This is a genomic window from Nocardia sp. NPDC004151 (assembly GCF_042874235.1).
Lineage (GTDB): Bacteria > Actinomycetota > Actinomycetes > Mycobacteriales > Mycobacteriaceae > Nocardia.
Genome location: NZ_JBIAMR010000010.1, coordinates 112,543 through 170,213 on the forward strand (window position 1 = coordinate 112,543; position 57,671 = coordinate 170,213).

A 57,671-nucleotide genomic window follows, 5' to 3' on the forward strand; every position below is an offset into this window, starting at 1 on the left:
GCGAGTACTCCGGCGCGGTGGTGAAGCCGATCTGGTTGTTCACCACGATGTGCACGGTGCCACCGGTGCGGTAGCCGCGCAGACCCGACAGGTTCAGGGTCTCGGCAACGACACCCTGGCCGGCGAAGGCCGCGTCACCGTGCAGCATCAGCGGCACGACCGAGAACGACCGCGCCTCTTCGCCCTTGGTGACGATGTCTTCCTTGGTGAGCAGGTCCTGCTTGGCGCGGACCAGACCCTCCAGCACCGGGTCGACGGCCTCGAGGTGCGAGGGGTTCGCGGTCAGCGACACCTCGATCTCGTTGTCGCCGAACATCTGCAGGTAGGTGCCGCGCGCACCCAGGTGGTACTTCACGTCGCCGGAGCCGTGGGTGGCGGCCGGGTTCATGTTGCCCTCGAACTCGGTGAAGATCTTCGAGTAGGGCTTGCCCACGATGTTGGCCAGCACGTTCAGGCGGCCACGGTGCGGCATACCGATGACGACCTCGTCGAGGGCGTACTCGGCGCACTGGTCGATGACGGCGTCCATCATCGGGATGACCGACTCGGCGCCTTCCAGCGAGAAGCGCTTCTGGCCGACGTATTTGGTCTGCAGGAAGGTCTCGAACGCCTCGGCCGCGTTGAGCCGGGACATGATGTACTTCTGCTCCGCGACGGTCGGCTTCGCGTGCTTCTGCTCGACCCGCTCCTGAATCCACTTGAGCTGCTCGGGATCCAGAATGTGGGTGTACTCCACACCCACGTGGCGGGCGTAGGCGTCGCGCAGGATGGACAGCACGTCGCGCAGCTTCATGCGCTCCTGGCCGTGGAAGCCCGCGACATTGAACTCGCGGTCCAGGTCCCACAGGGTCAGGCCGTGCTGGGTGACATCCAGGTCGGGGTGCGAGCGGAACTTGTCCTTCACCAGCCGCAGCGGGTCGGTGTCGGCCATCAGGTGGCCGCGGCTGCGGTAGGCGTTGATCATCTCCTGGACGCGGGTCGACTTGTCGATGCCGCGTTCCTGAATGTCCTTGCGCCAGCGGACCGGCTCGTAGGGGACACCCATGCCGTGGAAGATCTCGTCGTAGAACTCGTCGGAGATCAGCAGGTTGTGGACGGTCCGCAGGAAGTCGCCGGACTCCGCGCCCTGGATGATGCGGTGGTCGTAGGTCGAGGTCAGGGTCATCAGCTTGCCGATGCCCATTTCCGCGAGCTGCTGATCGCTCATGCCCTGGAACTCGGCCGGGTACTCCATGGCGCCCGCGCCGATGATCGCGCCCTGGCCCAGCATCAGACGCGGCACCGAGTGGTTGGTGCCGATGGTGCCCGGGTTGGTGAGCGAGATGGTGACGCCGGAGAAGTCGTCGTTGGTGAGCTTGCCGTCACGGGCGCGCCGCACGACGTCCTCGTACGCGCTGTGGAACTGCGCGAAGGTCATGCCCTCGGTGTTCTTGATGGCCGCGACCGCGAGCGCGCGGTTGCCGTCCTTGCCCGGAAGATCGATGGCCAGACCGAGATTGGTGTGCGCGGGGGTGACCGCGTTCGGCTTCCCGTCGACCTCGGCGAAGTGCCGGTTCATGTTCGGGAAGGCCTTGATGGCCTGCACGATGGCGTAGCCCAGCAGGTGGGTGAAGGAGATCTTGCCACCGCGGGTGCGGGCCAGGTGGTTGTTGATGACCAGCCGGTTGTCGATCATCAGCTTCGCCGGGATGGCACGCACCGAGGTAGCGGTGGGGATGGCCAGCGACGCCGACATGTTCTTCACGGTCGCGGCGGCCGCGCCGCGCAGCACCTTGGTCTCGTCCTCGGCGGACGGCTTGGGGCCGCCGGAGGTCGGGGCCGCGTTCGAGCTCGGGGCCGGGGTGGTCTGCGGGGCGCGCACCTGCGCGGGGGCCGGAGCCGGGGCGGGCGCGGCGGGTGCGGCGACGGGGGGAGCGGCGGGCGCGACGGCGGCGGGGGCCGGAGCGACGGCGGCGGCCGCCTGGCTGTTGTTACCAATCTCGGCAGTGTTCTCCGGCGTGTAGTCCGCCAGGAACTCGTGCCAGCTCTCATCGACGGACGAGGGGTCTTGCTTGTACTTCTGGTACATCTCGTCGACAAGCCACTGGTTCTGTCCGAACTGGTCTGTTGAGCTGCTCACAGCAGGTGTTCGCCTCATTTCGTTCTTCGCGCTGCGACGTTTGTGACGTGCCCGGCACGGGTCATCGGCGGATGCGCGCCGATGCGCCCCCACTGAGGATATGCCCACCCCCGTTCGCCGTCGGTCGTGGCTACCACCGAGCGGACGCATTCTCTCGTGACGACTCGTCCTCGCTCGAGAATATTCCTTCCGTCGCCCGCGCCGCAGCCCACAAGCGGGAGTACGCGCCGCGGGCCGCGAGGAGTTCGTCGTGCGACCCGATTTCGCTGATCCGGCCGTGCTCGACGACCGCGATCCGATCGGCCTGCGCGGCTGTCGCGAGCCGGTGCGCCACGATGATCGAGGTCCGCCCCCGCGTCACCGATTCGCTCGCGACCAGCACCGATGCCTCGGCGGCCGGATCCAGCACGGCGGTGGCCTCGTCGAGCAGGAGCAGGTCGGGCCGGACCAGTTCGGCCCGGGCCAGGGCGATGAGCTGGCGTTGCCCGGCCGAGAGCCCGCGCCCGCGTTCCCCGACCGGCTGTGACATGCCCCGGGGCAGCGCCGCGATGGTGTCCAGCGCACCGACCGCGGCGGCCGCCGCCTCGATTTCAACGCGACTCGCAAAAGGTTTGCCAAATGCAATGTTGCTGGCAATGTCGCCGGTGAAGAGGTGAGCTTCCTGCGGCACCACGCCGAGCCGGGAACGGAAGTCGGCGAGGCGATAGTCGCGAATATCCACGCCGTCCACCCGAATTGCGCCGTGGGTGTCCGGATCACGGGCTTTATCATGCGTTTTCGCTATGGAGATTGCCGTCGCGGCGTCGGTAACTTCGTGATTCGCGTCACCGGACACACGTTCTCGTGGCATGTCGTAGAGCCGGGCCAGCAACTTCACGATGGTCGACTTGCCTGCGCCGGTCTCACCCACCAGCGCGAGGCTGCCGCCCGCCGGAATGCCGAGGCTGACGCCCTCCAGGGCGGGCCGCACCGCACCCGGGTACTGGAAACGCACGTCGTCGAACACCACCTCGCCGCGCAGCTGCCCGTCGATCGGGGCCGCGTCCGCGGGATCGGGGGCGATCGAGGACGGGGTGCGCAGCAGTTCCCCGATGCGCCGCAACCCGACCCGCGCCTGCTGGTACCCGTCGAAGAGCTGCGACAACTGCATGATCGGCCCGAACAGCAGCTGCAGGTACAGCACGAACGCGACCAGGGTGCCCGCGGTGGTGGTCCCGTGCGCGACCGCCCAGGCCCCGGTGAACACGACGGCGGCCAGCGCCAGGTCCGCCCACATGCCGACGAAGGCGAAGAAGGTGGCGATGGCCCGCTGCGCCTGCATCCGGCTGGCCCGGTAGTTGTCCGAGTATCCGGCGAAGCGCCGCTCGGAGATCGCCTCGTGCCGATTGGCTTGCACCACCCGCAGTCCCGCGACGTTCTCGGCGAAGTCGGCGTTCACGGTCGCCGAATGCTCCCGGGAGGCGCTGTAGGCGGCGTCGGAGACCTTGCGGAACTTCCAGCTGGCCACCAGCAGCGCGGGCACCGTCACGAACACCACCAGGGCCAGGCCCGGATCGATGATGGTGAGCGCCACCGCGATTCCGCCGACGGTCAGCAGCGCGACCAGCGCGTCCGGCAGGCCGGTCTGCATGAACGTCGACAGCGCGTCGATGTCGGTGGTCATCCGGGTCATGATGCGGCCGGACAGTTCCCGCTCGTAGAAGTCCAGGCCGAGCCGCTGCAGATGCGCGTAACTGCGCACCCGCAACCCGAACAGCACCCGTTCCCCGGCCCGGTTGCTCCACAGCAGCGCGGTCGCCGCGACCAGCCACCCGGCCACGACCAGGACGACGCCGATGATGGTGGCCCGGACCAGCGCCGCGCCGTCGTGCCGCCCGACGCCCGCGTCCACCGCGTACCGCACCACCGACGGGAAACCCACGCCGACAAGCGCGTTCAGTGCCAGCAGGATCATGGTTCCCGCGACCAGCCATTTCACCAGTCCCAGCGCGTGACTCAGCCGGAACCCGGGGTCGGGCTCCCGCAACGAGTCCGCGTCCAGCCCTGGCTCTTCCAGCGCGGGCGGCAGCTTGCCGAGCACCCGCCGCACTTCCTCGGGCGTATCCCGGTCCGGTTGCGAGCCCGCCGCGGTCTGCCCGAGCTCGAGGTCGGAGTCCGCGGCCGCCGGATCGAGCGGCGCGAATTCCGGTGCGGGCAGCCGGATCACGCGGTCGGCGTGGGACAGCGTCGATTCGCGGTGGGCCAGGATCAGGGTGGTCCGGCCGGAATCGGTGGGCAGGGACGCGAAGATCGCGGCCTCGGTGACCGCGTCGACCGCCGAGGTGGCGTCGTCGAGGATCAGGACGCGCGGGTTGGCCAGCAGGGCACGGGCCAGGGCGATGCGCTGGCGCTGACCGCCGGACAAGGTCAGGCCGCGTTCGCCGACCACGGTGTCGTAACCGTCGGCGAGGGCATTGATGAAGTCGTCCGCCGCGGCCTGTGCGGCGGCCGCGTGGATCTCGGCCGCGGTCGCCTCCGGGCGGCCCAGGGCGATATTGGCGGCGATGGTGTCGGACAGCAGGAACGCCTCGTCGAACACCACCCCGACGGCCGCGCGCAGGTCGGCCGCGCGCAGGTCGGCGACGTCGGCGCGGGAATCGGTGCCGTACAGGCTGATCCGGCCGGAGTCGGGGGAGTAGAAGCGCGGCAGCAGCAGGCTCAGCGTGGACTTGCCCGAGCCCGCCGGGCCGATGATCGCCACCGTCTCCCCGGGCGCGATGTCGAGGCTGAAATCGCGCAGCACCGGCCGGTCCGGATCGAAACCGAAAGTGACGCCCTCGATGTCGATGCCGAGCGGTCCGTCGGGCACCGGCGCCGGATGCTCGGGGTCGACGCGGTCGGGCGCGCTGTCGATGACCTGGTGCACGCGTTCGGCCGCGGCCCGCGTCAACTGCGCCATCACCACCACGTACGACACGATCCGGGTGGAGTTGGTCATGGTGGCCACGTAGGCGACGAAGGCCAGGAAGGTGCCGAGCCCGATACTGCCGTGGAAGGCCAGCAGCCCGCCGGCCGCGATCACCGCGACCAGCCCGGCCTGCGGAATCGAGCCCAGTGTCGGGCTGAAGCGGGCGTCGATGCGGGTGGCGCGCATGCGTTCGGCGTACAGCTCGCGGCCGTGGCCCTCCAGCAGGTCGACCATGCGGGCCTCCTGCCCGAAGCCCTTCACCACGCGCACGCCGGTGACGGTCTCCTCGACGTGCTGGGCCAGATCGGCGGCGCGCTGCTGCGCGGACCAGGTGGCGGCGTACAGACGCGGCCGCACCCGGTAGACCACGAAGGCCAGCACCGGCACCACCAGCAGCGCGGCCAGCGCCAGTGGCGGCGAGAGCCACAGCATGACGCCCGCGGCGAGCACGAATTGCAGCGCCGCCACCGAGGACCAGGGCGCCATCGACAGCAGCCCCTGCACCAGGGTGAGGTCGCTGATCGAGCGGGAGATGACCTGGCCGGTGCGCAGCTCGTCCTGCCCGGGCCCGTCCAGGCGTTGCAGGGCGGCCAGCAGATCCACCCGCAGTTCGTGCTGGACGTCGAGGGCGAGCCGCCCGGCCAGCATGCGGCGGCCGAAGGAGGCGAGGAAGCGTCCCACGGCGAGCGCGCCCAAGGCGATCGCCAGGCCCGCGATGATGCCGGTATTGCCCGCGGTCGCGCCGTCGAGGGCGCGTTTGGCCAGCAGCGGCCCGGTCACCTCGACGACCGCGCCGGCCACGATCGCCGCCGCCAGCCCGGCCAGCATCCACGGGTGCCCCGCGCACCTGTCCCACAGCCGCCGCAGCCATCCGCGGCCTGTTCCGTCACCGGCCCCGGTCACCATCGCCTCGCCCACATCACTCGAACTCATCGCGGAGAACAACGACCGCCCCACCCCCTGTTTGTTCCCGTCCCCTCACCAGTGTGGCCGGGACGCCGCCTTGTGTCTCCGGTCCCGGCGTGTTCCGCTGAACTTCGCACCCCCGCGTCCGGTCTCGTCGAAACGGAGTTCCCGCCATGCCGATTCAGCGCCTCAATCACGCTGTCCTGTTCGTCTCCGACGTGGAACGCTCGGTCGCGTTCTACAGCGAGGTGCTCGGCTTCCGCCGGTTGCCCGGCGGCTTCCCGGGCGGGGCGTTCCTGCAGGCCGAGGGGTCGGCCAATGACCACGACCTGGGCCTGTTCCAGTCCCCGGACCCGTCGGTCCCGCACCGCACCGGCCGAGTCGGGCTCTATCACCTGGCCTGGGAGGTGGACACGCTCAGCGAGTTGCAGCGGGTGCGCGACGCCCTGATCGCGGCGGGCGCGCTCACGGGGGCGTCCGACCACGCCTCCACCAAGGCCCTCTACGCCGCCGATCCCGACGGCATCGAATTCGAGGTCTGCTGGCTGGTTCCCGACACCGCGGTGGAGGCCGAACTGGCGGGTATGACCGCGCCGAGCCTGCCGCTCGACCTGCCGGGGCTCATCGCCGAGTACGGCGCGGACACCCCGGGCGGCCCGCGCACCGATCACGCGGTCTGGCAGCGGGTGTTCGCCGACCGCGACTGAGCGTCAGATGTCGCGGCGGGTGTAGAACCACCAGCCCGCCGCGCCCGCGGCCGCGCTCCACAGCACCAGCATCGCCATGGCCGCCGGCGTGGGCGCGATGAGCGCGTTCTTGGCGTACCGTCCGCCGCTGATCGCCCCGACCGTCGAGGACACCGGCAGGATGGCCGCCAGCCCGCCGAATCCGATGGCGCGCGCGGTGATCCAGATCAGCGGTTCCAGCACCGCCCAGCCCAGCACCGCCATCAGCGCCTGGGTGGGCGAGCGCAGCACGAAGCCCACCGCGGTCCCGATCACCGCCCAGCACACCGCGGCCAGCGCCACCCCGATCAGCACGCCGAAGAAGCCACCGTCCATGGGCACCCGCGAGCCGCCCGCCAGTCGCATGGCGGCTCCGCCGAGCACCTCCATGGCGACCACGGTGGCGAGCGAGAACGCCCCCGCCACCGCGAGTTTCGCGCTCAGCAGCAGGGTCCGGTCGGGTGTGAACAGCGAGCTCATCGCCACGCCCCCGGTCGCGAACTCCGAGCCCGCGCCGACCGCCCCGAAGGCAGCGGCCGCGGCCACGGTCAGCACCACCACCCAGGCGGTCAGCACGGCCGCCCAGCCGGACCCGGAGCTGAACCCCTGCGCGTTCTCGCCCCCGGGCTGGAATCCGGTGCCCAGCGCCACGAACGCCGCCACACCCGCCGCGACGACCCCGCCGCCGATCACCCAGTTCAGCCGCACCGAAGTCACCTTCCGCACTTCGGAATTCGCGGCCCGGGCCACCACCGGCGGCACAGTGAACTTCATCGAGCGTCCTTTCGTGAAGCGTCCCCGGTCTGCGTGATCTGCCCGGCACCGCATACCCGTGCGGCACGGGGCGCTGCTCCGGAATCGAGCGTCTCGGCGGCGGTGCCGCGGACCGATCGTTCGCGGGCCGGGCCACCGGTTGCCGGCGCCGCCGACCGATAGCGAATACCGATGTGGCACACCGATGTCACCGATACGCCCCGGGGGCGGCCGGGCCGGGGTAGGCGGGGGCGGTGGGTCCGGTGTGGGTGAGGGCGGCCAGCACCTGATCCGGGTGGATGTGTTCGGGCGTGACCTCGGTGAGCTGGACCCGGGCGGCGGAGGCGGCCGATTCCAGTTGTGACAGTGAGGCTTCCGCGATCGCGAGGCGGCCGTCGGGCCGCATGACCGCGTCGGTGAAGCCCTGCGCGGCCAGCGAGGTGGCCAGCGCGATCGGGCTGGAGGCCTTGACCAGCAGCCGGTCCGGGTGGCTGCGGCGCAGCCGGGCGGGGCTGCCCTGGTAGGCGATGCGGCCGCGGTCCATGACGATGAGCTCGTCGGCGATGGGCAGCACGGTGCTCAGGGTGCGCGAGGTGAGCAGCACGGTGCCGCCGCGGCGGGCGTGGCCGCGCAGATGGTCATTGAGCCAGGCGGTTTCGCCGATGTCGAGTCCGGTGGCCGGATCGTCGAGCACCAGCAGCGGGGGATCGCCGAGCAGGGCGACGGCCAGCGCCAGCCGGGTCCGCATGCCCTCGGTGAGATTGCCGATCCGTTCGTCGGCGGCGTCGAGGAGCCGGACCAGCCGCAGCAGTTCCTCGGCCCGCTCATCGGAGACGCCCGCGGCGGCGGCGTACACGCGCAGCTGGGCGAACACCCGCCGCGCCGGGTCCAGCCCGCGCGGGGTGAGCATCGCGCCGACCGCCCGCCGTCCGGCGCGCGCACCGGAACCGGGCCCGCCCACGCTCGCGGTGCCCGAGGTGGGGGCGAGCAGTCCGAGCAGCATGCGCAGCACCGTGGACTTGCCCGCGCCGTGCGGTCCCACCAGCGCGGCCACCGTCCCGGCGGGCACCACGAAACTGACGTCGTCGACGCCGGTGATGCTGTCGAAGGTCTTGGTCAGCCCGCCGGCGGCGAAGGCGAGGGGCCGGGCGCTCACTGCTGCTTGTTCCAGGCCGGCGCGTTCAGGGCGGTCAGCGGGTCGGCGTCGACGATCATGGGCTGTGGCCAGCTCAGCGGCGGCGCGCCGAAGGCGTTGCGGGCATTGTCGACGGTGCGGCGGCCCAGCGCCCGGTTGCCGAATCCGCCGATGGCCGCGCCGATTCCGGCCGGGATCACCTTGCCGACCATGAGCGCCCCGCGCTTGGCGATGAACTGCACCATGAACCGCTTGAGCAGCGAGTCGTTCATGGAGCTCAGGCCGGGGATCTTGGCGGCCATCAGGCCACCCCAGTTCTTGGCCGACACGCCGACGCTCTTCTGCACGATCTCCATGCCGCTCTCCCCGAGCACCACGGCCAGGACCAGGGCGCGGCGGCGTTCCTTGTCCTCGGGCGCGATGCCGTGCACGGCGGCCACGGCCAGGGTGAACACCGCGGACGCCTCCAGGAAGAACGCGGTCTCCGCGCTCATGGCGGCCACCGACGCGACGGTTCCGACGCCGGGCACGGCCGCCGTCGCTCCGACCGCGGTGCCGGAGGCGGTGACGGTGTTCAGATACAGCTTCTCGAACCGCGCGATGATCTGCCCGGGTGTCTCGTCAGGATGATCGGCCCGCAGCTTCGCGACGTATTTCGCGACCGCCGGGGCCTGCACCTGGGACCCGTTGTCGAGCAGCGAAACGACCGCCTTTTCGAATCCGCCCTTGAACATCGGCAACCCCTTACTTCCGTGCGGTCCTCTCCGACCGAAACTCTATGGCACCTCGACAACGATTCGCGAGATAGACCGGTTCCGGATGGGAGCATCGCGCACCGCGCCGGATCGGCCTAGGGTGGACCGCGTGGCAGGCGTGTCCGAAGGCGCGTTGGGTGTGCCCGACCCGCGGCTGAGCGCGTACGTCCTCGGCTACGAGGGCTACCTGTTGCACGGCTTCACCCCGGGCACCCATATCGGCATGCCGGGGTCGGCGCTGACGGTGATCATCACCATCGGCGAACCCATCCACGTCCCCGTCTCCAGCCATCCCGAGCAGGCGGGCGGCCATTGGGACATGCTGGCCAGCGGGCTCACGGTGCGTCCGGCGGTGATCGCGCACAACGGCTTCCAGCACGGCGTGCAGCTGAATCTGACCCCGCTGGGCTGCCGGGCGGTGCTGGGGATGCCGGCCGCGGCGCTCGGTTCGTGGATCGTGGACCTGGCCGACGTGCTCGGGCCGCGCGCGACGGAGCTGCGGGAACGGCTGGCGGAGCCGGTGTCGTGGCCGGAGCGGTTCGCCGTCATCGACGAGATCCTGCTGCGGCACCTCGCCCCCGTGCGCTGGGACGACGAGCTGACCCACGCCTGGGCGCTGCTGTCCGGGCCGGACCCGGCGGTGCGGGTGGCCGAGGTCGCCGACGAGATCGGCTGGAGCCGAAGGCATCTCGGCAGCCGTTTCGGCGCGGAGTTCGGCATCACCCCCAAGGACGCGGTCCGGGTGGCCCGTTTCGAACGCTCGCACCGGCTGCTGCGCGAGCCGGTCGCGCCGCAGCTGGCGACGGTGGCGGCCGCCGCCGGGTATTACGACCAGGCGCACATGGCCCGCGAGTGGCGGGAGCTGGCGGGCATGCCGCCGTCGGTGTGGCGGGAACACGAGGAGTTCCCATTCGTCCAAGACCAACCGGTGGCCGAGGTCGGAGGCTAGTGCCATGAGCGAAACCACCAATTCCGTGCGGACCGCCATCGTCGTCTGGCCGACCCTGGTCTACCGCGACGCCGCGGCCGCGATCACGTTCCTGGAGGCCGCCTTCGGCTTCGAGACCACCGCCCGCTACGACTCGGGCGACACCGTCGACCACGCCGAACTGGCCTGGCCGGGCGGCGGCGCGATCATGCTCGGCGGGGTGCGTGAGGGCATGGCGCTGGACTGCCAGCCGCCCGGCGTCGGCTCGGTGTACATCGCCCTCGACGAGGTCGACGCGCTGTACGAGCGGGCGCGGGCCGCGGGCGCGACCGTCACCCGCGAACTGCGTGACGAAACCGATTACGAATCAAAGGGTTTCACCTGCCGCGACCCCGAAGGCGTCTACTGGAGCTTCGGCACCTATCGGGGCGCGGCGGGGGAGTGAGCGGTCAGACCGCGCCGTGACCGGCGGGCACCCGCTCGGCCTCCACCGGCGGAGGCGGCGGGGTGCCGTCGCCGAACGGCTTGCCGCCCAGGGCTTCCCGGTCGTGCGGGGTCAGCCAGTCGCCTAGTTCGGGGCCCTTGGGCACGACCCGCGTCGGATTGATGTCGGTGTGCACGATGTAGTAGTGCTGCTTGATCTGCACGAAGTCGACGGTGTCGCCGAAACCGGGGGTCTGGAACAGGTCGCGGGCGTACGCCCACAGCACCGGCATCTCGGTGAGCTTCTGCCGGTTGGTCTTGAAGTGGCCGTGGTAGACCGGGTCGAAACGGGCCAGGGTGGTGAACAGCCGCACATCGGCCTCGGTGATGGTGTCGCCCATCAGGTACCGCTGGCCCGCGAGGCGTTCGCTCAGCCAGTCGAGGGCGGTGAAGAGCCGGTCGTAGGCGGCGTCGTAGGCCTGCTGGTCGCCCGCGAACCCGCACCGGTACACGCCGTTGTTGACCTCGGTGTAGATGCGGCGCATGACCGGATCCATCTCCGCGCGTAGATCTTCCGGGTACAGGTCGGGCGCGCCGGGCCGGTGGTACTCGGTCCACTCGGTGGAGAAGTCGAGGGTCATCTGCGCGTAGTCGTTGGTGACCACCGCGCCGGTGCGCTCGTCCACGACGGCGGGCACGGTGATGCCGCGCGGGTAGTCGGGGAACCGCTCGAAGTAGGCGTCGCGCAGGAAGTGGATGCCGAGCACCGGATCCACCTCGCCCGGATCCAGGTCGAATGTCCAGCTGCGCTTGTCGTGGGTCGGCCCGCACAAACCCAGGGACAGCACCGATTCCAGCCCGAGCAGCCGCCGCACGATCAGCGTGCGATTGGCCCACGGGCAGGCCCGCGCCGCGACCAGCCGGTACCGGCCCGGCTCGACCGGATACCCGTCCCGCCCGTCCGCGGTGATCCGCGTCTCGATGTAATTCGTGTCCCGCTTGAATTCGCCGGGCTCGACATAGGTCCCCGGCTCGTTGTTCGAGGTGGTCACCGTGTCTATTTTGCCCTCCGCTCCGCTCCGGGCGGGTTCGCGGCCCCGAGGTCTCGATTCTTCCCTCCTCCGCTCCAAGGCGGAGGTCTATCGAGGTGCGGTCCAGAATCGAGACGGCCGCGACCCTCTGGGTAATCTTGTTGCAGGTAGTCGTACCGATGTTGTGCCGCCTCTTTTGCGAAGGTAAGCGTCCGCATACATTCAGGGCATGACTGACTCGAAGCCCACCCGCCTGGAGCGCATCGTCACCGATGGCGGCGCGGACGCGGCGATCCTCACCATCGACCATCCGCCGCTGAACCTCTTCGACAAGGCGCTGATGGACACCCTCGCCTCGGATCTCGAGGAGCTGTCGGCGAATCCGCCCCGCGCGCTGCTGATCCGCGCCGACGGCAAGCTGGTGTCGGGCGGCGTGGACGTGCACGTCTTCGACGGGCTGTCGGAGGAGGAGGGCGCGCAGCTGTGGCAGGCCCTGTTCGCGCGCATCATCCACCCGCTCGAGGCGCTGCCCTGCCCGGTCGTCTTCGCCGCCCACTCGCTGACCCTGACCGCGGCCTTCGAGATGTCGCTGGCCTGCGACATCGTCCTGGCCGCTCCCAAGGCCAAGTTCGGCCTGGTGGAGACGGTGGTGGGTCTGACCCCGTCCATGGGCGGCCCGCAGCGGCTGGCCGAGCGGGCGGGTTCGGGCCGGGCCCGCGAGTTCGTCATGACCGGTGACCTCTACGACGCCGCCACCATGGCCGACTGGGGTGTGGTCAACGCCGTGCACGAGGACGTGGACGCCGCCGCCCGGGCGCTGCTGGCCCGCCTCGCCGAGGGTCCGACCCGCGCGCACGCGGCCACCAAGACGATCATCGAGGCCTGGCGGTCCGGTGGTGTCGCCCACGCGGATTCGGTGACCCCGGAGGTGTCCGGGCAACTTTTCGGCACCGCGGACCTGAAGGGCGCGGTGCGCAGCTTCCTGGAGGTCGGCCCCGGAAAGGCCACGTACACGGGCAAATAGACCCAGGCCGGCCGGACCGGCTGTGCGCGCCCGGGCGTGTCTAATGACGCCCGGGCGTGTCAAGCCGTCTACCTGCGATGCTGTCGGATCGGGTGCGACACGAGACCGCTCGATGCTCATTCCGGACGCCCGGTCGTGAACGACATCCCAAATCCTGCGTTTCCGCAGGCTCGATTGGGGGAACCGAGGTTTGGCAGGACGCCGATCTGTTTCCGTGGGGTCAAAGCCTGACATCCGTTTGCCGACAATCCGCCCACTTCTGTGATCTGCATCATATAGTCACTCATGCCTGGCAGGGCTTCGAGGCACTCGGAGGGACGATGTCGCAGTTACTCGTGGAATTCCCGCACACGCGAAACGGCTGGTGTGACAACCCGCTTGCGCGCGCCGCCGACGGCATCCTGCGCTACGGAAACCTCACCCCCGCACTGACCGAGCTACTCGACGTCCAGGTCCACACTTTCGCCGCCCGCGAGGCCGTCGTCGAGATCGGCGGCCCCCGGCTCACCTACCGCGAGCTCTGGTACTCGGCCTCCCGCATCGCGGGCGGGTTGCAGGAGCACGGCATCGGCTACGGCGACCGGGTCGCGGTCCGCATGCCGGTCGGCGCCCGGTGGGTCCAGGCCTTCCTGGGCGCGCTGCTCTCCGGCGCGGTCCCGGTGCTGGTCCACGACGGCCTCCCGGACGCGCTGGCGGACCGCGTGATTCGCGACGCCTGCGCCGACTTCGTGCTGGACGGCGGCGGTACCGCGACCGGTTTCGCCGCGGCCCTGCCCGACGGCGCGGCCTTCATCGACGACGGCGCGTCCCTGGGCGAGCTGGCGCTGCTCTCCTACACCAGCCCGGGCCCCGGCACCGCCCCGCGCGGGGTGGAGCTGACCAACGAGAACCTGCTCTCCGCAATCCGTTCCGTGGTCGGCGCGCTGGACCTGCCCACCGACGGCCTGCGCAACCTGGTGCTGCTGCCGCTCGCGCACGCCAGCGGGTGCGTGGATCAACTGCTGCCGACGTTCGCGGTCGGCGGCACGGTGGTGCTCACCCCGGACCGGTCCCTGGTGCCGCGGGCGCTGGTGGCCGAACGCATCGACATGGTCGCCGCGACCCCCAGCATCTTCGCCGGACTGCTGCCCGGCCTGGCGGGGCTGCGGGTGGAGCAGGTGCGTCAGGTGTGCAGCGCCGGGCACCGCGCCGAACTGGCCGCGGCCACCGCCGCCTCCGGCTCGGTCGCCGACACCCTGCGCGAGGTCTTCCCGGCCGCGCGGCAGTGGTCGGTGTGGGGCGCGACCGAGACCTCCGGCATCGGCCTGGCCCGCGACGACACCGCCGTGGACCTCGAGGACCACGACAGCGCTCGCGACACCCTCGGATTCGCCTTCGGGGGAACCGAACTCGCGTTATGGGGCCCGCGCGCGGACGCCGGGTGCGGCGAATTGCTGTGCCGCGGGCCGAATGTGAGCCCGCGGTACTGGAACGACCCGAAGACCACCGAATCGCGCTTCACCGGGCCCTGGTTCCACACCGGGAACCAGGTCAGCATCACCGCCGACGGCTTGGTCCGCCGCGTCGGCTGACGCGCGGACCCGACCGGACGCGAGCGCTCAGCCGAGCAGGCGGGTGTGCAGGGCGTCGCGGATCTCGATGGTGATGCCGATTTCGGTGAGGTAGCCGTCGAGGCCGCCGTAGAGGGCGTGCATCGAGGTGGTGGCGCATTCCAGGTATTCGGTGCGGACGCCGAGCAGGTCATCGGAGACGTCCTTGTCGGACTCCGCGGTCATGAACGAGCGCAGCACCGGCACCGCGTCATTGCTGAGCAGGTAGTCGGCGAACACGTCGTCCTCGGTGACCCCGACCGCGCGCAGCAGCGTGGCCACCGCCCAGCCGGTGCGGTCCTTGCCGGCGGCGCAGTGCACCAGCGCGGTGCCGGCCAGCGCGGAGTCGGCCAGCGACTTGATCGCGACGTGGGCCTCGGGCAGGGCCGGGAACTGGCGGTAGACCTCGAGCATGTGGGCCTGGGCGGTCGCCTTGTCACGCGCCTCGTGCGGCGGGGTCTGGCCCATGCGGGAGTCGAAGGGCGTGACCCGCAGTCGCACGCCGTCCGGGATGACGTCGTGCCCGATGTACTCGATCTCGGCGTGTCCGCGCAGGTCGTGGATGTCGGTGACGCCCAGCGTGCGCAGGGTGTCGACACCGGCGTCGTCGATCCGGCTGAGCTGGGCGGACCGCAGCAGGACGCCTTCCTTGACGGTGGATCCGCCCACGGTCCGTGCTCCACCCAGATCGCGGAAGTTGAAGGTGCCGGAGATCAGGAATTGGTCGTAGCGCGCAGAGGTCACGAGCTCAGGTTATCGGTGAGTGGGACTCGCGGTCGGCGATCGATCGGTGAGCGGGACTCGTTCGCGGCGAATCCGGGGCCCCAAAATACGCCGCCGGGTGTGGGTTCGCGCACACCCGCTATGTGTGTCGCGCATACCGCCATAAAATACCGATTGGTCCAAATAGCGGCTTTACCTGGCGATCGTTCAATTTGATCATTCCCAATCGATCGCGGGCCCGTTTCAATCAGGTAACAAAACAATCCTGAGGTCCGTATTCGCCTATCAAAGCTGGTCGCAAGGCAAGTAAAAGACGTAACATCGGTACCCGTTGAACGGGTACGCCGGGGTACAGGCCGGTGATCGATGCTGATCTGCAACCCGTTGAGCGAGCCGCGCAGGCAGAGGTGCGCGAGTCTTTTCGCCAAAGGGAGTCGTCGTTGAGCGCAAGTGGAGAAATCACCCAGGTCGGACTTCGTCCGGCCATGACCGAGGCCATCGAGGCCGCGGCCGGGTCGCTCGATTTCAGCGGTAATCGTGCGCTTCGAGTTCTGTTGCACGCGGGCGTCAGCACGCTGTGGCCGATCCTGAAATCCTCACCCGATCGGCAGCTGCGAGCCTACGAATCGACGCTGTCGGTCCTGCGGCGGCGCTGGGAGAACCAGACCGGTTGCGTACCGGATCCGATCGCCACCGCCATGTTCCGCGAACTGGACGCCGACGTGACCGAGTTCCTGGACCTGTGCGCCCGCCGATCGGGCACCCAGTGGCTGGAACCGGTCGATGCCATCGCCGCCTACCTGCTGGCCGTCATCCAGGGCATGGTGTTGCGCTGGCTGGCGGACTGCGATGACGAGATCTCGCTGGTCGTGCTGGACGACCTGGTCTCGTACCTGTCCACCAAGGCCGTCGACCTCTGAGGATTCCCCCGAACTTTGTGCTGGACGAGTGACCAGGTTCGTGGTCGAATGATCTGGTGACCGATTCGTCGCCGATCAGCGGGCTGCACGCGGCCACCGCCGACCTGGAACCACCGCTGGCCGCGGTCGACCTGACCGCCCTGCGCGCCAATGCCGCCGATCTGGTGCGCCGCGCCCGCGGCGTGCCGATCCGGGTAGCCAGTAAATCCGTCCGCTGCCGCGCGGTGCTCGAGGAAGTGCTGGGCGACAAGCTCACCGCGTCCGGCGGCTTCGCCGGGATCATGGGTTACTCACTGCGCGAAGCGATCTGGCTGGTCCGCGAGGGCGCGCGCGACGTGCTGCTCGGCTATCCCACCGTCGACCGGCACGCGCTGGCCGAACTCGCCGCCGACCCGCTGCTGCTCGACTCCATCACCCTCATGGTCGACGACACCGACCAGCTGGACTTCATCCGCGCCGTCGTCGGCGAGAAGGCCGCTCCCCGCGTGTGTCTCGACGTCGACGCCTCCCTGCGCATCGGACCGCTCCACCTGGGCGTGCGCCGCTCCCCGATTCGCACCCCCGACCAGGCCGCGAAGCTGGCGACCGAAACCCGTTCCCGCGGTTTCCGGCTCGTCGGCGTGATGACCTACGAGGCCCAGATCGCTGGCCTGCCCGACACCAATCCGGCTGTGCGCCTGGTGAAGTGGGCGTCCGCCGCGGAGATCGGCAAGCGCCGCCGCCAGGTGCTGGACGCGGTACGGTCGGTGGCCGGTGAACTGGAGCTGGTCAACAGCGGCGGCACCGGGTCCATCGAGGTCTCCATCACCGACCCGGGTGTCACCGAGGTGACCGCGGGTTCGGGTCTGTACCTGCCGACCCTGTTCGACGGCTACCGCAATCTCGCTCCGCGCCCGTCCATGTACTTCGCGGCCCCCGTGCTGCGCCGTCCCGCGCCCGGGATCGCCACCGTGTACTCGGGCGGCTACATCGCCTCGGGTCCCACGGGTGCGTCCCGGGTGCCGAAACCGGTGTGGCCCTTGGGCTTGAAGCTGATCGGCACCGAGGGCGCGGGTGAGGTGCAGACCCCGCTGACCGGCGCCGACGGACTGCGGATCGGCGATCGCGTCTGGTTCCGGCACGCCAAGGCGGGCGAGCTGTGCGAGCGGTTCGACGAGGTTCATCTCGTCGACGCCGACGGCAGCCGCACCACCGTGCCGACCTATCGCGGCGAAGGCCACAACTTCGGCTGACCCCGAGTGCACCGAGTTCCGGCAGTCGGGGGAACTCGGTGGCGCGGTGTCAGACCCGGTCGAGTTGCAGGACCGCGGCCAGGTCGGACAGTTCGGCCGTGGTGGCCGGGAGGAATTCGGTCAGCAGCGGCGAGCGCACGATGATCGCCGACCACATGGCCCGCGAGATGGCGCTGGTCAGCCAGTGCCGCGACAGCAGCGCCCCGATGCCGTGCGGGGCGTCCTCGGGCGCGGAGGTGGTCATGGAGACCAGCACCACCGCCGCCTCGCGGCCCTGGAAGTGGTCGGGCGTGCCGACCAGCACGTCCTCGATCTTGGCCCGTGACAACAGGGTTCGGATGCGCGCCACCTGCGCGTGATACGGGGCCACCACCAGGATGTCGTGCGGGTGCAGGCGGCGGGTGACCGCCCCGGTGTGCCAGGGCAGGCCGAGTAGCGTCCGCACCTGGCGCACGATCTCGCGCGCCTCCTCGGCGGATTCGGTGCCGTTGCCGTGATGCTCCACCGCGACCGTGCGCACGCCCGGCGGAATGCCGTCGAGTTCCCGTGCCAGGGTGACGGTTTCGTTCGAGCGCAGCCGATTCTCGTAGCGCAGCCGCGACACCGGCACGCACATGCGCGGATGCATGCGCCAGGTGCGGTCCAGGAAGTAGCCGTAGGCGGCGGGCAGGGTGCGGTGCGCGCCGAGCAGCCGGCCCAGCACGGATTCGGCGATGGGTTCGGGGTGGGTGCCGTGCGCGGTGGGCGGCGCGGGGTCGCCGACCAGCAGCAGGTTGCGCGCGCACACCGCGACCGCGGCTGCCTCGGCCAGCGGGAACTTCCCGGCGTCCACGATGACCAGCAGGTCCAGGCTGTCGCGTGCGATGCGTTCGGGATCGGTGAAGTCGCCCGAGAGTCCGCCCACCACACAGCCGTTCACGGCATTGTCGAGGAAGCGCGGATAACGGGACGCCTCGATGGGCAGCCATTCCGGGGCCACCGCGCGGCTGTCGGCCTTGGCCACCAGCTCCGGCAGCACGCCCACCTCGACGACGGCGTCGAGCAGATGCTCGACCGCCCGGTGCGTGCGCGCCACCACCCCGACCCGCCACTTGTAGCGGGTGACGAGGCGTTCCACGGCGCGCGCGGTGGTGACGGTCTTGCCGGTGCCGGGCGGACCCTGCACGGCCGCATAGGAATTGTCGAGGTCCAGCACGGCCGCGGTGACGGCGGCGGCGTGGTCGCCGAACACCTCGGGCAGCGCGGCGCCGGTGCGAAGCCGGGGCGGGCGGCGGGTGAGGATGTCGAAGACGGCCGTCTCGGGCACGTGGGGGAGCGTCACCAGCAGCTGATGTGCGGTGTCCTCCAAGGCTTCCGCGAGACGTGCGTCGGTGCCGGGCGGGCAGGGCGCGATGGCGGTGGGCAGCTCGTCGTAGGGCGCGCAGCCCTCGGGCAGGAACTCGACGACGCGCACCACGTCCTCGAAGCCCGCGTCCAGGGAGCAGCCGAGCACCGTGGCGTGCGCGGTGGCGCGCAGGCCCGGGGTGACGGCCATCCCGGGCGCGGCGTGGTCGTAGAGGGTGAGCACGGGGGTGCCGGGCGGCGGCGCGTTGCCGGTGCCCAGGCGTCCGGTCAGGGTCAGGTACCGGCGCAGGGGCCGTTGTCCGGTGCCGTGCCAGTCGGTGTCGACCGAACCGGAGTCGGCGACGAGCACGCCCGCGGTGTCGGCCCATTCGTCCACGGGGTGGTCGAGGCGGTCGTCGTGGGCCCAGCGCAGCGGGCGGCGTTCGCGCCGGTGATAGCCGAGCGCGGCCGCGGTCAGTCCGGCGGCCTCCTGGGCCGGGCCGCGTCGAGCGCCCGAGCTCTCGGCGAATTCCCGCAGCGCGGCCTCGACATCGTCGGGTCCGGTCTCGGCGTAGTCGTAGGCCCAGCGACGGCTCGGCCGCACCTGGTGTTCGGCGGCCAGCTCCAGCAGCCAATCCCGCAGGCGCAGCACCGCTTCGGCGCCGTGCCCGCTCTCCTCCTGGTTGGGCGGCAGCTGATGCAGGTCGTAGGACCGCTCGCCGACCACCAGCGCGGCCCGCACCACCGGGTACAGATCGACCAGCGCGGGCAGCAGCTCCGCCACCGCGTCCTCGGCCTCGGAGTCGCGCTCCCCGACGGCATCGAGCACCTCGCGCAGATCAGCGCGGTAGTGGTGGATCCGCAGCTCCGGGAACTCGCGCTGCCGCTCCATCAGGAACTCCAGCAGCTCGTCCGCGTCGTCCCGCCTCCGGGTGAGCGACACCCCGCGGTCCCGCTCGGCGCCTCGAATCACGAAGGTGCGCTCGGTTTTCGGCAGTGCGGGCGCGGGTACGAAGCCCAGGTCGATGGTGCTCACGCCGGGCATCGGCCCGGGCTCGGCGGTGGCCACGCGATCTCCGACGGTCCCGGGGGCCGTCTCGCCGGGCGTTCTGGGACCGAAACTCAGTGCCACCGGAGGGATTTCCGCGTTACCGAGCCGGGCCGCGGCGTGTTCCGGCTCGCGCGGGTGTTCGGCGGTGTCGGTCCGCGTGTCGCGTGGACTGTCGGCGCGGTGGCGGGCGTTCGTGGGATCGGCGTCGCCGATCGCTGCGGCGAAACCCACGTGGACGATCAGATCACCTGCGGTGCGGCGTATTCCGGCCCGGGGGCGGGCTGTTCCGCAGGTGGTGAGCATGGGGATGGCGGCGCCGTCGGGTCCCGGCGGCGCGGTGACGCTGACGAAGAGCTCGCCCGGGGCGGGGGCGGCCAGGGCGGCGAGAGCGGCCGGCTCGACGAGGCCGTGCACGGGGCGGCCGGTGCGTTCGCGCAGGATCTGGACCTCGGCCTGGCGGCGCAGGGTGGTGAGGGTGGCGGCGGGGATGCCGGTGACCGTGGAGTCGGCGACCGCGAGCCGGTCCACGGTGGTGATGCCGGCGTCGCGCAGGTGGGCGCGGGTGGCCGGGCGCATGCCCGCGACCAGCAGCAGGTCGCGGCGGGCCTCGAGTTCGGCGGTGCAGGTGGGGCAGTGTCCGCAGGCCAGGAAGCGCCGATCGCCCCACTGCACCGGAAGTAGTTCGCCGAGTTTGGATTCCACGATGAGGTTCAGCCGCGCGCGCCGGGCCTGGTAGACCACCGCCATGTCGGCGAGCCGGTGGGTGGCACGGACCCCGTCCTCCCACACCAGCGCGTGTGAGGCGGCCCGGAAGCCGTTGTGCCGCAGGGCTTCCGCTGCCGCTGCCAGGCCGAGCAGGGTGGCGACCCCGCCGCGGCGTCCGGCGACCCCGGTCACGATGTAGTCGTGGCCCTCGGGTGCGTGGTCGCGGACCAGGAATTCGCAGCGCGCCGCGAAGTCGCCGTCGAACAGGACGGCCCCCGCGACCGCCTCGGCCGCGCCGCGCAGTGCCGCCGCGGTCTGCTCGTGCGCGACCCACAGTCCGGCCAGTGCCTCGTCCTGCGTGTGTTCGGGCGTCGCGGTCGCGGTGTCGCGGCGTAGCGCGCGGGGATGGTCGTCGGGTAGGCCCGCGAGTGGGCCGGCCTCCGGGGGCGTGAGGGCGGCCACGCCGAGGGTGGCCGCGGCGGCCCGGGATAGGCGGATGCGGGTGACGGCGTCGCCGTGGCGGTCGCGGAGGTCGGCGAGGCGGTGTTCGACGGCCGGGTCCGGGGTGCGCGTGAGCGCGCCGCGCGACGGGAACTCGACCGGGGTCACCAGTCCCAGTTCGGCGTCGAGCGCGCGCAGCAGCGCGAACTCACAACGCGCCGCCGCCACCAGGTCTCCGGTGCTGCACACGACACGATCACCGAACAGCATCAATCGCGGCCCTCCTGTGCCATTGCTCCGCCCGCCCGGCCGGGAATCGTCACGTGCCGAGTCGGCCATAGCGTAATGACTGCGGGCGGTGTGATGTGCCGCCAGGTGGGGCCCGCGTACGGGGTCGTCCCGGTCACGAGCCGCCCACGTCAGCGCGCGTTTGCGGGCGGTGTTGGGAGACAACGCGACTCGTGCGGGGCGCGGTGGCCGAAGTTGGCTCAACGCCCGGTCGGACGCCAGATATCGCCCCGCCATTCCGGCGTGTCGCCCGGCGGGCGAGACCGAGTCGCCCATCCGGTCCGGCCGCCGGGACCGGCCCCGGACCGGAAACCCGGGCCGACCGTTCGGTCTCTCCATTAATTACTGACCAGTTGCCTGTTCGGAGCTCCCCCACAGCCGCTTCCGGTCTGTCACAATCTGCCGATGCTTTACCTCGCGAGCGCTCGCGGCCGCCTTCACTACCGACGATGGCGGCTCGACCATGCGCAGGCCGTCCTGGCTCTGCTGCCCGGAATCGGCCAGCACAGCGCGCACTACCATCGGTTTGCCCGGGCGCTCGCCGCCCACGGAATCGAACTCTGGGCCCTGGACACCTCCGGCCACGGTCTCAGCGAAGGAGACCCGGAGCGGCCCGGCAATATCCACGAACTGGCCGCCGACGCGCGCCTGTTCCTGGATCAGGTGCACGGGCACTCCGACTCCACGCCCTTCCTGATGGGTCACTCGCTCGGCGCGGCCACCGCGCTGGCGGTGCTGCGGGACGCCGAACCGCGGGACTTCTCCGGTCTGGTCCTGTCCGGTACGCCGCAGGCGGTGCTGGAGGGCCGGTCGCCGAAATCCGCCCGCGGCAGCGCGGTCGCGAATCGTGGCCGGGCCCAAGCCGTTTCCGGCGGAAGTTCGGCCGAGGCCCGCTCCCGGGCCGCGGCGGCGACGGCCAGCGAATCGGACTGGCCGGGCCCCCGGCTGCCCGAGGGCCTGCCGGTGCTGATCGTGCACGGCGCGGACGATCGGCGCGCGCCGATCGACCCGGTCCGGGCCTGGTCCGAACAGGTCGGGGCGCGCTTCCTCACCTATCCGGACACCGGCCACGATCTGCTGCACGAGCCCGCGCACGCGGCGGTCACCGCCGAGGTGGTCGATTTCGTGCACGCCCGATCGCTGGTCTGACGGCGGTCACCGTTCCGGGTCGCGGTCGGTGGCGGGCCGCAACAGCCGCACCACCTCCGCGTCGGTGAGCTGGTGGAAGTCGCGATACGCGCCGCCCACGCCGCCGAGATTGCGCGGCACCATCGGGCACACCACCTCATCGGCGATGGCCCGGATCCGGTGCAGCGCTTCGGCCGAGGACACCGGCACGGCGACGACCACCCGCCGGGGCTCGTGCCGGCGCGCGATCTCGCATCCGGCGGCCACGGTCGCGCCGGTGGCCATGCCGTCGTCGACGATCACCACGGTCCGATCGGTCATGTCGATCGGCGGCCCCTCGCGCAGCACCCGCCGCCGCCGTTCCAGCTCGGCGCGTTCGACGTGCTCGATGTCGATCAGCTGCTCCGGGGACACACCGGTCTGCCGCATGACGTCGTGATTGAGGACCCGCACCCCGTCCTCGCCGATGGCCCCCATGGCCAGCTCCGGCTGCCAGGGCACTCCGAGCTTGCGGACCAGCAGCACATCCAGATCGCCGCCGATCGCCGCACGGACCGCTGCCGCCACCGGAACCCCGCCGCGAGGCAGTCCCAGCACCAACGGATCCGCCGCGCGCAGGTGCCCGAGCACCTCACCCAGCGCGCGTCCGGCGGCCCCGCGATCCGGATAGATCATCGGTATTCAGTCTAGTTGCGTGAGCCCCGGCTCACCGGGGCTCATTCGCCGCGGATGGTGTACCGGCGCAGCGCCAGGCTGGGGTTGGTGGCCCGGACCTCGCCCAGGTGCGCCAGATCGACGCGGGCGGTGGCGATGCCCGGCTGATCGCCGAGTTCGGCCAGCACCGCGCCGGTGGGGGCGACGATCATGGAGGCGCCGGAGCCGCGCGGCGCGGCCTGGTCGGCGGCGGCCACGTACATGGTGTTCTCGATGGCCCGGGCCCGCAGCAGGGTGGTCCACTGATCGACCTTGCCGGGGCCGGGAATCCACTGCGCGGGCAACAGCAGGGTGTGCGCGCCGGCGGCGGCCAGGCGGCGAATGCCCTCGGGGAAGCGCAGATCGAAACAGGTCTGCATGCCGAATACGACGCCGTCGACGGTGAAGGTCTGGGACTGGTCGAGCGGGCCGGGGATGAGCAGGTCGGATTCGCGGGAGCCGAAAGCGTCGTAGAGGTGAACTTTTCGGTACACGGCGGCGAACTCGGCGTCCGGGGAGGCGGCGACGAGTGTGTTGTAGATGTGCCCGGCGGGCTGGTCCGGGCCCCCGGCCTCGACCACGCCGGCGACCACGTGCACGCCGAATTCGGCTGCCACGCCGCGCAATCCGGTGACGAACTCTCCGGTGAGCGGCTCCGCGGCGGCCAGCACCCGCTCGTCGAGGCGCTTGGTGGCGAACATCGCGTACTCGGGGGCCACCACCACCTTCGCTCCGAGTTCGCTGGCCGCTTTGACCTCGGCGCGCAGGGCGGTGAGATTGGCCACGGTGTCGGTGTGCGGATCGAACTGCACCACCGCCACGTCCACCGACCCCGCGGGCGCGGTGCCGGCCTGCTGCCGGGCCGCGGCGCCGGGCTCGGGGACGGCCGTCGCCACGGCTCCCGAGCTGGCCGCATCGGGCGAGGCCAGGGTCCCGGCGGCATAGCTGTGGACGGGAGCGGCTTCGGTATTTCCGAGTCCGGAAACCGGACTCGAGGGCGTCGGGAGGGCGGGCGCGGGCGGGTTGTCCGGTTGCACGACTCCCAGGGTATTCACCCGATGGTCAGGCCCGCAGCTAGCAGGCAGTAAAATCCATGGCAATGAGCACCTCACCGGCCGACAGCGTTCCCACTGACGACGAGAGGGACGTTTCCGGCCCGTCCTTCGCCGATCTCGGGCTCGATGACCGCATTCTGCGGGCCATCGCCGATGTCGGCTACGAATCGCCGTCGCCGATCCAGGCGGCGACGATTCCGCCGCTGTTGGACGGCCATGACGTGGTGGGTCTCGCCCAGACCGGTACCGGTAAGACGGCGGCATTCGCCATCCCGGTGTTGATGGGCATGCACGGAGCGGGCAAGGCGCCGAAGGCGTTGGTGCTGGCACCGACTCGTGAGCTGGCGATCCAGGTAGCGGAGGCGTTCGGCCGGTACGCCACCCATATGCCCGGAACGCATGTGCTGCCGATCTATGGTGGTCAGAACTACGCGGTGCAGCTGTCGGGGCTGCGGCGCGGCGCCCAGGTGGTGGTCGGCACCCCGGGTCGCGTCATCGATCACCTCGAGCGCGGCACGCTCGACCTGTCGGAGCTGCAGTACCTGGTGCTCGACGAGGCCGACGAGATGCTCAAGATGGGCTTCCAGGAGGACGTCGAGCGCATCCTGCGCGACACGCCCGAGGAGAAGCAGGTCGCCCTGTTCTCGGCCACCATGCCGACGGTGATCCGCAAGATCTCCAAGCAGTACCTGAAGGACCCGGTCGAGATCACGGTCAAGACCAAGACCTCCACCAACACCAACATCACCCAGCGCTGGGTGCAGGTGTCGCATCAGCGCAAGCTGGACGCGCTGACCCGCATCCTCGAGGTGGAGCCCTTCGAGGCCATCATCATGTTCGTGCGCACCAAGCAGGCCACCGAGGAGCTGGCCGAGAAGTTGCGCGCGCGTGGGTATTCCGCGGCGGCCATCAACGGTGACATCGCGCAGGCGCAGCGTGAGCGCACCATCGGCCAGCTCAAGTCGGGCGTGCTCGACATCCTGGTCGCCACCGACGTCGCCGCCCGCGGCCTGGACGTGGAACGCATCTCGCACGTCGTCAACTACGACATCCCGCACGACACCGAGTCCTACGTGCACCGCATCGGCCGCACCGGCCGCGCCGGCCGCACCGGTACCGCCCTGCTGTTCGTGGCCCCGCGCGAGCGCCGGTTGCTCGACGCCATCGAGCGCGCCACCCGCCAGCAGGTCACAGAGATGCAGCTGCCCAGCGTCGATGACGTGAACGCGCAACGCGTCACCAAGTTCCACGACGCCATCACCGACAACCTGGCCTCGGACAACCTGCCGCTGTTCCGCAAGCTCATCGAGGACTACGAGCGCGAGCACAACATCCCGCTGGTGGACATCGCGGCGGCGCTGGCGGTCGGCGGCCACGACGGTGACAACTTCTTCATGGAGCCCGACCCGGAGCCCGCCCCGCGCGAGCGCCGTGAGCGTGCCCCCCGCTCCTTCGACGACCGCGATCGCGGACCCCGCGAACGCCGGGAGCCCAGCGGTCCGTCCCGGCACCGTCAGACCGGCGCGGAACTGGTCACCTACCGGATCTCGGTCGGCAAGCGCCACAAGGTCGCGCCGGGCGCGATCGTCGGCGCCATCGCCAACGAGGGCGGCCTGCGCCGCAGCGACTTCGGGCACATCAGCATCCGCCCGGACCACTCGCTGGTGGAGCTGCCCGCCGACCTGTCCAAGGAAACGCTGAACGCGTTGAGCCGCACCCGGATCAGCGGTCAGCTCATCGAGCTCACCCTGGACGGCGGCCCGCCCGGACAGCGCTCCATGAGCCGCGCCCCGCGCCGCGAGGGCAAGCGCCCGGACCAGCATCGGCGCAAGCCGCGCTTCTGAGACAGCGCTCCGAAACGACGACGCCCGCATCCGGAATGGATGCGGGCGTCGTGTTTTCGGGAGTCGCGAGTGTCTAGGCCGGAGCGCTGCCGGAGCCGGAGTTGTCGGCCGGGGTCTGCGCGGGAGTGGTCGGCGCGGCCGGGGTGCTGGACGGGGTCGCCCCGGAGGCGTCCGGGGCCGCCGGGGCGGTGGCGGGCGGGGTGGCCTGGACCGCGGGGGCATCCGGGACGGTCGAGAGGCCGACGGTCGGGAGGACGACGCACCGGGCGTTGGGGTAGTCGATGGTGCCCCAGAGCGAGGCGATGACGGTGCCCGGGCCGGTCTCGACGGTCTTGGACAGCGACGGCAGGCTGTACTCGGTGTGGTCGTCGAGTGGGACGATGCCGCTGCGGCCGTTGTTCACATTCAGCCAGGCGACGGTCAGGCCGGATCCGATCGGGAACCCGTTCTGCTGGGCCATGACCTGGAAGCTGATGTTCCCGGCCGGGAGTGACACCGTGCCGTTGGGGCCCGCGACGCCGGTGACCGCGGTGGCCGAGGTGAGGCTGAATGGCATGTTGAAGCCGCAGCCGAGGGTGGGGGCCAGGTACGAGAACGGCGTGAACTGAACGTTTTCCAACTTCGCGGCGGCGATCAGCTGCGCCGTCCGGGCGATGTCGGCGACCGCGGTCTTGCCCGCGACATTGTCGCCGACGGCCTGGGTGAGCTGGTCGATGCCCATCTGGGGCGTCGTCTCGGTCCAGTCGGCCGTGGCCGTGGGGGCTCCCAGGGCCGCGACGGTGGTCATCGCGGCGATCGCCGCGGCGCGCCGGAAAAGCGTGCTGCCGTTCACTCTGGCTGCTCCTGCGTTGCGGGTGTGGGGTTCTCGGGCAACCTACCAGTTCAGGTCGGTCCCGGTGCCGCCGAGCCGCCCCGTCGGTGTGATCCGGGTGGCAAATGGATCGTTACCGGGGGGTAGGTTTGATGGCGACATCACAGCGAGCTCGGGAGAAGCAATGAAGCTGGCCCTTTCACCCGATGAGGTGACATTCCGGGACGAACTGCGTGAGTTCTACCGGACCAAGATCCCGGCGGAGATCCGTGACCGCGTCAAGTACGGTCTCGAGCTCTCTCGCGATGACATCGTCACCACCCACCGCATCCTCAACGAGAATCACCTGGCCGTGCCCAAGTGGCCGGCGCAATGGGGTGGCCGCGACTTCTCGCCCATGCAGCTGCACATCTGGGAAGACGAGATGCAGCTGGCGTCGGTGCCGGAGCCGCTCACCTTCAACGCCCAGATGATCGGCCCGGTCATCGCCCAGTTCGGCTCCGAGGAGCTCAAGCAGCGCTTCCTGCCGCCGACGGCCAACCTCGACATCTGGTGGTGCCAGGGCTTTTCCGAGCCCGACGCGGGTTCGGACCTGGCCTCGCTGCGCACCACCGCCGTCCGCGACGGCGACTCCTACATCGTCAACGGCCAGAAGATCTGGACCACCCTGGCCCAGTATGCCGACTGGATCTTCTGCCTGGTCCGCACCGACCCGAACGCCAAGAAGCAGGCGGGCATCTCGATGCTGCTCTTCGACGTGAATACCCCGGGCGTCACCATCCGCCCGATCAAGCTGATCGACGGCCACCATGAGGTCAACGAGGTCTTCTTCGAGAACGTCCGGGTCCCGGCCGACCAGCTGGTCGGCGAGGAGAACATGGGCTGGACCTACGCCAAGTTCCTGCTCGGCAACGAGCGCACCGGCATCACCGGCGTGGGCCGTACCAAGGTCAAGCTGGGCGTCGCGAAAGAGCATGCGGCGCAGATCCGTTCGGGCAACGGCACGCTGCTCGAGGATCCGGTCTTCGCCGCGCGGGTGGCCGAGATCGAGAACGAGCTGCTGGCGCTGGAGCTCACCCTGATGCGGGTGATCTCGAATTCCAGTGACGGCAAGCCGAATCCGGCCTCCTCGGTGCTGAAGCTGCGCGGTTCGGAGCTGCAGCAGGCCGCCACCGAACTGCTGCTCGAGATCGCCGGTCCGGACGCGCTGCCGGTGAACGCCGCCGACATCGCCTCGCCGGGCTGGGCGCAGCGCAGCGGCCCCGGGTACCTCAACTACCGCAAGACCACCATCTACGGAGGCTCCAGCGAGGTGCAGCGCACCATCATCGCCTCCACCATCCTCGGATTGTGAGCCGCCGCCATGGATTTCGAACTCACCGATGAACAGGTCATGCTGCGCGATACGGTCCGGGACCTGCTGGGCCGCGCCTACGACCCGGAGACGCGCCTGAAGGTCATCGACACCGAGCTCGGCTGGAACCGCGACGTGTGGCGGCAGCTGGCCGAATTGGGCGTCCTCGGACTGCCTTTCGACGAGGAGGACGGCGGCGTGGGCGCGGGCCCGGTCGAGACCATGGTCGTCATGGAGGAGATCGGCCGCCGCAACGCGCCCGAGCCCTACCTCGACGCCGTGCTGGTCCCCGGCGGGCTGATCGCGCGCGGCGGCACCGCCGAACAGCGGCAGCGCGTGCTGCCCGCGCTCACGGGCGGGGAGACCCTGCTGGCCTTCGCGCACGACGAGCCCGGTGTCCGGTGGCCCGCGGCCGAGTTGTCCACCACCGCGGTGGCAGACGGGGACGGCTACCGGATCACCGGCGTCAAGAACCCGGTGCCGCACGGTGACTGCGCCGATCAGCTGGTGGTCAGCGCCGCCCTGCCCGGAGGAGGAGTGGGGCTGTTCCTGCTCGCCGCCGACGCCGAGGGCGTCACCCGCACCCCGTTCCGCACCTTCGACGGGCGGCGCGGCGCACAGCTCGAATTCGCCTCCGCGGCAGCCGAACCGCTCGGCGAGGGCGGCGACGCGCAGCCGGTGATCGACGCGGTCACGCTGGCGGCGCAGGCGAGCCTGTGCGCGGAATCGCTGGGCGCGATGGAGGAGGCCCTGCGGCTCAGCACCGATTACCTGAAGACGCGCAAGCAGTTCGGGGTCACGCTGTCGAAGTTCCAGACGCTGACCCAGCGGGCCGCGAACATGTACGTCTCGCTGGAACTGGCCCGCTCCATGAGCCTGTACGCGACGGCGGCGGTGGCCGACGGTTCCGCGGACCGGGTCGCGGCGTCGCGGGCCCGGCTGCAGGTCGGGCGCTCGGCCCGGCACATCGGGCAGGAATCGGTCCAGATGCACGGCGGCATCGGCATCACCACCGAATACCCGGTGAGCCATTATGTCGCCCGGCTCACCGCCATCGCCCGCACCCTGGGCGGCGATCTGGAGCACCTGCGGGTGCTCAGCGATCGGGTCGGCGAGTACGGCCTCGTGGAGTTCTGACCCGGAGCCCCCGAACGCACCCCGCTCGAGCCACGAGCGGGGTGCGTTCGTGTTTCGGCCCGGGGTGCGAAGCTGAAATTCAGGTGTCGGCAAACGGATTGGCGGGCGTAGGGTCGGAGCATGGGAGGAGACGCCGTACGGCTGGACGGGAACACCCTGGTGTTGCCCGGTGAGGTGGGGGTGCGGTTCATCCGCACGCTGAGACTGCCCGAGCAGGGGACGCATCCGCTGCCGCCCGGGCTCGGTGAGTTCCCGGTGCGGCGGGTGGCGGACTACGCCGCCTCGGTGCCGCCGGAATGGGCCGAACGTGGTGGCGTCATGCTGCCGATGTATCTGCGCGAGGCCATGTGGCTGTCGTTCTCCGCGAAGGAGCCCGCGGCGCTGCAGATCGGCGTGGGCAAGGTGTGCGCGGTGTCGGGGAAGCCGTGGAGCGCCCGGCTCGATCACGATCCGCAGAACTACGTGGTGCTGCCCAGGCAGCCGTGGCTGGACGGCATCAATTCCGGCAAGGGCACCATCCGGCAATTCGTCGCGGTGCCACTCGGATTGGGCGCGACCGTGGAGGGCCAGGTCACCGGGGAGGAGACCTGGGGCGGGATTCAACTCCAGAACTTCGCGCTCAACGATCTCGAACTGGCCCGCTGGCGCAAGGCCGAGGAGGAGCGCCGCGAGCGAGCCTCGAGGAGGCGCTACCACGAGTCCGGTTACGACTTCATGGCCGGCCCCGGCGCTCTTCCGCCCCCGGCGGCGGCTCCGGCCTACGGCGCGCCGCCCCCCGCCCCGGGTGGTCATCCGGCCGGGGCGCCGCGAGCCACCGCCATGGGGCTGGGGGTCGGCGGCACCATGCGGCAGGAGATCTACAAGGACGAACGGCCGCTGGCGGATTGGTCCACCGAGCGTTCGGGCCGCGTCTTCGTGCACCTGGTGACCCCGCCGGACTGGCGGCGCATCACCGGCGAGGCCGCGCCGCCGTCGCCGGTCGACCGCGCCGCGTACACCGCTGCCGGCCTACCCTGGTTCGACTACTTCGATTCGGACGCAACCGATCTCGCGCCCGCAGATCCGCTCGCGAATGTGGTCCCGGTCGGTGACTGGCTGGGCGACGACCAGGAACCGTGGCAGTCGCCGGCACCCGGTCAGGTGCATCAGCTGGGCGACAAGCAGGGTAAGCCCGTCGAGGACGGCGACTGGTAGAGGCTGGTCGTCCGAGCGTGCTGAATGTCGGAGGCGCGCTGGTCGTCCGAGGTGTCCGACTAGTTGTCGGAGGTGTCCGAAGCCGCGTGGTCCGTGGGCGAGACGCTCGGGGGCTGTGTGGTCTCCGGGCGGGTGGTGACCGGCGCCTCGGTGGTGGTGCGCGGGGATTCCGTTGTGGTCCGGCTGGATTCGGTCGTCACCGGCCGGGTGGTGGTGGTGGTGGTGGGGCGGGCCGGGGTCGAGCGGGTATTGCTCGGGTCGGCCGGATCCTCCGGGGTGCCGGTGACGGTGGAGATGGGAGCGCGCCGCGACGGCTGGTCGGCGGCCACACGCCAGGTCGGGGATGGCGGGATGACGATCGCCGGGGTGGCGGAGGCGCCGCTCTTGGCCGAAGTCACCGGGGCCGCTTGCAGATCCGCGTTGAGCGGCGGCGGCGCGACATAGGTGTCGGTGTGGCCGAGACCGCACGCGCCGAGCAGGATGAGCCCCGCCGAGACCGTGCCGACCGCGGCCGCGGCGTACACCACGGGCTTGGGCAGGCGACGCCACGGGGTGACCGCGTGGTCGTCCGCGCGGGCGTTGCTGCCGTCCATGGGTGGCACTCCTGATTCGTATCGAGTGGGCTCACCCTAACGGAGGCGATGGGCATCGGCCAGGCGGGTGGTCGGTTCGATCGGAGGACCCACTCTGCGCATTTCCGGGTCCCCGAAATTATCTCAAACAGCAGTGATTCAGATATCGAATTAGTAAACTCGGCGCGTTTTGCATACGTGTCGCATGGACTTCCCGTTGCCGGTCCGTAATGTGTGTCCAAAGTTACACAAGAGACGCTCGAAATTAGCCGAGGGGCGCGCCGAAGATTCGCGAACCCGGCGGGCGTCACCGAGGAGTGGATGATGGGTGCATTCTCGATATCTCCGCTGCGCGCGTCGGCGCGCTCCGGAGAGCCTGCGGCCCCTCCGACGCCGCGGGTGCCGGCGCTCCTGGCTCGCATCGCCGCCTGGCTGTTCTTTCTGGGCGGTCTCACCGGTGCGATTCTCGGTATTGCGGGACTGCGGGTGGAGATCACCGTCGCGGGTTTGATCCTGGCCTGTACCGCGGGTCTTATTCTGCTCAAGATTCGCGCAGACGCGCACGAGAGCTAATTTCTAGCGAATCAATTCCGATTGGTAATTGTCCACTCGAATGCCGTGGCTTCCGAGTTCGCGCCTTCGATGGTCCGGGATCGATTCGGTTCGCCGAGTTCTTTCAGCAAATTCTCGGAAATGCACACCAAATCCGACAATGCGGACGGTGTGAACCATTCCGGCCGGGTCGCGAACAACAGATCCTCGCTCGAGGTGTTCCCGGAGGCGCCCGGCGCGAACGGGCAGCCGCCCAGCCCGCCCAGCGAACCGTCCACGACGCCCGCGCCCGCGGCCAGCGCCGCCAGCGAATTGGCCACCCCCATACCCCAGGTGTCGTGCCCGTGGAAGACGATGCGGTGCTCCGGAGTTCCCCAGCGTCCGGTCGCGGCCACCGAAGCCACCAGTGCGCCAACCTGACCCGGATGCGCTTGCCCGAGGGTATCGGCGATCACGATGTCCGCGGCGCCCTCCGCGCGCGGATCGGCCGCGATGGCCAGCACCCGCGCGGGATCCACCGGCCCGTCGAACGGACAGGTGAAAGCCGTTGCCAGGCAGAGCTGGATGCGCCCGCCCGCCTCGTGCGCGTACCGCACCGCCTCCGGCATGGCGGCCAGACTGTCCTCGGTGGTGCGGCCGATATTGGCCTTGTTGTGCGCGTCCGACACCGAGAAGCAGTACTGGAAGTTGCGCACCCCGGCCTCGGCGGCCTTGGCGACATGCCGCGGCGTGGCCACCCACACCCAGCAGCGCTCCAGCTCCTCGGATGTCAGCCGCTCGACCAGTTCGAGGGTATTGGCCATGGGCGGCACCAGATCCGGGCGCGCCATGGAACCGATCTCCAGCTCCGGCACGCCCGCGGCCAGCAGCTGCCGGGCGATCTGGACCTTGCGCTCGGTGGGCAGCACCTTCCCGGTGAGCTGCAGTCCGTCGCGCAGTGTGACATCGCGCAGGGTCATGGCTTCGCCTCCAGGGCATCGATCTCGGCGTCGGTCAGGCCGAGCAGCTCGGACAGCACCTCGCGGGTGTGCTCGCCGAGGTCCGGGCCGACAGTGCGGATGGGCAGCGATTGCCCGCCGATCACGGGGACGATGCCGGGGAAACCGACTTCCTTGGGCTCCGGCTCGCCCACGTCCACCGGGAAGGGCTGGATCATATTGCGCGCCTTGTACTGCTCGTCGGCGACGATGTCGGCGGCGGTGTAGATGGGCCCGCACGGGATGGCGGCCGCCTCCAGCACCTTCAGCGCTTCCTCGCGGGTGCGCAGGCGCGTCCATTCGGCGATCGAGGCGTCGAGCCGATCGCGGTTGCGCCAGCGTCCCGCGTTGTCCTGCAACTCCGGGTCGGCGGCCAGGTCGGGGCGATCGATGACCTGCATGTAGCGCTGGAAGATGGCATCGCCGTTGCCGCCGATGATGATGCTGTAGCCGTCGCTGGTCGGATACGCGTTGCTCGGCGCGATGCCCTCCATCCGCCCGCCGACTCGCTCCCGATTGATGCCGTAGGCCAGATAGTCGGGCACCAGCGATTCCATCACCGAAAGGATGGACTCGTTCAACGCCACGTCGATGACGCGCTGCTCCAACGGAACCCGCTGCACCCGTTCCCGCTGGAACAAGGCCATGACGGTGCCGAAGGCGGCGTAGATGCCCGCGATGGAATCGCCGATGGACACGCCGACCCGCACCGGCGGCCGATCGGGATCGCCCACGAGTTCACGCAGCCCGCCGACCGCCTCGGCCACCGCCGCGAAGCCCGGCCGCTGCGACAGCGGCCCGGTCTGCCCGTAGGCGGAGATCCGCGTGATCACCAGATCCGGGTTCGCCGCGTTCAGCACCTCGGGCCCGAGACCCCACTTCTCGAGCATCCCCGGCCGGAAGTTCTCCAGCAGCACATCGCATCGTTTGATCAGGTCGAGCACGATCCCGCGCCCCGCCTCGGTCCGCAGATCCAGCGTGATCGACTTCTTGTTCCGGTTGACCGTCCGGTACAGCATCGACGTATCCCCGCCGTATAGCCGCCAATTCCGCAGCTCGTCACCGGTTTCCGGCCGCTCGACCTTGATCACCTCGGCCCCGAAGTCACCGAGTATCCGCCCGGCCGTCGGCGCGGCCACGTAATTACCCAACTCCAGAACCCGAACCCCGTGGAGCGGCCGAATCTCTGTGTCCAATTTGCCCTCCGCTTCGCTACGGGCGGGTTCGCGGCCCTGGAGGTCTCGTTCTTCCCTCCCTGCGCTCCTCCGCTTCCCTCCCTGCGCTCCTCCGCTTCGCTCCCCCGCTCCGCTCAGTCCAGAACGAGACGGGCCGCGAACCATTATGGTGCAGCGCACAGTGTGCGAGGCGACGGGTTCCCCCGATGCGTGCGGGTCGGAGAACCACCGGGCGAACGAAAAGGCCGGTGCGACGACGAGAGAGGGTCGGGTCGTCGCACCGGCCTGGCCATGGGGCGCGGGGTGTACGTGTGGCACGCGACCCATGGCATCGAGTCGTGTCGGTCCACGGGACGGGCGGAACGGGGTGAGTGGCAGCACCCGGCAGGGCCCGAATCGCGGTGCTCCGCGCCGGGTTTCAGGCGGCGCGGGGCGTGACCTCCTCGATGATCGAGTAGTGCTCGGCGTTGCCGGTGATGATGGTGCTGGGGTCGCCGTGGACGTCGACGGGGACGTCGCCCGCGAGGGTGATGCGGGTGAGGCGGCGGGGCTGGCCGTCGTAGTCGTCGATGGCGTAGTGCTGGGTGGCGCGGTTGTCCCAGATCGCGACATCGCCCAGCTGCCAGTTCCAGCGGGTGGTGTTCTCCAGGCGGGTGACGCGGTTCTGGAGGAGCTGGAACAGGGCCTGGGATTCGGCGGCGGAGAAGCCGACGAAGTTCTTCACGAAGTGGCCGAGCAGCAGGGCGCGTTCCCCGGTCACCGGGTGCACGCGCACCACCGGGTGCTCGGTCTCGTAGTAGCTGGACTCGAATTCCTCGCGATAGGCCTTGATATTGGCGGTCACCTCCGCGTTCTCGCCGCGCGCCACCTCGGTCCGGTCGGCGGCGTAGTCATAGGCGTTGGTGTGGCGGGCCCGCAGGTTCTCCACGAACACCTTGAGCGGCGCGGGCAGCGAGTCGTAGGCGGCCACGGTGGAGGCCCAGGTGGTGGAGCCGCCGTAGGACGGCAGGTGCACCGCGCGCAGGATGGACGCCTTCGGCACCCGGTCCACGAAGGTGACATCGGTGTGCCAGCTGTTGGCGCGGCCGTACTCGGAGTCGATGGGCAGGGTCTTGACGCCCTTGGAGGTGACGGTCGGGTGCGGGGTGGTGGGCGCGCCCAGCAGCTGCGCGAACTCGTACTGCCCGTCCTCGGTCAGGTGCTCCTGGCCGCGGAAGAAGATCACCTTGTGCTTGTGCAGCGCGTCCTGGATGGCCTGCACGGTCACCGAATCCAGGTCGCCGCTGAGCCGGACGCCGTCGATGCGCGCGCCGATCCTGCTGCCCAGCTGCACGACCGTGGGGGTGGAAGTTGCGTAATCGACGGACATGCCATGCCTTTCGCCCGGTGGAGTCCGGCCCGGATTCGAGCCATGATCAGGACACCATCGGGTGCGCCGCCGAAACAGGTTCAGGATCAGCGGGATCGAAAGGACGCCCGGCGGGCGCCGCGGGCGCTCACCCCAGGTGTTCGCGCAGATACTTCAGATCGTCGGCCACGCCGTCGGCGGGGGTTTCCAGAATCACCGGCGCGCCCGCGGTGCGGCACACCTCCGCCAGCAACTGCGGATCGATGGTGCCGTCGGCGAAATTGGCGTGCCGGTCCGCGCCCGAGTCGAAGGCGTCGCGCGAGGAGTTCAGGTGCACCAGGTCGATGCGCCCGGTGATGGCCTTGATCCGCTCCACGATCCCGACCAGTTCCTCACCGCCCGCCCAGGCGTGGCAGGTGTCCAGGCAGAACCCGGCCCCGTACTCGCCGACCGCGTCCCACAGCCGCCCGATATCGTCGAAGTACCGTGCCATGGCGTGATTCCCGCCGGCGGTGTTCTCGATCAGGATCGGCACCGGGAACCCGCCCTTGTCGGCCTGGCGTTCGAACAGCTTGCGCCAGTTGGCGAATCCCTCGACCTTCTCCTCGTCGGAGCGGACGTGCCCGCCGTGCACCACCAGGCCGAACGCTCCCAGGTCGGCCGCGGCCTTGGCCTGCTGCGCCACCGCGCTGCGTGAGGGCATGCGCAGCCGGTTGTTCAGGCTGGCCACGTTGATCTGATACGACGAGTGCACCACCACGTCGATGTCGCTGGCCGTGATCTGCTCGGCCAACGGGTGGGGTTTGGGTTTGTCCCAGCTCTGCGGATCCACCACGAACATCTGGATGACATCGGCCCCGAGCTGCTCGCCGAAGCCGATCGGGTCGCTGTCCGTCCGGACGTGAGCTCCAATGCGCATACGCCCAGCGTATCCCCGACCCCCGACAGCCCAGGGCGGGTCCGACCGGGACGACAAGCAAACGTTGAGTGTTGCGTTAGCGAGTCGTGCGTAGATAGTTCGGTAGGAATTCCGAAGCCCGGCCGATCAGAGGAGGTGAATACCGTTGCAGGCGAACGCTGCAGGTTCGCGCGGCGCGCCCGGCCCGGCGCGAGGCGCGGGTCGGATCGGCTACAGTTTCGGTGTTTTCCGGATCGGCCCGTTAACGATCACGCCGATCGTCTGTGGTACTCCGCACGCTGGTGGGTCCCGGCGCGTGGAGTGGGAAGTGGGAGATCGTCATGCTGTCCGAAGGTGACGTTTTTGCTGAGTATGTCATCGAGCGGCAGCTCGGCCGGGGTGGCATGGGTTCGGTGTACCTGGCCAAACACCCGCGGCTGCCCCGTCTGACGGCGCTCAAGCTGCTGAATCGGGAGATGGTCTTCGACAAGGAGGTCCGGGCCCGCTTCGAACGCGAGGCCGACCTGGTCGCCCAGCTGGACCACCACAACATCGTCACCGTCTACGACCGCGGGCTCGAGGACGGCCAGCTGTGGATCTCCATGCAGTACATCGACGGCATCGACGCCGCCAGCGTGAATCCGCAGACCCTGCCGCCCGAGCGGGCCGTGCAGATCGTCGCCGAGATGGCCGACGCCCTGGACTACGCGCACCGCAACGAGGTGCTGCACCGGGACGTGAAGCCGGCCAATATCCTGCTGGCCCGCTCCACCGGCGGTAAGGGCGAGCGGGTGTACCTGACCGACTTCGGCATCGCCCGCCTTCGCGACGACAGCGGTCATCTCACCCAGACCGGGACGTTCACCGCGACCCTCGCCTACGCCTCGCCGGAACAGCTGACCGGATCCGCGCTGGACGGCCGATCCGACCAGTACTCGCTGGCGTGCACGCTGTTCTGGCTGTTCACCGGGTCCGGGCCGTTCTCGGCGACCAACCCGGCCGCGGTCATCCAGGGGCATCTGCAGAATCCGCCGCCGCCGCTGAGCAGCGCGCGGGCCGGACTGCCGCCGAGCCTTGACCTGGTGATCGCCAAGGCCATGGCCAAGCGCCCCGAGGACCGCTTCGCCAGTTGCAGCGACTTCGCGGCGGCCGCGCGCAGTGCGCTCGCGAATCCGAGCGCGCCCGCCATCCCGCTGGTCAACCGGACCGCGCCGCCCATGCCGGTCATGCCCTACACCGGGGGACCGGCCCCGGTCGCGCCGCTCACCGGCGGCGGCATGCAGACCGGGATGCCCATGTACACCGGCGGCGCGATGCCGACCGGCGCGCCGATGCAGACCGGTGGGCCCATGCCGACCGGCAATCCGCTGACCGGCGGCGCGCACCATACCGGGATGCCGGTCACCGGTGGCCCCATGCAGACCGCGCGCCCGCAGACCACGCCGCCGACCCCGGCCGTGCCGTATCCGGCTCCGACACAGGTCAATCCGGTCAATCCGGTCCCGCCGAAGCCGGTGACCGGCAGCTACACCGGCCACGGCACCAACCAGTACACGCAGCCCCCGGCCTACGGCTACTCGGGCCCCGGCCAGCAGCAGCGGCCGCCGATCGCCGGGCCGATGCCGCCCAAGAAGTCCAATGCCGGGCTCATCATCGGCATCGTGGCCGCGGCCGTGGTGCTGCTGATCGTCATGGTCGTGGTGCTGGCCGCGATCGGCAGTAAGGCGGGCGATGACAAGATGGGGTCGCCGACCATCTCGGCCACCACGTCGCCGGGGGGCGCGCCCAAGAGCGACAAGTCGATCGACTGGTCGGCCGCGGCCAAGGAGTTCCCGAAGCTGTTGCCCGCCACCAAGACCGGCGGCAAGGGCCTCAATGGCGCGACCTGCTGGGTGGCCGACTCCCCGGTCTCCTCCGACGCCACCGACGGCACCCCCGACTTCGGCGACTGGAAGGTGCAGTGGCGCTGCTACGGCGGCAGCGACAACAAGGACCCCTTCTACCGCATCTTCGCCTACTCCTCGTCGGCCGCCGCACAATCGGTGGTGAAGGGCCTGACCGCCGACACCACCACCCAGGACACCAACGGCGGCAAGACCTACACCAACTACCAGATGACCGACGACAGCCACCCGCGCATGGTGACCGCCTTCACCGACTCCGGCCGTACCCAGTACCTGATGTACACCGACGGCCTGGTCGGCAGCATCGACGACGTCGTCACGTGGTGGAAGAGCGCCCCCATCAACTGACCTGACCTGGGCGGATGACAGCCCCCGCGCGGGGCACGTAGGGTCGCGGACCGAAGCAGAGTCGGTCGGAAGGGTTCTTGTGCTGCGCAGCGGGGAGTTGTTCGCCGGGTACGAGATCGAACGCGAGCTCGGGCGTGGCGGCATGGGGGCGGTCTATCTGGCCCGGCATCCGCGCCTGCCTCGGCTGATCGCGCTCAAGCTACTGGGCCGGGAGCTGTTCGGCGATGCCGAGATCCGGGGCCGCTTCGAGCGGGAGGGCGATCTGATCGCCCGGCTCGATCACCCGAACATTGTGCCGATCTACGACCGGGGCATCGACGACGCGCAGCCGTGGATCGCCATGCGCTACGTCGACGGGCCCGACGCGTCGCAGTTGGAGGCGGCGAATCTGCCGCCGCGCGAGGCGATCCGGATCATCGCCGAGACCGCGCGGGCGCTGGACTTCGCGCACAAGCGCGGTGTGCTGCACCGGGATGTCAAGCCCGCCAACATCCTGCTGGAGCGGGCCGACGGCGAGGAGCGGGTCTTCCTCGCCGACTTCGGTATCGCGCGCCTGCGCGACGACGCGAGCAAACTCACCCAGACCGGCTCGTTCACCGCGACGCTGACCTACGCCTCGCCCGAACAGCTCTCGGGTCAGCCGCTCGATCCGCGGTCGGACCAGTATTCGCTGGCCTGCACCCTGTTCCGGCTGCTGACCGGGAACGTGCCGTTCGACGCCGAACATCCGGTCGGCATCATCCACGGTCACCTGAACCAGGCGCCGCCGCCGGTGAGCGCGCTGCGGCCCGGGCTGCCCGCGGCCCTGGACGCCGTCCTGGCCCGGGCCCTCGCGAAACACCCTGAGGGGCGGTTCGATTCGTGCGGCGAATTCGCCGCCGCGGCGCAGGACGCGCTGGAGAATCCGGCGGGTGCGACGCAGTTCCTCGCGCCCGCGCCGCTCGGGCACAGCGGGCCGCCGAGACAATCCGGCCCGGCCCCCACGGCGGTGCTGAACGCCCCGGCGGGCGTCGATCCGAATTCCGTTCCGGGAGCACGCCGGACGATGCAGTACACCGCGGTGGCTCCGGTGACCACGCCCCCGCGCCCGCTGCCGCCGACCCCACCCGCGCCCCGCAAGAAGCGGTCCACGCTGCGCGGCTGCCTGATCGGCGCGGCCGCGATCGTGGTGCTGCCGCTGGTGGGCATCGCGGGCTGCCTGGCCGTACTCGACCGGGCCGCGACCTCGAACACCCCCTCGACCACCACCACCGCCGAGCCGGCTCCGAGCACCGAGGAGGTGCCCGCGCCGACCGAGACCACCGAGCCCGCCGGGATCCCCGAGCACTCGGGCACGGACGCCCAGCTGATCAGCCAGCGGTTCCCGCAGATGCTGCCGCCGGCCGACCCGGCCGCCGATACCAACTCCGGCATCGGCTACCAGGGCGCGGCCTGCACCACCTATCCGCGGTCCGCGCCGCCGCCCGAGACCGGATCCGGCGATCCGGACCTGGGCGAGTGGGTGGTGGCGTGGAACTGCGCGGGCGGTGTCGGCCACCCGGCCTACCGGTTCGTCATGTACCGCTCGGCCGCCGACGCCGAGGCGGCGGTCGCCGCGCTGCCGGGCTACACCCGTTCCGACGTCAAGGTCCACGGCAACGTGTACACGAACTATCGGATCAATGACAGCGCGTTGCTGCGCCCGCGCCTGGTGACCGAGTTCCACGCTCAGGATGGCAAGAAGGACGGAAAGAAGGACGGCAAGCACGCCGGGGACGGTCAGCACGTCTTCCTCATGTACAGCACCGGTTTCCTCGCCACCGATGACCAGTTGCTGGACTGGTGGCGGGCCGCCCCCATCAATTGAGGCCCCGACCCGGCCGTTTGTGTGGACTTCGTGAAGACACGGCCATCAGGGACATCCCGGATGGCATCCGCCCGCGAAGCTAGACACACTGGACTGCATGACTTCGAACGTCTCCGAATCCGTCACTCTCGACACAGGCACCGACACGGTCGCTGCTCGCGCGACCGACCTGGTGAAGGTCTACGGCTCCGGCGATACACAGGTCCGCGCGCTCGCCGGGGTCACGGCCGAGTTCGCGAAGGGGGAGTTCACCGCGATCATGGGCCCGTCGGGCTCCGGGAAGTCGACGCTCATGCACTGCCTTGCGGGGCTCGACGCGGCCACCACGGGCACGGTCCACATCGGTGACACCGATCTGACCCGGCTCTCGGACAAGCAGATGACGAACCTGCGCCGCGACCGGATCGGCTTCGTGTTCCAGGCGTTCAACCTGGTCCCCACCCTGACCGCGCTGGAGAACATCACGCTGCCGCTCGACATCGCGGGCCGCAAGCCCGACGAGGAGTGGCTCTCCACGGTGACCAAGCGGCTCGGCCTGAACGACCGCCTGACGCACCGGCCCGCGGAACTGTCCGGCGGCCAGCAGCAGCGCGTGGCCTGCGCTCGCGCGCTGGCCGGGAAGCCGGACATCATCTTCGGCGACGAGCCGACCGGCAACCTGGACTCGCACTCCTCCGGTGAGGTGCTGTCCATTCTGCGCGCCGCGGTCGACGAGTTCGGGCAGACCGTGGTGATCGTGACCCACGATCCGCGCGCGGCCTCGCACGCCGACCGGGTGGTGTTCCTCGCCGACGGCCAGATCGTGGACGAGCTGCGCGAGCCCACCGCGGATTCCATTCTGGACAAGATGAAGTCGCTGGAGACGACGGCCGGGGAGGACGAACTCTGATGGCCGGCTCCCCGATGCGCAAGGTCGCCTTGCGCAATCTCGCCGCGCACAAGGTGCGGCTGGTGCTGACCCTGCTGTCGGTGGTGCTCGGCACCGCCTTCATCTCCGGGTCGTTCATCTTCACTGACACCCTGCAGAGCACCTTCGACGGCATCTTCGCCAATCAGGCCAAGGGCGTGGACGTGCGGGTGCAGCCCAAGGGGCAGCAGTCGCTCGGCGTGCCGGACGATGTGGTGACCCAGATTTCCCGGATGGACGGGGTGCGGACCGTCGCGCCGAGCGTCAACGGGCCCGTGGTCCTGTTGAAGGACGGGCACGCCGTACAGACCGGCGGCGCACCGGCTTTCGGGCAGTCGTATCTGCCGCCGGAGAAGTCGGTGGCCGAGCCGGAGAAGTACGTCGACGGCGTTCCGCCCACCAAGCCGGGTGAGATCTCCATCAACAACGGCGGCGCGGATCGGGCCGGTTTGAAGGTCGGCGATCGCACCCAGGTACTGGTGCCGTCCAAGGGCAATGTCGATGTGACCGTGTCCGGCATCTACGAGATCGACGGCTCCTCCAATACCGGTGGCTTCGTGCAGCTGCTGTTCGAGGACACGCAGGCGCGTCAGCTGTTCACCGACGGGAAGCACGTGGCGTGGGTGGACGTCGCGGCGCGGCCCGGCGTGCAGGCCGACGATCTGCGCGACGAGATCAAGGCGGCCCTGCCCGAGTACAAGGTGCAGAACGCCGACCAAGTGCGGGAGGACTTCAAGGCGCAGCTGGGCAACGCGCTGAAGTTCATCAACTACTTCCTGCTGGCGTTCGGGTCCATCGCGCTGCTGGTGGGCACGTTCATCATCTACAACACCTTCTCCATGCTGGTGGCGCAGCGGCTGCGGGAGCTGGCGCTGCTGCGGGCGGTCGGCGCGAGCCGGCAGCAGATCGCGCGGTCGGTGGTGGGGGAGTCGCTGATCGTCGGATTGATCGGCAGCGCACTGGGTCTGGCCGCCGGCGTCGGGCTGGCGTTCGGATTGTCCGGACTGCTCAACGCGTTCAAGCTGGGTCTGCCCACCGGGACCATGTCGCTGGAAACGCGGACCGTGGTGGTGGCGATCGTGGTCGGCGCCGTCGTGACGGTGCTCAGCGCGTACGCTCCGGCGCGGCGGGCGGCGAAGGTGCCGCCGGTGGAGGCCATGCGGTCGGAGTCCAATTCGTCTGGAGAGTCGTTGCGGCTGCGGACCATTGTCGGCGCGGTGCTGGCGGTGGCCGGTGTGGTGCTGGTGGTACTGGGCGCGCGCGGTACCGGCGGGACGGCCGCCTCGGTGGTCGGGATCGGCGCGGCCGCACTGATTCTCGCGGTGCTGTTCGCCTCGCCCGCCCTGTCGCGGCCGGTGGTGTCGGCGCTCGGGGTGCTGACCCGGCCGTTCGGCCCGGTTGGACGGATGGCGCGCAACAACGCGATTCGCAATCCGCGGCGCACCGCGGCGACCGCGTTCGCGTTGACGCTGGGCCTGATGCTGGTGTCCGCCATCGGCATGCTGGGGTCCTCGGCCAAGGCCAGCATCAGCGAACTGGTCGACCACGGCGTGAAGGCCGACTACATGCTGGCGGGCCCGCCCGGCGGCCTGATCGGCGTCCCGCTCGCCGCCACCGCCACCGTCGCCCAGGTGCCGCAGGTCAAGGATGTGGTGGCCTTCCACGGGGTCGCGCTGAAGGTTGACGGCAAGCAGGTGCTGGGCACGGCGCCCGAGGGCCAGATGACCAAGGTGCTCGACTACACCATGCGGGAAGGCACCGACCAGCTCGGCGCCGACGACATCATGGTCTCGGAAACCTTTGCGGCCGACCACGGCTGGCGGGTCGGCGACACCGTCGACATCACCAGCCTGGACTACCGCAAGTTCCCGGTCACCGTGGCGGGCGTCTACAAGGACACCCAGCTGCTGCAGAACCTGGTCACCTCCATGTCCCTGTACGACCGGACCGTGCCGGTCAGCTACCAGAGCAGCTTCCTGGTCCTGGTCGCCGCCCAGCCCGGCGCGGACCTGTCGGCCATGCGCACCGATCTGGAGAAGGCCACCGAGCAGTACGTGATCGTCCAGGTCCAGGACCGCGAGGACTTCAAGGGCGCGCAGGGCAAGCAGATCGACACCCTGCTGGCCATCCTCTACGGACTGCTGGCCCTGGCGGTGGTGATCGCCATCCTCGGCATCGTCAACACCCTGGCCCTGTCGGTGGTGGAACGCCGCCGCGAGATCGGCATGCTCCGCGCGGTCGGCATGCAACGCCCGCAGGTGCGCCGCAGCATCTACCTGGAATCCATGCTGATCGCCATCTTCGGCGCGGTGGTCGGCGTCATCCTCGGCATCGGCCTGGGCATCGGATTCCTCAGCACCCTGAAGGATCTCGGCATCGCGACCATCGCCGTCCCCTGGAGTCAGATCATCCTGATGCTCCTGGCCTCCGGTTTCGTCGGTGTGCTGGCCGCCCTGTGGCCCGCAATCCGAGCCGCCCGCACACCCCCACTGGCCGCCATCGCCGACCTGTAACCGGCTCCGAGCCCCCGGGACGTCATCCCGTCGGTTTCCCCGCCCATGAAAGCGGGGGCCTTCGGAAATGGCAACGTTTCACTAACGTGACTGGCCTGGGGGACGAGAGCCCGGGGTAGGGAGAAAGGGCCGACGCGGAATCCGCGTCGGCCCTTTGCTTTGCGCTCAGGTGATCGGGAGGCCCACCGCCGCGGCGGCGATTCCGATGGCGGCGGCGGTCAGGAGGGTGGTGACCACGCCACGGCGGGCGACCAGGAGGAAGACGGCGGCCGCGGCCAGGACGGCGAACTGCCAGGCGTGCTGGAGGGCCAGGGCGAGGGGGATGGCGGAGCCGAGGATGGCGCCGATGACGGCCGGGCCGGCGCCCGCGAGAAAGGCCAGGACTCGGGGGTTTTCGCGGAGCTGGTCGAAACGAGGGCCGCCGAAGATGACGAAGAGGAATGACGGGGTGAAGGCAACGAGGGCGGCGAGCAGGCCGCCGGGGACGCCCGCGGCGGCGTAGCCGACCACCGCGACCGTCTGGACGACCGGGCCCGGGGTGATCTGGCCCAGGGCAACGGCATTGAGGAATTGGGCGTCGGTCATCCAGTGATAGTGGGTGACCGCGTCGGACTGCATGAGCGGGATGATGACGAAGCCGCCGCCGTAGGACAGGGCTCCGACCTTGAAGGCGACCCAGCTCACGGCCGCCAGACCGCCGAGGGTGGGCAGGGTGAACGCCAAGGGCAGCGGTGCCGCCGACGAGGTCGATCGGCCCGGAATGCCGGTACGCACAACAACTTCCAGGAGGCCCGCGGCGACGAGGACGAGCACCAGCCACGGACCGATCAAGGCCGCGGCGAGCGCCCCCACCACCAGGTAAGCGATCCAGCGCAGGCGGGACGCCCGCTCCGTTCCGGCGCGCTGCCAGCTGGCGGGCACCAATCCGACGCCGGCGTGGACGGCCACCGCCGCCACGGCCGCACCCGCACCGGCCGCCGCGCCGAGCGCCCAGCGCGGCACGCCCCCGGCGAGGAAGAACGCCGCCAACGCCAGAATGACCACGAGACCGGGTGCGATGAAGCACACCCCGCCCACCAGCGCCCCGGCCGTTCCCCGCAGTCGCCAGGCCGAGAAGATGGCCAGCTGCGTGGACGCCGGGCCCGGCAGCAGATTCGTCGCCGCGATCGCGTCCTCGAATTCATTGGGCGCGATCCACTTCCGCTCCTCGACGCACAGCCGCCGCAGCAGCGCTATGTGCGTGGGCGGCCCGCCGAATCCGATGCACCCGATCCGCCCCCACTCGCGGGCGATCGTGCTGAGGCGAACCTCGACCGCGTCATCGCCCCGCCCGGCCCCGCCATCCACGCCCGCAGCCCTCGCTCCATCGTCCTGACCAGCACTGAACCCGCAGTACAGGCAGACGATAACAGCGTTCGGTTACGGGCACAGGACGTGGTCGATCAGGGCGGCGGCCGCGGATTCCTGTGCCAGGACGTGCTCCGGGGTGTCGCCGAGGGCCTCCGACATGGAGACCACGGCGCTGCGGGCGCCGTCGCCGGTGACGCCATTGAGGGTGATGTAGCCGCCGTCGCCGCCCTCGTGGGACCAGTAGGCGCCGCCGCAGCTCAACGGGCGTTCGGCGAGACCGAGGCCGTATCGGCCACCCGGCCACATGGTTTCGAGGTCCCCGCTCACCGGCACGGTCCGCTTCATCTCCGCCAGCCGGTCGGCCGGGAGCAGACGCCCGCCGAGCAGGGCTCGGAAGAAGGTGTTCTCGTCCTCGGTGGTGGTCACCCAGGAGAGGTTCTCCGGTTCCAGCGCGATCTGGTCGGTGACGTCGACTTCGGAACCGGGGCCGAAGAACTGGTAGGCGCGGGCGTGCGGCTCCGGGAGCGTGGGCGAGTCGCCGAGCCACCGGGTTCCGTGCAGGCCGAGCGGTGTGACGATGCGGTTCTCGATCTCGGTATGAGCGGGTCGGCCGGTGGCGCGCTGGATGATCTCGGCGAGCAGGATGTAGCCGGTATTGGAGTACTGCCAGCTCGAGCCGGGCGCGAAGTCGGGCGCGTGGGCCATGGCCCGGGCGATCAGCTGTGCGGGGGTGTAGGTGTCGTGGCGCTGCTGGTAGTACTCGGCGGGTGTGGTGTACCCCGGCAGATCGTCGTGAATGCCGCTGGTGTGCTGCAACAGCTGGCGGAGGGTGATCCGGGCGCCGTCGTTCCCGTTGCCCCGCACCACATCCGGCAGCCACCGTTCGAGGGTGTCGTCGAGGGTGAGCGAGCCCTTGCTCGTCAGCTGCAGGACCACGGTGGCGACGAGTGTCTTGGCGGTGCTGGCCATCCGGAAGTACCCGTCGGACGGGACCGGGTCGCTTGTCGCCAGGTCCGCCGTCCCGCTGGTGGCGACCGATCGCGTGCCGTCGGGCTCGATGACGCTGGCCTGCACGCCGCTGATGCCGAGGGCGTGGATCGTCTCGGCGTCCTGGCGCAACCGCTGAGCGATGGAGGACTCCGCGGGCTGGGCGCAGCCGACGGCCGCCCCGGCGATCAGTAGAGCGCCGAGGACGGCGGCACAGCGTTTGACCATGGTTGAACGCTATGTCCGCGTGCGGCCCCGGGTAATCCGGCGGATCCCTGGAATCCGGGTGGGGGAGATCCCCCAGGTCTCACAGGGTGATGCGGAAAGCCTTGTCACCGAGGACGCTCTCGGGCGTGCGATGGTCCGCGAAGGCCGAATACACGATGGTGTCGGGCTGCAGCGGAGCGTCGGCCTTGGACTTGCTGCTCTTGACGATCACCGCGATCACGATGATGACGATGACCAGCACCGCGACGATAGCGGCGATCAACCAGGCCGTGCTGTTCGAATTGCGTTGCTGAGGAGCGTAATTCGGCTGCGGGGCATGGTGTGCGTAGGTCTGCGGCGGCGGGTACGACGGACCCTGCTGACTCGTGAAATGGTGCGGCGCGGGCTGGTTCGGGTAGGCGGGCGTCGAGGTCTGCTGGTTGTGGATCGGGTGGTGCGGGTACGACGGGGCCTGCTGATTCGGGTACGACGGGCCCGACGTCGGCGGCGACGGGTACGCGGGGCCCTGGTTGGTGTAGGCGGGGCCGGGGCCGACCAGCGGGCGCGGGGTCGACGGGGTGGGCGTCGGTGGGCGCTGGATCACCGGCTGAGGGTGGGCCGGGGTCGGCGGGCGCGGGGCCACGATCGGCTGGGGGTGCGCGGGCGTCGGGGGACGCGGCGGGGCGGCCGGAGCCGAGAGGGCTCGTTCGGCGGCCGTGGCGAATTCGACGCACGAGCGGTAGCGGTCGGCGGGGCGCTTGGCCAGGGCCTTGGCCAGGACGGCGTCGATGGCGCGGGGCAGGGCCTGGCGCAGCGGGCTGGCCGAAGGCGGCGGTTGCTGCAGGTGGCCGCGGATGACGGCGGCCGGGCTGGTGCCCTCGAACGGAACCGCGCCGGTGAGCAGCTGGAACAGGGTGCAGGCCAGCGAGTACTGGTCGGAGCGGCCGTCGAGGGACGCGCCGGTCAGCTGCTCGGGGGAGGCGTAGGCGAGCGTGGCGGTGACGGTGCCGGTCTGGGTCAGATGCCCGGTGTCGTCACGCAGGCGGGCGATACCGAAGTCGGTCAGGTAGACCCGCTCGCTGGAGCCGGTCTTGGAGGACGAGCGGGCCAGCAGGATATTGGCCGGCTTCACGTCCCGGTGCAGGACATTGAGGCCGTGCGCGTAGTCGAGGGCCTTGGCGGTCTCGGTGATGACCTGGACCGCCCGCAGCGGCGGCAGCGTGCCGGGGCTGATGGAGGAGGCGTTCACGCCGTCGATGAACTGCATCGAGATCCACAGCTGCTCGCCCTCGTCGCCGCGGTCGTAAACGGTGACGATATTCGGGTGGTCCAGCCGGGCGACGAGATCCGCCTCGCGGATGAATCGGGCGCGAATCTCGTCGTCGGAGAACATCTCCTGATTGAGCAGCTTGAGGGCGGTCATCCGGGGCAGCCGCGGATGCTTGGCCAGATACACCGAGCCCATCCCGCCACGACCGAGCTCGCGTTCGATGACGTAACCGGCGAACACATCACCTGAACGCAAAACCGAGCACCCGCTTTCGTAATCTTTGCCCTCCGCTTCGCTACGGGCGGGTTCGCGGCCCCGGAGGTCTCGTTCTTCCCTCCCTCCGCTCCTCCGCTTCGCTCCCCCGCTCCGCTCAGTCCAGAACGAGACGGGCCGCGAACATCAGGCGCTTCCAATCTCAAGCGCACCTATTATGGCTGCCCACGGAACGTATTGTGTGCCCACGTCCCAACATCGCCGCGGTCCAGCGCCACCGCGAGCAGGTCCGGGAACTTGTCCGGCGTGCACGCGAAAGCGGGCACACCCAGGGCGGTCAGCGCCGCCGCGTTGTCGCGGTCGTAGGCCGGGGCGCCCTCGTCCGACAGCGCCAGCAGCACCACCACCTGCACCCCCGACTCCTTCATGGCGCGAATGCGCCGCAGCATCTCCGCCCGGACTCCGCCCTCGTAGAGATCGGAGATCAGCACGAACAGCGAATCGGCCGGGCGGGTGATGAGCGACTGCGAGTACGCGATGGCCCGATTGATATCGGTGCCGCCGCCCAGCTGGGTGCCGAACAGCACCTCCACCGGATCCGACAGCTTCTCGGTGAGATCCACGACGGCGGTGTCGAACACCACCAGCGAGGTGCGCAGCGACCGCATGGACGCCAGCACCGCGCCGAACACCGACGCGTACACCACACTCGACGCCATCGACCCGGACTGGTCGATGGCCAGCACCACGTCCCGCTTCACCGCCTGCGCCTTGCGGCCGTACCCGACCAGTCGCTCGGGTACCACGGTTCGGTGATCGGGCAGATAGTTCGCCAGGTTCTTGCGAATCGTGCGGTCCCAGTCGATGTCCCGCAGTTTGGGGCGCGACACCCGGGCCGCCCGGTTCAGCGCGCCGCCCACGGCGGCCACGGTCTGCGCCGCGATCCGCCGCTCGATCTCCTTGACCACTTTCTCCACCACCATGCGCGCGGTGGCCTTGGTGGTCTCCGGCATCACCCGGTTCAGGCTCAGCAGCGTTCCGACCAGGTGCACATCCGGTTCGACCGCTTCCAGAAGCTCGGGCTCCAGCAGCAATTCGGTGAGGTTGAGCCGATCCACGGCGTCCCGTTGCATCACCTCCACCACGGTCGAGGGGAAATAGCGGCGAATATCGCCCAGCCACCGCGACACCTGCGGCGCGGACCCGCCGAGCCCGCCCGAGCGCCGTCCGCTTCCGCCCTGCCCGGAGTCGTAGAGCGACCCCAGCGCGCGGTCCATCGCCTGATCGTCGGTGCTGCGCAGGCCGCCGCACCCGAGCCCGGCCTCCCCGGCGCTGCCGAGTACCAGGCGCCACCGCCGCAGCTGCGCTTCGTCGATCTCGTTCATGCCATTCCCCACGATGAGTAAGACTGGTAACTGCTTGTGCCCCAGACGGAGTCGTGCTCCGTGTGGGGTCGGCTCAGGCGCCCGGACCGCGGCTGCGGCCGAAGGCTCCACAGCCTGCTCCGGCCACCGCCGCGCGGGCTCATCAGGCCACTCCGAGGATCTCGGCCGCCGCCCGCATGGCCAGCGTTCCGCGGGACGCGTCGTACTCGGTGCCGCCGGTGGCCGCAGTCGTCGGCGCGCCGTGGCGGACGGCCTGGCCGATCGCCTGCCGCTCCCCGGCCTCGAACGCGCCGAAGGTCCGGCGCAGCAGGGGCAGGGTGGCCACGAACTGGTCCTCGTCGAGTCCACCCAGCCAGCCGTCGATGAGCGACAACAGGTTTCGGTCGTGCACCAGCAGCAGGCCGCGGCCGCCGAGGAAACCGTCGATCCAGGCCGCCTTGTCCGGCGCGGTGCGGCCGACCGACAGCGCCGCGGATAGTCGGCGGCCGGACTCCTCGCCGCCGATGCGCTCGGCGTCGCAGAGCAGCCGCACGGCGCGGCCGACGATGCCGCCGTTGACGTCGTCGCGATCGGCCAGCGTCTCGAGGGTGGACAGCCAAGTCCCCGAAGCCCATTCGTCGTCGCGGTTCGACAGCGCCAGGTGCACCGCGTCGATCCGGCTGCGCAGCGCGGCGGCCGCGTCGGCGTCGAGTCCGGTCACCGCGCCCGGCAGGCCGGCGCAACTGCGGACCAGCAGGCTGTCCGCCACCCGGGTCAACGCCGCGCCGTCGGTGCCGCGCACGTCGCCGTAGCGGGCGATGCGCAGCAGGCCGGGCAGCGCCGACATCAGGTGGGTGACATCGTGATCCAGGGCCGCAACGGTTTCCAGCCGGGCGATCAGTCCGTCGGTGGCCCCGCCGAGATCGGCCAGCAAGGCCTCCTCCAGCGCGGACGCCACCTTCCCGACCGTGGCGTCCGGATCCCGGGCGGCGTCGAGGATCTTCGCCTCCGCGGCCGACCGCAGGGTGGTGCCCCAGCGTGACGCCTCCACGATCGCGATCGCCAGTTCCGGCAGCCAGCGCAGGGTCCAGGTCTCGCGGAAGGTGCCCGCGTTGCGGACCTGGCCGTCGGTCAGCCGGCCCCACCCGATGCCCAGCAGCCGGAGCCGGTGCAGCAGAAGCGATCTCGCGAGCCCGCCGTCGGTGCGCAGATCCAGGTCGACGGTGCGCTCCAGGGCCTGCTGCTTGAGCCGCAGCGTCTTGATCTGGGCCCGCAGGTCCGCCTCCAGGGGCACCGTCGGCGTGCCCTCGGGCACCGTCCCCAGCGCCTCGCCCACCACCAGGTCGGTGCTGACCAGCCGCAACAGGGTCTCGTCGCCGTCGCACAGCACCGACCGGGTGGCCTCGGTGACCTCCGACAGTCCGGCCAGCGGCCGCTCCCGCAGGGTCGCGAGAGTCTCGGCCAGCCGGATGGATTCGATGATGTGCGCGCTCGACACCGGTAGATCGTGGGCGCGCAGGGTGCCCGCCACCTTGGTGAGCCAGCGGGCGATCGGCTGGTCGGTCTCGGTGAACAGGTGGTGGTACCACCCCGGGGAGGTGATGCCCGCGCCGTAGCCGGACGAGCTCGCCAGCCGCGAATGCGTCCACGGCACCCAGGTCAGCATGGCCTTGCTCTTGGGCATGCCCTTGAGCAGCCGGGCATCGGCCGCGGCCGGGCCCAGCTTGCCCTCCAGCGCGGGCGCGTGCCACGCGCCGCACACCACGGCCAGCCGTTTCGCCCCGTCCTTCAAGGCTTTTCGCATGATCTGCCGCATGTGCGCCTCACGCCGCAGCGTATGCGCGTCCACCGTGATCCGCGCCGTGGCGGCCGAGAACGGCTCCTCCTCCGTTGTCCCGGACCCCTCGGCCGGGACGACGGAATCGGATTCCTCCGAGATCTCCGCACGATCCTCCGCGTGCTCGCGCAGGGCGCCCATGGCCTCGTTGACCGCCGGGAAGATATCGGCGTCCGAGGCGGATTCGACGATGGCGTCCCACCAGCGTTCGGCGTCGTCGTATCCGGCGGCCGAGGCCAGGATGCCGAGCGGGTCGGTCCGATCGCCCGGCTCGTCCTCCACGGCCAGGCAGATCGAGGCCGGAAGATCGCAGAAGCCCGCGGACACACCGTGTTCCGCCGCGTACCGCAGCGCCACCCACTCCGGGGAGAAGGTCGCGAAGGGCCAGAACGCGGCCTTGGCGGGACTGTCGGGCTGATAGGCGAGCAGGGCCACCGGCGGTGACATGCCCTCGGCCGCAACGTAGCCGACCAGCGGATCGGCGTCCGATGGGCCCTCGATGAGGATGGCGTCGGGACGGAACCGCGCCAGCGCCAGCGCCAGCGAGCGCGCCGACCCGGGGCCGTGATGGCGGATGCCGAACACCCGCGTCTCCGCCGGGCCCGTGGCCTCGGTGGAGGCCGCGGTCTCGCTCGGCAGGGCGGTGTCGGCCGGGATCGTGGCGGCCGTCATACGTGCACCTCGCGGCAGGCGCGGTAGAAGTCCGCCCAGTCCGGGCGCTGCCGCACAACGGCTTCCAGGTACTCGGTCCACACCACCTGGTCGGCCACCGGATCCTTGATGACCGCGCCCAGCACCGCGCCCGCGATATCGGCGGGCCGCAGCACACCGTCGCCGAAGTGCGCCGCCAGCGCGATGCCATTGGTGATCACCGAGATCGCCTCGGCCGTGGACAGCGTGCCGGTCGGCGACTTGAGCTTGGTGCGGCCGTCCTCGGTCATGCCCGAGCGCAGTTCGCGGAACACCCGCACCACGCGGCGGATCTCCTCGGCGGCCGCGGGCACGGCGGGCAGTTCCAGTGCGACACCGAGCTGTTCGACGCGGCGGGTGACGATGGAGACCTCCTCGTCCTCCCCGGCCGGCAGCGGCAGCACCACGGTGTTGAACCGGCGGCGCAGCGCGGAGGACAGCTCGTTGACGCCGCGGTCGCGGTCGTTGGCGGTGGCGATCACATTGAAGCCCTTGGCCGCCTGTACCTCCGTGCCCAGCTCCGGCACCGGCAGCGTCTTCTCCGACAGCACCGTGATCAGCGCGTCCTGCACATCCGACGGGATGCGGGTGAGCTCCTCGAGCCGGGCGATGGAGCCCGCGCGCATGGCGGTCATGATCGGCGAGGGCACCAGCGCCGCCTCGCTCGGACCTTCGGCCAGCAGCCGGGCGTAGTTCCAGCCGTAGCGGATGGCCTCCTCCGCGGTACCGGAGGTGCCCTGCACCAGCAGCGTCGAATGTCCGGCGATGGCGGCCGAGAGATGTTCCGACACCCAGGTTTTCGCGGTGCCGGGGACGCCGATCAGCAGCAGCGCGCGGTCGGTGGCCAGGGTGGCGACCGCGACCTCCATGATCCGGCGCGGGCCCACGTACTTGGGCGTGATCACGGTGCCGTCGGACAGCGTGCCACCCAGCAGATAGGTGACCACCGCCCACGGCGACAGGTTCCAGGAGGGCGGACGCGGGCGGTCGTCGGCCGCGGCCAGGGCCTTCAGCTCGTCGGCGAAGGCCTGTTCGGCGTGCGGGCGCAGCAGGGCGTCCGGTTCCTGAGCGATGGTGACTTCCTGAGCAATGGTCACTGCAACTCCTCGAGCATCGTCTTGCGTTCAATGAGGTCATGGGCGAGCTGGTCGAAAGCCTGCTCCCAGTACGGATCCGCGCAACGGCGGGCCAGGCCGGACACCATCCCGGCCAGCTCCACCGGGAAGCGGGCGGACGCCGCGCGGAACAGCGTCCGATACGAGCCGGGCACCAGGCTGGGCGCACCCGGCCGGTCGGCGCACAGCTGAGCGCGCTCGGTGAGCAGCCGCAGCACGTGCTCGGCCATCGGGCCGGGCCACTGCCGGGGCATGGCGCGCACCAGGGATTCGATCTCGGCGAGCCAGCTGGAATCCAGGCCGCGCAGGTATCGCACCTGATCGGCCTCGGGCTGGAGCGCGAACAGAGCGCGCAGCTTGTCGGAATCGGCGTCGCGGGCGGCCGGGCCGGAGATCGCCCCGAACAGGGCCCGCGCCCACGCCGGATCGCCCTGTGCCAGTGCGGCATCGGTCCAGCCCGCGAACATGGGTCCGCGCACGCCGGCGGCCATGGACACCCGCACCGCCTCCTCGGGCGACCCGAGCAGCCGTTCCCAGTGCCGCAGCGGCGTGGCCGCCACCACCCGGTGCAGCCATTCGGTGGCCAGATCGGGTGCGCTGTCGGCGCGATAGGCGGTGTAGCCGAAGGAATCCCCGACCCCGTCGCGGCGGGCCGCGTCGTCGAGCACGCCGGGGCCGGTGGTGACCAATCGCGGCGTGACCGGGCGCGCGCCGAAACTCAGCCAGGCCGATGCCCGCTGCGACATCCGTCGCGCGAACGCCGAATCCGGCAGTCGTCCCAGCAGGTCCGCGGCCAGCCGCCGCACCTCCGCGCGCCGATCGTCGAGCGCGGTCTCGAGCAGCGGCTCGTCGGCCGGCGAGAGCCCGTCGGCGAGCACCGCCAGCAGATCGGCCTTTCCGGGCCCGGACTCGGTGCCCCACGATCCGGCCAGCGCAGCGCTCGCGGCCGCCGGATCGCGCTGCCGCAACTGGGCCAGCCAGCTGCGCCGCTCCGTCGCCCGGCCGTGCGACCACACGCTGTCGTCCTCGGCGGCCGCCCGCACCAGGGACTTCCAGCCCGGATGCTGTCCGGCCAGCCACCGTCCGCGCGCCCCGGCCAGCCGCAACAGCGGCTCCCGATGCGGCGCCAGCGCTTTGGCGCGATCGAGCAGGACGCTCACCAGGCCGTCCGGCGCGCGGAAGTCCCGTGGCCCGGCCAGTGCGAACCACTCCTCGAGGAACGACGAATTGTCCGACAGCATGTCGATCAAGCGCGCTCCCGCGGCGGCGGGCAGCAATGGCCGCTCGTCATCGGACGCCCCGGTGCCGCGCTCACCGGAACCGGCGGTGACGCCACCGCGAGCGAAACAGTCCTGCAGCGCGATGGATTCCAGCAGTACAACAGCCGGATCCCCGCTCAACGCGGTCGCCGCCGAGGTGACGGGCGCGGCCAGGCCCGACAGGTCGGCCTGCCGTCGTGCCGTGCCGACCAGCGCCGCCGACACCAGCTCGGTACTACCGGCGTCGTCGGTCCCGCCGCGGACCGGGTTCGGAGTCCCCGATGCCACACCGACATCCACCATCACACCGTCGGCGAGCGCCGCGACGGGAACCAGCCCGTCGGCGGTCCACTCGGCCAGCAGGGTGACCGCGTGCCCGCCCGACAGTCCGAGCAGCCGCCACGGCTCACCCTCGGTCGTCGACACCGGCAGCGTGTCGCCCCCGGATTCCACTATTTCCCAACCCTTTTCGCCGCGAACCGGGACGACATCGGCGAGCAGCACCGGCCACGAACGCAGGAACGGATCGGCCCCCAGCGCCCGCGCCTGTTCGTCCAGGGCCGCCGCGATGCTGCCCGCCTCGGCGTTCACCGGATCGAACCCGGCGCGGGAATCCGGTGCCGCCGACTCGGATTCGAGCGGATCGGCGATGGATCCCGCCGCCGCCCCGACCCGATCGCCGCGGTCCTGCTCGCCGGGCGCTACCGGCAGCGGGATCGTGGTGAAGGGTTCGGGAATGTCCTCGTGGCGGTCGCCCCAGATGGCGCGCAGGGGCGCGGCGGCGGGGTAGAAGTGCAGGTTCGCGTCCACCTGGAAGCCCGGGGCCGGGGTGTCGTTGGGGAAGGCGGGGCTGCCGTAGTGGTGGTCCAGGATCAGGGCCCAGCGGCCCGAGGCCCGCCCGCGCAGCCAGACCCGGCGGGTGAAGAGGCCGTCCTCGGTGGTGGTGCGGACGCCCAGGACCTGCCAGCGGTCGCGGACCGCGGGTTCGACGCGGACCGAGTCGGCCGGGGTCTGGTAGCCGATGTGGGTGCGCACGCTGGCGCGCAGGCCGGGGGAGAGCTCGTCGAGGCGGGTGTGCGCGACCGCCAGCAGGTGCAGCCGGGCGTATTCGCGCAACAGTAGCCGGGGCCAGTCGGAATGGCTTGTGGCGAGCGGCAATTGGCGCAGCGTGGCGGCCACGCCGGGGGCCTGCGCGTCGACCATGCGCGCCGCCACGGTCTCGAAGGCGCGCATCGAACGGTCGGACTGGGCCAGGCCGGTGCGGACCTGGTCGGTGAGCCAGGTGTCCAGGTCGGCCAGGCCCGCGGTGACCCGGGCGCGGCGCTGATCGGCGGTGGCCCCGGAGGCCGCCGCGGGCTTGGCCTCGGGCACGGCCTTCTTGGCGGCGCGGGCGGCCCGGCCGCCCAGCCAGTCGGCCGCGAAGTCGCCCACGGCGTCCGCGGCGGGAACCTCGCCGGCGCTCCACGACAGCAGCAGCGACAGCGCGTGCTTGCACGGGAACTTGCGGCTCGGGCACGTGCACTTGTAGGCGGGTCCGGCCAGGTCGACGATGGTTTGGTACGGGCGGCTGCCGCTGCCCTTGCACAGCCCCCACAGCGCCGTGTCGTGAATCCCGGTGCCGCTCCACTTGCCACGCAATTTGCGGGCGGCGGTCAGCGACGCGGCGTCCGGTGCGAGCGAGCCGATGTGATCGGCGGTCCAAGCGGTGGTCATCCATCCCCCTTCCTCGGTTGACATATTTCTATCCGAGGGCACCGACAGATCCGGGCGTCACGCCGTGGCCGGGCCGGCTGCGGAAGTCGTTCCGCCGCCACCGATTCGGACGATGCGGGCGGTGCGTACCGCGGGCCGCGGACGGGTGCGGGCGGCGCTGTCGGTGGAGCGGGATAGGGTCGCGGACATGCCTCGCGTAGCGATCGAATACTGCACACAGTGCCGCTGGCTGCTCCGCGCGAGCTGGATGGCCCAGGAGTTGCTGACCACTTTCGCCACCGACCTGTCGGAGGTCGCCCTGGTCCCGGGCGAGGGCGGCGTCTTTCGCATCACCGTCGACGGCGAGCAGATCTGGGAACGCAAGGCCGACGGCGGTTTTCCCGATATCGCCCTGCTGAAACAACGCGTCCGCGACCGTGTGGCCCCGGATCGCGCACTGGGCCACACGGACAAGAAGACGGACGAGAACGCCGGACCGGCGAGCTAGCAGCAGCCTCCGCCACCGCAGCAGCCGCCGCCCGCCGGCGGGGCGGGCATGGACACCGGGGCGGCGCCGCCCCGGCTCACGGTTCCGAAGGTGGTCAGCAGCTTGACGGTGTCGTCGTGGCCGCCGGGGCAGGTCGCGGGGGCGGACGCCTCGGCCATCGGACGGGTCAGCTCGAAGGTGTCGCCGCAGCTGCGGCATCGATACGCATAGCTCGGCACCCGGCCAGCGTAGACCACGCCGCCGAGCTCGTGCGGCGCGCTGACGATGATCGCCCGGCGACCCGCGAACCACCAGTACCCTCGATTTACGGAGTACGAGGAGGTGTCGTATGAACACTCGGATCTTCGACGAGCGGACCGAACGCGATGACGTGCCGGTGGCACGGACGGTGTACGGCGACGTGTCGGGCGCCGTGATCGGGTCGGCCGCGGTCTGGCGGGGCATCCCCTATGCCGACAGCACGGCCGGTCCCCACCGCTTCCGCCTGCCGCAACCCCCGCGACCCTGGACCGGCGTCCGCGAATGCGTGCGCTACGGCGACGTCGCCCCGCAGACCCCCGGCTTCGTGCCCGTCGACGCCAACCTGCGCATGGGCGAGAACTGCCTCTGGCTCAATGTCTGGGCCCCGGCCGCCGCCGTCGACGAACCCCGCCCGGTCATGGTGTGGCTGCACGGCGGCGCGTACTGCCTGGGAACCGCCGCCCAGGCCATCTACGACGGCCGCCGCCTCGCCGAGGCCGGTCAGGTGATCGTGGTCGGCGTCAACTATCGGGTCGGCGCCCTGGGCTTCCTGGACCTGTCCTCGCTGGGGAAGGAGTTCGTCCCGAATCTGGGCCTGCACGACCAGGTCGCGGCCCTGGCCTGGGTGCGCGACAATATCGCGGCCTTCGGCGGGGACCCGGGCAATGTCACCATCTTCGGCGAATCCTCCGGCGCGGGCTGCGTCACCGCGCTGCTCACCTCGCCGCTGTCGGCGGGCCTGTTCCATCGGGCCATCGCCCAATCACCGCCCGCCACAGCGGTTTTCGGTCCGGAGCGGGCCGCCGTGGTGGCCAAGCGCTATCTGGAGCTGCTGGAGCTGCCGCCCGATCGCGCGACCGAACTGCTCACCATGCCGCTCGAACGCATGGTGACCGCGGCGGGAACCCTCTTCGACGAGGTGCCCGCGCGGGAACCGGGCCGCCTGGCCGCCGCGCCCGTGGTGGACGGCGATGTGCTGCCCGGCTACCCGAGCGAGCGCTTCCAGCAGGGGCGGTCGCATCGGGTGCCGCTGCTCATCGGCACCAACAAGGACGAATCCTCGCTGTTCCGGCTGCTGCGCTCGCCGATCATGCCGGTCACCCCGGACGCGGTGAACTCCATGCTGCGTTCGGTCGCCGCCGAGCATCCGGGCCTGTCACCCGAACGCGTCGCCGAGTTCGCGGCCGCCTACGCCGCGGGCACGTCGCGCGGCGCGATGATCATGTCGACCGACGCCGCGTTCCGGATGCCCGCGCAGTGGGTGGCCGACGCGCACTCCACGCACTCGCCGACCTGGATGTACCGGTTCGACCACGCCACGCCGATGCTCAAGGCGGCCCGGGTCGGCGCGGGCCACGCCACCGAATTGCCGTATGTGTTCGGCAATTTCGGCTCCTTCGACTACGACCCGACCTTCTGGCTCGGCGGACGCAAAGCGGCGCAGGAGGTTTCGGGCCGGGTGATGCGCCGCTGGCTGGCCTTCGCCGGATACGGCGTGCCCGCCGCCATCGACGGATCCAAGCACTGGCCGCCCTACCACGCCGCCACCCGGACCACGCTCGTCATCGACGGCGTGGACCGGGTCATCGACGATCCCGACCGCGACCGCAACTACGTGTGGGGCGACGACGTCGTCGGCTTCTATTGAGCCGCAACCGATCCCGA

43 protein-coding genes (1 of these 43 running past the window's edge) are annotated in these 57,671 nt (G+C 70.5%); 19 read left to right on the plus strand and 24 right to left on the minus strand.

The window, feature by feature from the left end; genetic code table 11:
* Both ACFYTS_RS22980 and ACFYTS_RS22985 read right to left on the minus strand, forming a co-directional pair.
* Nucleotides 1–2,068, minus strand: partial view of a multifunctional oxoglutarate decarboxylase/oxoglutarate dehydrogenase thiamine pyrophosphate-binding subunit/dihydrolipoyllysine-residue succinyltransferase subunit gene (locus tag ACFYTS_RS22980; RefSeq protein ID WP_387307190.1) — the 5' portion only. It extends 1,610 nt beyond the left edge of the window; the window shows 2,068 of its 3,678 coding nt (coding positions 1–2,068); its start codon is at nt 2,066–2,068; its stop codon lies beyond the left edge, outside the window.
* 181 nt (nt 2,069–2,249) lie between these two features.
* Nucleotides 2,250–5,999, minus strand: coding sequence for an ABC transporter ATP-binding protein (locus ACFYTS_RS22985; RefSeq protein ID WP_387307040.1), 3,750 nt, complete (start codon nt 5,997–5,999; stop codon nt 2,250–2,252).
* Between the two features lie 146 nt (nt 6,000–6,145).
* On the opposite strand from ACFYTS_RS22985, the gene ACFYTS_RS22990 reads away from it, so the two are divergent.
* Nucleotides 6,146–6,679 carry a VOC family protein gene (locus tag ACFYTS_RS22990; RefSeq protein WP_387307042.1) on the plus strand — a complete coding sequence of 178 codons (534 nt, stop codon included), beginning with the start codon at nt 6,146–6,148 and terminating at the stop codon, nt 6,677–6,679.
* 3 nt (nt 6,680–6,682) lie between these two features.
* On the opposite strand, the gene ACFYTS_RS22995 is transcribed toward ACFYTS_RS22990, so the two are convergent.
* The 3 genes from ACFYTS_RS22995 to ACFYTS_RS23005 all read right to left on the minus strand — a co-directional run bounded on the left by ACFYTS_RS22995 (nt 6,683) and on the right by ACFYTS_RS23005 (nt 9,319).
* A complete protein-coding gene (locus ACFYTS_RS22995) occupies nt 6,683–7,471 on the minus strand; it encodes a hypothetical protein (RefSeq protein WP_387307044.1) in 789 nt (262 codons plus the stop codon).
* 187 nt (nt 7,472–7,658) lie between these two features.
* A complete protein-coding gene (locus tag ACFYTS_RS23000; RefSeq protein ID WP_387307046.1) occupies nt 7,659–8,606 on the minus strand; it encodes an ABC transporter ATP-binding protein in 948 nt (315 codons plus the stop codon).
* Nucleotides 8,603–9,319 carry a hypothetical protein gene (locus ACFYTS_RS23005; RefSeq protein ID WP_357087233.1) on the minus strand — a complete coding sequence of 239 codons (717 nt, stop codon included), beginning with the start codon at nt 9,317–9,319 and terminating at the stop codon, nt 8,603–8,605. The genes ACFYTS_RS23000 and ACFYTS_RS23005 overlap by 4 nt, the downstream gene beginning before the upstream one ends.
* Nucleotides 9,320–9,449: 130 nt before the next feature.
* On the opposite strand from ACFYTS_RS23005, the gene ACFYTS_RS23010 reads away from it, so the two are divergent.
* Nucleotides 9,450–10,289 carry a helix-turn-helix transcriptional regulator gene (locus tag ACFYTS_RS23010; RefSeq protein ID WP_357283411.1) on the plus strand — a complete coding sequence of 280 codons (840 nt, stop codon included), beginning with the start codon at nt 9,450–9,452 and terminating at the stop codon, nt 10,287–10,289.
* A gap of 4 nt (nt 10,290–10,293) precedes the next feature.
* The gene (locus ACFYTS_RS23015; protein WP_387307049.1) at nt 10,294–10,713 is read left to right on the plus strand and encodes a VOC family protein; all 420 of its coding nucleotides are present in this window, start codon (nt 10,294–10,296) and stop codon (nt 10,711–10,713) included.
* A 4-nt stretch (nt 10,714–10,717) separates the two neighbouring features.
* Here the strand turns inward: ACFYTS_RS23015 and ACFYTS_RS23020 are convergent, their stop codons facing one another.
* Complete coding sequence (locus ACFYTS_RS23020; RefSeq protein WP_387307051.1) at nt 10,718–11,743, minus strand: glutathione S-transferase family protein; 1,026 nt, start codon at nt 11,741–11,743, stop codon at nt 10,718–10,720.
* Nucleotides 11,744–11,951: 208 nt separating this feature from the next.
* Here ACFYTS_RS23020 and ACFYTS_RS23025 point away from each other — a divergent pair, with 208 nt between their 5' ends.
* Entirely contained in the window at nt 11,952–12,746 is a 795-nt protein-coding gene (locus ACFYTS_RS23025) for an enoyl-CoA hydratase/isomerase family protein (RefSeq protein ID WP_357283419.1), read from the plus strand.
* Nucleotides 12,747–13,066: 320 nt separating this feature from the next.
* Nucleotides 13,067–14,317 (plus strand): AMP-binding protein, encoded by a 1,251-nt coding sequence (locus ACFYTS_RS23030; RefSeq protein WP_357283422.1) that lies wholly within the window; start codon nt 13,067–13,069, stop codon nt 14,315–14,317.
* Nucleotides 14,318–14,344: 27 nt separating this feature from the next.
* Here ACFYTS_RS23030 and ACFYTS_RS23035 read toward each other — a convergent pair whose 3' ends face one another.
* Nucleotides 14,345–15,079, minus strand: a complete 735-nt coding sequence (locus tag ACFYTS_RS23035; protein ID WP_387307054.1) for a tyrosine-protein phosphatase — start codon at nt 15,077–15,079, stop codon at nt 14,345–14,347.
* Nucleotides 15,080–15,498: 419 nt separating this feature from the next.
* On the opposite strand from ACFYTS_RS23035, the gene ACFYTS_RS23040 reads away from it, so the two are divergent.
* Together ACFYTS_RS23040 and ACFYTS_RS23045 are read left to right on the plus strand one after the other, a co-directional pair.
* On the plus strand, nt 15,499–15,978 hold the full coding sequence (locus tag ACFYTS_RS23040; RefSeq protein WP_357283428.1) for a TetR family transcriptional regulator: 480 nt from the start codon (nt 15,499–15,501) through the stop codon (nt 15,976–15,978).
* A gap of 56 nt (nt 15,979–16,034) precedes the next feature.
* Nucleotides 16,035–17,210 (plus strand): amino acid deaminase/aldolase, encoded by a 1,176-nt coding sequence (locus ACFYTS_RS23045; protein WP_387307056.1) that lies wholly within the window; start codon nt 16,035–16,037, stop codon nt 17,208–17,210.
* Nucleotides 17,211–17,259: 49 nt separating this feature from the next.
* Here the strand turns inward: ACFYTS_RS23045 and ACFYTS_RS23050 are convergent, their stop codons facing one another.
* Nucleotides 17,260–21,000: an AAA domain-containing protein gene (locus ACFYTS_RS23050; RefSeq protein WP_387307058.1), complete on the minus strand. Its 3,741-nt coding sequence runs from the start codon at nt 20,998–21,000 to the stop codon at nt 17,260–17,262.
* Nucleotides 21,001–21,423: 423 nt separating this feature from the next.
* On the opposite strand from ACFYTS_RS23050, the gene ACFYTS_RS23055 reads away from it, so the two are divergent.
* Nucleotides 21,424–22,167 (plus strand): alpha/beta fold hydrolase, encoded by a 744-nt coding sequence (locus tag ACFYTS_RS23055; protein WP_357283436.1) that lies wholly within the window; start codon nt 21,424–21,426, stop codon nt 22,165–22,167.
* 6 nt (nt 22,168–22,173) lie between these two features.
* Here ACFYTS_RS23055 and ACFYTS_RS23060 read toward each other — a convergent pair whose 3' ends face one another.
* Entirely contained in the window at nt 22,174–22,821 is a 648-nt protein-coding gene (locus ACFYTS_RS23060) for a phosphoribosyltransferase (RefSeq protein ID WP_387307060.1), read from the minus strand.
* Nucleotides 22,822–22,862: 41 nt separating this feature from the next.
* Complete coding sequence (locus ACFYTS_RS23065) at nt 22,863–23,666, minus strand: carbon-nitrogen hydrolase family protein (RefSeq protein WP_357283713.1); 804 nt, start codon at nt 23,664–23,666, stop codon at nt 22,863–22,865.
* Between the two features lie 272 nt (nt 23,667–23,938).
* Here ACFYTS_RS23065 and ACFYTS_RS23070 point away from each other — a divergent pair, with 272 nt between their 5' ends.
* Nucleotides 23,939–25,738 carry a DEAD/DEAH box helicase gene (locus tag ACFYTS_RS23070; RefSeq protein WP_357283442.1) on the plus strand — a complete coding sequence of 600 codons (1,800 nt, stop codon included), beginning with the start codon at nt 23,939–23,941 and terminating at the stop codon, nt 25,736–25,738.
* A gap of 73 nt (nt 25,739–25,811) precedes the next feature.
* Here ACFYTS_RS23070 and ACFYTS_RS23075 read toward each other — a convergent pair whose 3' ends face one another.
* Nucleotides 25,812–26,570 carry a hypothetical protein gene (locus tag ACFYTS_RS23075; protein ID WP_357283445.1) on the minus strand — a complete coding sequence of 253 codons (759 nt, stop codon included), beginning with the start codon at nt 26,568–26,570 and terminating at the stop codon, nt 25,812–25,814.
* A gap of 163 nt (nt 26,571–26,733) precedes the next feature.
* Here ACFYTS_RS23075 and ACFYTS_RS23080 point away from each other — a divergent pair, with 163 nt between their 5' ends.
* The 3 genes from ACFYTS_RS23080 (at nt 26,734) to ACFYTS_RS23090 (ending at nt 30,234) form a co-directional block, all read left to right on the plus strand.
* A complete protein-coding gene (locus ACFYTS_RS23080) occupies nt 26,734–27,903 on the plus strand; it encodes an acyl-CoA dehydrogenase family protein (RefSeq protein ID WP_387307062.1) in 1,170 nt (389 codons plus the stop codon).
* 9 nt (nt 27,904–27,912) lie between these two features.
* Complete coding sequence (locus ACFYTS_RS23085) at nt 27,913–29,040, plus strand: acyl-CoA dehydrogenase family protein (protein ID WP_357283451.1); 1,128 nt, start codon at nt 27,913–27,915, stop codon at nt 29,038–29,040.
* Nucleotides 29,041–29,160: 120 nt separating this feature from the next.
* Nucleotides 29,161–30,234 carry a hypothetical protein gene (locus ACFYTS_RS23090; protein ID WP_387307065.1) on the plus strand — a complete coding sequence of 358 codons (1,074 nt, stop codon included), beginning with the start codon at nt 29,161–29,163 and terminating at the stop codon, nt 30,232–30,234.
* A 59-nt stretch (nt 30,235–30,293) separates the two neighbouring features.
* On the opposite strand, the gene ACFYTS_RS23095 is transcribed toward ACFYTS_RS23090, so the two are convergent.
* On the minus strand, nt 30,294–30,827 hold the full coding sequence (locus tag ACFYTS_RS23095; protein ID WP_387307067.1) for a hypothetical protein: 534 nt from the start codon (nt 30,825–30,827) through the stop codon (nt 30,294–30,296).
* A gap of 303 nt (nt 30,828–31,130) precedes the next feature.
* On the opposite strand from ACFYTS_RS23095, the gene ACFYTS_RS23100 reads away from it, so the two are divergent.
* Nucleotides 31,131–31,379 (plus strand): hypothetical protein, encoded by a 249-nt coding sequence (locus ACFYTS_RS23100; protein WP_357283459.1) that lies wholly within the window; start codon nt 31,131–31,133, stop codon nt 31,377–31,379.
* Nucleotides 31,380–31,390: 11 nt separating this feature from the next.
* Here ACFYTS_RS23100 and ACFYTS_RS23105 read toward each other — a convergent pair whose 3' ends face one another.
* The 4 genes from ACFYTS_RS23105 to ACFYTS_RS23120 all read right to left on the minus strand — a co-directional run bounded on the left by ACFYTS_RS23105 (nt 31,391) and on the right by ACFYTS_RS23120 (nt 35,777).
* Nucleotides 31,391–32,317: a hydroxymethylglutaryl-CoA lyase gene (locus ACFYTS_RS23105; protein WP_387307069.1), complete on the minus strand. Its 927-nt coding sequence runs from the start codon at nt 32,315–32,317 to the stop codon at nt 31,391–31,393.
* The gene (locus tag ACFYTS_RS23110; RefSeq protein WP_387307071.1) at nt 32,314–33,531 is read right to left on the minus strand and encodes a CaiB/BaiF CoA transferase family protein; all 1,218 of its coding nucleotides are present in this window, start codon (nt 33,529–33,531) and stop codon (nt 32,314–32,316) included. The genes ACFYTS_RS23105 and ACFYTS_RS23110 overlap by 4 nt, the downstream gene beginning before the upstream one ends.
* A gap of 397 nt (nt 33,532–33,928) precedes the next feature.
* Nucleotides 33,929–34,879 carry a TauD/TfdA dioxygenase family protein gene (locus ACFYTS_RS23115; RefSeq protein ID WP_379093950.1) on the minus strand — a complete coding sequence of 317 codons (951 nt, stop codon included), beginning with the start codon at nt 34,877–34,879 and terminating at the stop codon, nt 33,929–33,931.
* A 127-nt stretch (nt 34,880–35,006) separates the two neighbouring features.
* Nucleotides 35,007–35,777: a deoxyribonuclease IV gene (locus ACFYTS_RS23120; RefSeq protein WP_387307073.1), complete on the minus strand. Its 771-nt coding sequence runs from the start codon at nt 35,775–35,777 to the stop codon at nt 35,007–35,009.
* A 320-nt stretch (nt 35,778–36,097) separates the two neighbouring features.
* Between ACFYTS_RS23120 and ACFYTS_RS23125 the strand changes: the two genes are divergently transcribed.
* The 4 genes from ACFYTS_RS23125 to ACFYTS_RS23140 all read left to right on the plus strand — a co-directional run bounded on the left by ACFYTS_RS23125 (nt 36,098) and on the right by ACFYTS_RS23140 (nt 43,274).
* Nucleotides 36,098–38,008: a protein kinase gene (locus ACFYTS_RS23125; RefSeq protein ID WP_387307075.1), complete on the plus strand. Its 1,911-nt coding sequence runs from the start codon at nt 36,098–36,100 to the stop codon at nt 38,006–38,008.
* A gap of 79 nt (nt 38,009–38,087) precedes the next feature.
* On the plus strand, nt 38,088–39,854 hold the full coding sequence (locus ACFYTS_RS23130; RefSeq protein WP_387307077.1) for a protein kinase: 1,767 nt from the start codon (nt 38,088–38,090) through the stop codon (nt 39,852–39,854).
* Between the two features lie 97 nt (nt 39,855–39,951).
* A complete protein-coding gene (locus tag ACFYTS_RS23135; RefSeq protein WP_357283477.1) occupies nt 39,952–40,743 on the plus strand; it encodes an ABC transporter ATP-binding protein in 792 nt (263 codons plus the stop codon).
* On the plus strand, nt 40,743–43,274 hold the full coding sequence (locus ACFYTS_RS23140) for an ABC transporter permease (protein ID WP_387307079.1): 2,532 nt from the start codon (nt 40,743–40,745) through the stop codon (nt 43,272–43,274). The genes ACFYTS_RS23135 and ACFYTS_RS23140 overlap by 1 nt, the downstream gene beginning before the upstream one ends.
* A 165-nt stretch (nt 43,275–43,439) precedes the next feature.
* Here ACFYTS_RS23140 and chrA read toward each other — a convergent pair whose 3' ends face one another.
* The 7 genes from chrA to ACFYTS_RS23175 all read right to left on the minus strand — a co-directional run bounded on the left by chrA (nt 43,440) and on the right by ACFYTS_RS23175 (nt 55,279).
* Nucleotides 43,440–44,621, minus strand: coding sequence for a chromate efflux transporter (gene chrA / locus ACFYTS_RS23145; RefSeq protein ID WP_387307081.1), 1,182 nt, complete (start codon nt 44,619–44,621; stop codon nt 43,440–43,442).
* 72 nt (nt 44,622–44,693) lie between these two features.
* On the minus strand, nt 44,694–45,839 hold the full coding sequence (locus tag ACFYTS_RS23150) for a serine hydrolase domain-containing protein (protein ID WP_387307083.1): 1,146 nt from the start codon (nt 45,837–45,839) through the stop codon (nt 44,694–44,696).
* 79 nt (nt 45,840–45,918) lie between these two features.
* Nucleotides 45,919–47,343: a protein kinase gene (locus ACFYTS_RS23155; protein ID WP_387307085.1), complete on the minus strand. Its 1,425-nt coding sequence runs from the start codon at nt 47,341–47,343 to the stop codon at nt 45,919–45,921.
* A gap of 173 nt (nt 47,344–47,516) precedes the next feature.
* Nucleotides 47,517–48,686 (minus strand): VWA domain-containing protein, encoded by a 1,170-nt coding sequence (locus tag ACFYTS_RS23160; RefSeq protein ID WP_387307087.1) that lies wholly within the window; start codon nt 48,684–48,686, stop codon nt 47,517–47,519.
* A 142-nt stretch (nt 48,687–48,828) separates the two neighbouring features.
* Nucleotides 48,829–51,174, minus strand: coding sequence for a DUF5682 family protein (locus ACFYTS_RS23165; protein WP_387307089.1), 2,346 nt, complete (start codon nt 51,172–51,174; stop codon nt 48,829–48,831).
* A complete protein-coding gene (locus tag ACFYTS_RS23170; protein WP_357283715.1) occupies nt 51,171–52,283 on the minus strand; it encodes an AAA family ATPase in 1,113 nt (370 codons plus the stop codon). Before ACFYTS_RS23170 ends, ACFYTS_RS23165 begins: the two co-directional genes overlap by 4 nt.
* A 2-nt stretch (nt 52,284–52,285) precedes the next feature.
* Entirely contained in the window at nt 52,286–55,279 is a 2,994-nt protein-coding gene (locus ACFYTS_RS23175; protein ID WP_387307091.1) for a DUF5691 domain-containing protein, read from the minus strand.
* Nucleotides 55,280–55,466: 187 nt separating this feature from the next.
* Here ACFYTS_RS23175 and ACFYTS_RS23180 point away from each other — a divergent pair, with 187 nt between their 5' ends.
* Nucleotides 55,467–55,766, plus strand: coding sequence for a SelT/SelW/SelH family protein (locus tag ACFYTS_RS23180; protein WP_357283498.1), 300 nt, complete (start codon nt 55,467–55,469; stop codon nt 55,764–55,766).
* On the opposite strand, the gene ACFYTS_RS23185 is transcribed toward ACFYTS_RS23180, so the two are convergent.
* Nucleotides 55,763–55,984, minus strand: a complete 222-nt coding sequence (locus tag ACFYTS_RS23185; protein ID WP_357283501.1) for a zinc ribbon domain-containing protein — start codon at nt 55,982–55,984, stop codon at nt 55,763–55,765. The two genes, ACFYTS_RS23180 and ACFYTS_RS23185, sit on opposite strands and share 4 nt — an antisense overlap.
* Before the next feature lie 110 nt (nt 55,985–56,094).
* Here ACFYTS_RS23185 and ACFYTS_RS23190 point away from each other — a divergent pair, with 110 nt between their 5' ends.
* Nucleotides 56,095–57,654, plus strand: coding sequence for a carboxylesterase/lipase family protein (locus tag ACFYTS_RS23190; protein WP_357283503.1), 1,560 nt, complete (start codon nt 56,095–56,097; stop codon nt 57,652–57,654).
* Nucleotides 57,655–57,671 lie beyond the last annotated feature (17 nt).

Excerpts from the sequence above, each read along its gene's own strand:
- ACFYTS_RS22985 (WP_387307040.1), bottom strand. The coding sequence starts at position 5,999 with ATGAGTTCGAGTGATGTGGGCGAGGCGATGGTGACCGGGGCCGGTGAC.
- ACFYTS_RS22990 (WP_387307042.1), top strand. The coding sequence starts at position 6,146 with ATGCCGATTCAGCGCCTCAATCACGCTGTCCTGTTCGTCTCCGACGTG.
- ACFYTS_RS22995 (WP_387307044.1), bottom strand. The coding sequence starts at position 7,471 with ATGAAGTTCACTGTGCCGCCGGTGGTGGCCCGGGCCGCGAATTCCGAA.
- ACFYTS_RS23005 (WP_357087233.1), bottom strand. The coding sequence starts at position 9,319 with ATGTTCAAGGGCGGATTCGAAAAGGCGGTCGTTTCGCTGCTCGACAAC.
- ACFYTS_RS23015 (WP_387307049.1), top strand. The coding sequence starts at position 10,294 with ATGAGCGAAACCACCAATTCCGTGCGGACCGCCATCGTCGTCTGGCCG.
- ACFYTS_RS23025 (WP_357283419.1), top strand. The coding sequence starts at position 11,952 with ATGACTGACTCGAAGCCCACCCGCCTGGAGCGCATCGTCACCGATGGC.
- ACFYTS_RS23030 (WP_357283422.1), top strand. The coding sequence starts at position 13,067 with ATGTCGCAGTTACTCGTGGAATTCCCGCACACGCGAAACGGCTGGTGT.
- ACFYTS_RS23050 (WP_387307058.1), bottom strand. The coding sequence starts at position 21,000 with ATGCTGTTCGGTGATCGTGTCGTGTGCAGCACCGGAGACCTGGTGGCG.
- ACFYTS_RS23055 (WP_357283436.1), top strand. The coding sequence starts at position 21,424 with ATGCTTTACCTCGCGAGCGCTCGCGGCCGCCTTCACTACCGACGATGG.
- ACFYTS_RS23060 (WP_387307060.1), bottom strand. The coding sequence starts at position 22,821 with ATGATCTATCCGGATCGCGGGGCCGCCGGACGCGCGCTGGGTGAGGTG.
- ACFYTS_RS23070 (WP_357283442.1), top strand. The coding sequence starts at position 23,939 with ATGAGCACCTCACCGGCCGACAGCGTTCCCACTGACGACGAGAGGGAC.
- ACFYTS_RS23080 (WP_387307062.1), top strand. The coding sequence starts at position 26,734 with ATGAAGCTGGCCCTTTCACCCGATGAGGTGACATTCCGGGACGAACTG.
- ACFYTS_RS23085 (WP_357283451.1), top strand. The coding sequence starts at position 27,913 with ATGGATTTCGAACTCACCGATGAACAGGTCATGCTGCGCGATACGGTC.
- ACFYTS_RS23090 (WP_387307065.1), top strand. The coding sequence starts at position 29,161 with ATGGGAGGAGACGCCGTACGGCTGGACGGGAACACCCTGGTGTTGCCC.
- ACFYTS_RS23095 (WP_387307067.1), bottom strand. The coding sequence starts at position 30,827 with ATGGACGGCAGCAACGCCCGCGCGGACGACCACGCGGTCACCCCGTGG.
- ACFYTS_RS23100 (WP_357283459.1), top strand. The coding sequence starts at position 31,131 with ATGGGTGCATTCTCGATATCTCCGCTGCGCGCGTCGGCGCGCTCCGGA.
- ACFYTS_RS23105 (WP_387307069.1), bottom strand. The coding sequence starts at position 32,317 with ATGACCCTGCGCGATGTCACACTGCGCGACGGACTGCAGCTCACCGGG.
- ACFYTS_RS23115 (WP_379093950.1), bottom strand. The coding sequence starts at position 34,879 with ATGTCCGTCGATTACGCAACTTCCACCCCCACGGTCGTGCAGCTGGGC.
- ACFYTS_RS23120 (WP_387307073.1), bottom strand. The coding sequence starts at position 35,777 with ATGCGCATTGGAGCTCACGTCCGGACGGACAGCGACCCGATCGGCTTC.
- ACFYTS_RS23125 (WP_387307075.1), top strand. The coding sequence starts at position 36,098 with ATGCTGTCCGAAGGTGACGTTTTTGCTGAGTATGTCATCGAGCGGCAG.
- ACFYTS_RS23135 (WP_357283477.1), top strand. The coding sequence starts at position 39,952 with ATGACTTCGAACGTCTCCGAATCCGTCACTCTCGACACAGGCACCGAC.
- ACFYTS_RS23140 (WP_387307079.1), top strand. The coding sequence starts at position 40,743 with ATGGCCGGCTCCCCGATGCGCAAGGTCGCCTTGCGCAATCTCGCCGCG.
- ACFYTS_RS23150 (WP_387307083.1), bottom strand. The coding sequence starts at position 45,839 with ATGGTCAAACGCTGTGCCGCCGTCCTCGGCGCTCTACTGATCGCCGGG.
- ACFYTS_RS23160 (WP_387307087.1), bottom strand. The coding sequence starts at position 48,686 with ATGAACGAGATCGACGAAGCGCAGCTGCGGCGGTGGCGCCTGGTACTC.
- ACFYTS_RS23165 (WP_387307089.1), bottom strand. The coding sequence starts at position 51,174 with ATGACGGCCGCCACGATCCCGGCCGACACCGCCCTGCCGAGCGAGACC.
- ACFYTS_RS23175 (WP_387307091.1), bottom strand. The coding sequence starts at position 55,279 with ATGACCACCGCTTGGACCGCCGATCACATCGGCTCGCTCGCACCGGAC.
- ACFYTS_RS23180 (WP_357283498.1), top strand. The coding sequence starts at position 55,467 with ATGCCTCGCGTAGCGATCGAATACTGCACACAGTGCCGCTGGCTGCTC.
- ACFYTS_RS23190 (WP_357283503.1), top strand. The coding sequence starts at position 56,095 with ATGAACACTCGGATCTTCGACGAGCGGACCGAACGCGATGACGTGCCG.